45 protein-coding genes and 2 pseudogenes (1 of these 47 only partly in view) are annotated in these 44874 nt (G+C 62.9%); 32 read left to right on the plus strand and 15 right to left on the minus strand.

Translation table 11 applies throughout. The features are described from left to right. Positions 1-792, plus strand: the 3' portion of a protein-coding gene (locus tag HMPREF1257_RS07860; protein ID WP_023025085.1) for a YihY/virulence factor BrkB family protein. The gene continues 414 nt to the left of window position 1, outside the view; 792 of the gene's 1206 nt are visible here — the last part of the coding sequence; its start codon lies beyond the left edge, outside the window; the stop codon is at positions 790-792. Between the two features lie 16 nt (positions 793-808). Here the strand turns inward: HMPREF1257_RS07860 and HMPREF1257_RS07865 are convergent, their stop codons facing one another. From HMPREF1257_RS07865 to HMPREF1257_RS07880, 4 genes are all read right to left on the minus strand, one after another. After that, positions 809-2326 carry an AMP-binding protein gene (locus HMPREF1257_RS07865; protein ID WP_023025086.1) on the minus strand — a complete coding sequence of 506 codons (1518 nt, stop codon included), beginning with the start codon at positions 2324-2326 and terminating at the stop codon, positions 809-811. An 11-nt stretch (positions 2327-2337) separates the two neighbouring features. Beyond that, positions 2338-4047 carry a long-chain-fatty-acid--CoA ligase gene (locus HMPREF1257_RS07870; RefSeq protein ID WP_023025087.1) on the minus strand — a complete coding sequence of 570 codons (1710 nt, stop codon included), beginning with the start codon at positions 4045-4047 and terminating at the stop codon, positions 2338-2340. A gap of 70 nt (positions 4048-4117) precedes the next feature. After that, positions 4118-4624 (minus strand): methylated-DNA--[protein]-cysteine S-methyltransferase, encoded by a 507-nt coding sequence (locus HMPREF1257_RS07875; RefSeq protein WP_023025088.1) that lies wholly within the window; start codon positions 4622-4624, stop codon positions 4118-4120. A gap of 13 nt (positions 4625-4637) precedes the next feature. Then, complete coding sequence (locus tag HMPREF1257_RS07880) at positions 4638-6356, minus strand: long-chain-fatty-acid--CoA ligase (protein ID WP_023025089.1); 1719 nt, start codon at positions 6354-6356, stop codon at positions 4638-4640. Between the two features lie 66 nt (positions 6357-6422). Here HMPREF1257_RS07880 and mshA point away from each other — a divergent pair, with 66 nt between their 5' ends. The 4 genes from mshA (at position 6423) to HMPREF1257_RS07900 (ending at position 10514) form a co-directional block, all read left to right on the plus strand. Beyond that, positions 6423-7688, plus strand: a complete 1266-nt coding sequence (gene mshA, locus HMPREF1257_RS07885; RefSeq protein WP_023025090.1) for a D-inositol-3-phosphate glycosyltransferase — start codon at positions 6423-6425, stop codon at positions 7686-7688. Between the two features lie 41 nt (positions 7689-7729). Next, positions 7730-8476, plus strand: a complete 747-nt coding sequence (locus HMPREF1257_RS07890) for a phosphoglyceromutase (protein WP_023025091.1) — start codon at positions 7730-7732, stop codon at positions 8474-8476. A gap of 68 nt (positions 8477-8544) precedes the next feature. Then, a complete protein-coding gene (locus HMPREF1257_RS07895; protein WP_369707602.1) occupies positions 8545-9807 on the plus strand; it encodes a sensor histidine kinase in 1263 nt (420 codons plus the stop codon). Further along, positions 9804-10514, plus strand: coding sequence for a response regulator transcription factor (locus HMPREF1257_RS07900; protein WP_023025093.1), 711 nt, complete (start codon positions 9804-9806; stop codon positions 10512-10514). The genes HMPREF1257_RS07895 and HMPREF1257_RS07900 overlap by 4 nt, the downstream gene beginning before the upstream one ends. Before the next feature lie 32 nt (positions 10515-10546). Here the strand turns inward: HMPREF1257_RS07900 and HMPREF1257_RS07905 are convergent, their stop codons facing one another. After that, positions 10547-11446, minus strand: coding sequence for a hypothetical protein (locus tag HMPREF1257_RS07905; RefSeq protein ID WP_023025094.1), 900 nt, complete (start codon positions 11444-11446; stop codon positions 10547-10549). Between the two features lie 33 nt (positions 11447-11479). On the opposite strand from HMPREF1257_RS07905, the gene HMPREF1257_RS07910 reads away from it, so the two are divergent. From HMPREF1257_RS07910 to HMPREF1257_RS11940, 5 genes are all read left to right on the plus strand, one after another. Beyond that, positions 11480-12409 carry a Ppx/GppA phosphatase family protein gene (locus tag HMPREF1257_RS07910; protein WP_198010509.1) on the plus strand — a complete coding sequence of 310 codons (930 nt, stop codon included), beginning with the start codon at positions 11480-11482 and terminating at the stop codon, positions 12407-12409. Positions 12410-12418: 9 nt separating this feature from the next. After that, positions 12419-13597, plus strand: coding sequence for a hypothetical protein (locus tag HMPREF1257_RS07915; RefSeq protein ID WP_023025096.1), 1179 nt, complete (start codon positions 12419-12421; stop codon positions 13595-13597). An 81-nt stretch (positions 13598-13678) separates the two neighbouring features. Continuing rightward, positions 13679-14470 (plus strand): pyrroline-5-carboxylate reductase, encoded by a 792-nt coding sequence (gene proC, locus HMPREF1257_RS07920; RefSeq protein WP_023025097.1) that lies wholly within the window; start codon positions 13679-13681, stop codon positions 14468-14470. A gap of 251 nt (positions 14471-14721) precedes the next feature. Then, the gene (locus tag HMPREF1257_RS07925; protein ID WP_005276651.1) at positions 14722-14910 is read left to right on the plus strand and encodes a helix-turn-helix domain-containing protein; all 189 of its coding nucleotides are present in this window, start codon (positions 14722-14724) and stop codon (positions 14908-14910) included. Positions 14911-15185: 275 nt separating this feature from the next. Next, positions 15186-15287, plus strand: a complete 102-nt coding sequence (locus HMPREF1257_RS11940; RefSeq protein WP_003855542.1) for a 30S ribosomal protein bS22 — start codon at positions 15186-15188, stop codon at positions 15285-15287. A gap of 110 nt (positions 15288-15397) precedes the next feature. Here the strand turns inward: HMPREF1257_RS11940 and HMPREF1257_RS07930 are convergent, their stop codons facing one another. Further along, the gene (locus tag HMPREF1257_RS07930) at positions 15398-16435 is read right to left on the minus strand and encodes an HAD family phosphatase (RefSeq protein ID WP_023025098.1); all 1038 of its coding nucleotides are present in this window, start codon (positions 16433-16435) and stop codon (positions 15398-15400) included. A 97-nt stretch (positions 16436-16532) separates the two neighbouring features. On the opposite strand from HMPREF1257_RS07930, the gene HMPREF1257_RS07935 reads away from it, so the two are divergent. From HMPREF1257_RS07935 to HMPREF1257_RS07975, 9 genes are all read left to right on the plus strand, one after another. After that, positions 16533-16772 (plus strand): glutaredoxin family protein, encoded by a 240-nt coding sequence (locus HMPREF1257_RS07935; protein ID WP_023025099.1) that lies wholly within the window; start codon positions 16533-16535, stop codon positions 16770-16772. Between the two features lie 76 nt (positions 16773-16848). After that, positions 16849-18183: a glutamyl-tRNA reductase gene (locus HMPREF1257_RS07940; RefSeq protein ID WP_023025100.1), complete on the plus strand. Its 1335-nt coding sequence runs from the start codon at positions 16849-16851 to the stop codon at positions 18181-18183. Then, entirely contained in the window at positions 18184-19071 is an 888-nt protein-coding gene (hemC, locus tag HMPREF1257_RS07945) for a hydroxymethylbilane synthase (protein ID WP_023025101.1), read from the plus strand. It abuts the gene before it with no gap. Positions 19072-19280: 209 nt separating this feature from the next. Beyond that, the gene (locus tag HMPREF1257_RS07950) at positions 19281-20957 is read left to right on the plus strand and encodes a uroporphyrinogen-III synthase (RefSeq protein WP_232208540.1); all 1677 of its coding nucleotides are present in this window, start codon (positions 19281-19283) and stop codon (positions 20955-20957) included. 29 nt (positions 20958-20986) lie between these two features. Beyond that, on the plus strand, positions 20987-21970 hold the full coding sequence (gene hemB, locus HMPREF1257_RS07955; protein WP_023025103.1) for a porphobilinogen synthase: 984 nt from the start codon (positions 20987-20989) through the stop codon (positions 21968-21970). A gap of 9 nt (positions 21971-21979) precedes the next feature. Next, positions 21980-22969, plus strand: coding sequence for a proline-rich domain-containing protein (locus HMPREF1257_RS07960; RefSeq protein ID WP_023025104.1), 990 nt, complete (start codon positions 21980-21982; stop codon positions 22967-22969). Continuing rightward, the gene (locus HMPREF1257_RS07965) at positions 22966-23520 is read left to right on the plus strand and encodes a hypothetical protein (RefSeq protein ID WP_023025105.1); all 555 of its coding nucleotides are present in this window, start codon (positions 22966-22968) and stop codon (positions 23518-23520) included. The genes HMPREF1257_RS07960 and HMPREF1257_RS07965 overlap by 4 nt, the downstream gene beginning before the upstream one ends. Positions 23521-23603: 83 nt before the next feature. Then, positions 23604-24638 (plus strand): uroporphyrinogen decarboxylase, encoded by a 1035-nt coding sequence (gene hemE / locus HMPREF1257_RS07970; protein WP_023025106.1) that lies wholly within the window; start codon positions 23604-23606, stop codon positions 24636-24638. Next, complete coding sequence (locus tag HMPREF1257_RS07975) at positions 24639-26021, plus strand: protoporphyrinogen oxidase (RefSeq protein ID WP_023025107.1); 1383 nt, start codon at positions 24639-24641, stop codon at positions 26019-26021. Between the two features lie 358 nt (positions 26022-26379). Here the strand turns inward: HMPREF1257_RS07975 and HMPREF1257_RS07980 are convergent, their stop codons facing one another. Both HMPREF1257_RS07980 and HMPREF1257_RS07985 read right to left on the minus strand, forming a co-directional pair. Further along, positions 26380-27408 (minus strand): HNH endonuclease signature motif containing protein, encoded by a 1029-nt coding sequence (locus tag HMPREF1257_RS07980; RefSeq protein ID WP_023025108.1) that lies wholly within the window; start codon positions 27406-27408, stop codon positions 26380-26382. 115 nt (positions 27409-27523) lie between these two features. Next, positions 27524-28363: an NAD(P)-dependent oxidoreductase gene (locus tag HMPREF1257_RS07985; RefSeq protein ID WP_034659472.1), complete on the minus strand. Its 840-nt coding sequence runs from the start codon at positions 28361-28363 to the stop codon at positions 27524-27526. A gap of 135 nt (positions 28364-28498) precedes the next feature. Here HMPREF1257_RS07985 and hemL point away from each other — a divergent pair, with 135 nt between their 5' ends. From hemL to HMPREF1257_RS08020, 7 genes and pseudogenes are all read left to right on the plus strand, one after another. Continuing rightward, the gene (hemL, locus tag HMPREF1257_RS07990; protein WP_023025110.1) at positions 28499-29809 is read left to right on the plus strand and encodes a glutamate-1-semialdehyde 2,1-aminomutase; all 1311 of its coding nucleotides are present in this window, start codon (positions 28499-28501) and stop codon (positions 29807-29809) included. A 50-nt stretch (positions 29810-29859) separates the two neighbouring features. Beyond that, positions 29860-30468 carry a histidine phosphatase family protein gene (locus HMPREF1257_RS07995; protein WP_023025111.1) on the plus strand — a complete coding sequence of 203 codons (609 nt, stop codon included), beginning with the start codon at positions 29860-29862 and terminating at the stop codon, positions 30466-30468. Next, entirely contained in the window at positions 30468-31085 is a 618-nt protein-coding gene (locus tag HMPREF1257_RS08000; RefSeq protein ID WP_023025112.1) for a TlpA disulfide reductase family protein, read from the plus strand. The genes HMPREF1257_RS07995 and HMPREF1257_RS08000 overlap by 1 nt, the downstream gene beginning before the upstream one ends. Next, the gene (locus tag HMPREF1257_RS08005; protein WP_023025113.1) at positions 31086-31889 is read left to right on the plus strand and encodes a cytochrome c biogenesis CcdA family protein; all 804 of its coding nucleotides are present in this window, start codon (positions 31086-31088) and stop codon (positions 31887-31889) included. Positions 31890-31896: 7 nt separating this feature from the next. After that, complete coding sequence (locus HMPREF1257_RS08010) at positions 31897-33528, plus strand: cytochrome c biogenesis protein ResB (protein ID WP_023025114.1); 1632 nt, start codon at positions 31897-31899, stop codon at positions 33526-33528. Positions 33529-33610: 82 nt separating this feature from the next. Next, positions 33611-34699, plus strand: coding sequence for a c-type cytochrome biogenesis protein CcsB (gene ccsB / locus HMPREF1257_RS08015; RefSeq protein ID WP_023025115.1), 1089 nt, complete (start codon positions 33611-33613; stop codon positions 34697-34699). Next, positions 34700-34957 (plus strand): annotated as a pseudogene (locus HMPREF1257_RS08020) (helix-turn-helix domain-containing protein). Here the strand turns inward: HMPREF1257_RS08020 and HMPREF1257_RS08025 are convergent. Continuing rightward, entirely contained in the window at positions 34954-35229 is a 276-nt protein-coding gene (locus HMPREF1257_RS08025; RefSeq protein WP_023025117.1) for a hypothetical protein, read from the minus strand. The pseudogene HMPREF1257_RS08020 and the gene HMPREF1257_RS08025 overlap by 4 nt on opposite strands. Positions 35230-35267: 38 nt before the next feature. Here HMPREF1257_RS08025 and HMPREF1257_RS08030 point away from each other — a divergent pair, with 38 nt between their 5' ends. Next, positions 35268-35591, plus strand: coding sequence for a DUF4229 domain-containing protein (locus HMPREF1257_RS08030; protein WP_023025118.1), 324 nt, complete (start codon positions 35268-35270; stop codon positions 35589-35591). A gap of 18 nt (positions 35592-35609) precedes the next feature. Here the strand turns inward: HMPREF1257_RS08030 and HMPREF1257_RS08035 are convergent, their stop codons facing one another. The 5 genes from HMPREF1257_RS08035 to HMPREF1257_RS08050 form a co-directional block, all read right to left on the minus strand. Then, entirely contained in the window at positions 35610-36515 is a 906-nt protein-coding gene (locus HMPREF1257_RS08035; RefSeq protein WP_023025119.1) for a 1,4-dihydroxy-2-naphthoate polyprenyltransferase, read from the minus strand. Between the two features lie 73 nt (positions 36516-36588). Beyond that, entirely contained in the window at positions 36589-37725 is a 1137-nt protein-coding gene (gene menE / locus HMPREF1257_RS08040; protein ID WP_023025120.1) for an o-succinylbenzoate--CoA ligase, read from the minus strand. Positions 37726-37791: 66 nt separating this feature from the next. Continuing rightward, positions 37792-37932, minus strand: coding sequence for a hypothetical protein (locus HMPREF1257_RS12405; protein WP_023025121.1), 141 nt, complete (start codon positions 37930-37932; stop codon positions 37792-37794). 15 nt (positions 37933-37947) lie between these two features. After that, positions 37948-38916, minus strand: coding sequence for a 1,4-dihydroxy-2-naphthoyl-CoA synthase (locus tag HMPREF1257_RS08045; protein WP_034659505.1), 969 nt, complete (start codon positions 38914-38916; stop codon positions 37948-37950). Positions 38917-39218: 302 nt separating this feature from the next. Continuing rightward, complete coding sequence (locus HMPREF1257_RS08050) at positions 39219-39680, minus strand: DIP1984 family protein (RefSeq protein ID WP_023025123.1); 462 nt, start codon at positions 39678-39680, stop codon at positions 39219-39221. A gap of 105 nt (positions 39681-39785) precedes the next feature. Here HMPREF1257_RS08050 and HMPREF1257_RS08055 point away from each other — a divergent pair, with 105 nt between their 5' ends. After that, positions 39786-40796 (plus strand): o-succinylbenzoate synthase, encoded by a 1011-nt coding sequence (locus tag HMPREF1257_RS08055; RefSeq protein ID WP_023025124.1) that lies wholly within the window; start codon positions 39786-39788, stop codon positions 40794-40796. Between the two features lie 61 nt (positions 40797-40857). Here HMPREF1257_RS08055 and HMPREF1257_RS08060 read toward each other — a convergent pair whose 3' ends face one another. Then, positions 40858-41403, minus strand: coding sequence for an OsmC family protein (locus HMPREF1257_RS08060; RefSeq protein ID WP_023025125.1), 546 nt, complete (start codon positions 41401-41403; stop codon positions 40858-40860). A gap of 227 nt (positions 41404-41630) precedes the next feature. Here HMPREF1257_RS08060 and HMPREF1257_RS08065 point away from each other — a divergent pair, with 227 nt between their 5' ends. From HMPREF1257_RS08065 to HMPREF1257_RS12260, 4 genes and pseudogenes are all read left to right on the plus strand, one after another. Then, positions 41631-42800, plus strand: a complete 1170-nt coding sequence (locus tag HMPREF1257_RS08065; RefSeq protein WP_023025126.1) for an ABC transporter substrate-binding protein — start codon at positions 41631-41633, stop codon at positions 42798-42800. A gap of 14 nt (positions 42801-42814) precedes the next feature. Continuing rightward, a complete protein-coding gene (locus HMPREF1257_RS08070; protein ID WP_023025127.1) occupies positions 42815-43693 on the plus strand; it encodes an ABC transporter permease in 879 nt (292 codons plus the stop codon). Beyond that, positions 43686-44450: an ABC transporter ATP-binding protein gene (locus HMPREF1257_RS08075; protein WP_023025128.1), complete on the plus strand. Its 765-nt coding sequence runs from the start codon at positions 43686-43688 to the stop codon at positions 44448-44450. Before HMPREF1257_RS08070 ends, HMPREF1257_RS08075 begins: the two co-directional genes overlap by 8 nt. 130 nt (positions 44451-44580) lie before the next feature. Further along, a pseudogene (locus HMPREF1257_RS12260) lies at positions 44581-44874 on the plus strand (IS6 family transposase); the annotation flags it as partial.

Here is a 44874-nt window from a genome sequence, read left to right on the forward strand (position 1 = left end):
GGTTCCACGAGGCAGGGCACGTTTGCGTTGGTGGTCTCTGTAGTGATTTCGCTCTTTGCCGCCTCGGCGTATGTGCGGGCCTTCTCGCGTACCGCCAATACGGTCTACGGCCGGGTGGAAGGACGCGGAACCATTCGCACATGGGCATTGATGTGGGCCATTACCGTGGTCCTAGTCATCGGCGCGGTGGTGGTGCTGTGTGCCAATTTATTGCGCGATACCGTCGTGGACAGCGTCATCGAGCCCGTGGCGCTCCGGCTGGGGCTGCACGGCACCGTGGACTTTATCGGCAGCATTTTTATGCCCGTGTGGAATTGGTTGCGCTTCCCTATAACGGTCGTGGTGGCGCTGGCGCTCATTGCCGTGTGGTACCACTTTGCGCCGAACGTTCGGCCCAGCCGCTTCCGGTGGATCACCTTGGGTTCGGTGGTAGCGCTGCTGACGAACCTGGTGGTGTGGGGCGCATTTTCCCTCTACATCAAGTACCTGGCAGGGGTGAGCATTTACGGGGCATTCGGTACGGTCATGGCGGTATTTATGACCGTCTGGCTGTCCAATACGATGCTGATTTTGGGCATCAAGATCGATGCGGAGGTCCTGCGTGCCAAGGAGCTGCAGCTGGGGCTGCATGCCGAGCGCTATATTCAGGCCCCGCCGCGCTCCGAATTCGCGGCACAACAGCAGGTGCGGGCGAAACAGAAGCTAGAGGAGCGCTCGGGGCGCATCTTCGCTGGTGCCGCCCGCAGCGAGCACCGCACCCGCAGCGAGCACCGCACCCGCGCCGGGAAGTAGTTTCTCCCGCCGCGAGTTAGCGGGAAGCAACCTCCGCCATCAAGATTTCCTGTACCTGGCGGCGGCGCAGCTTGCCCAATTGGTCGGTCGGCAATTCTTCTTGCACCACGAAATGGCGCGGGACCTTATAGCGGGCCAAGAGGCCGCGGCAGTGCTCGCGCAGCGCTTCCGCGTCGAAGGTGGCGCCGGGGTGGAGCACCAGGCAGGCGGCGACGTCCTCGGAACCATCGACGCGCGGGACGCCGGCCACCGCGGCTTGGCTTATCGCGGGGTGGCTCAACAACGCATGTTCCACCTCGCTGGGAAAGACATTAAAACCACCGGTGATGATGACCTCTTTAATCCTGCCCACCAGCCGGAAATGGCCATCGGCCTCGCGCACGCCCATATCGCCGGTGCGCAGCCAATCGCCGTGGAATGCCTCCCGCGTGGCGGCTGGATTGCCGAGGTAGCCTGCAAAAACCTGGGGCCCGCGGGCAAGTATCTCGCCGGGGGTGCCATCGGGTTGGCTGCGGTCTAGGTCATCGGGATCCCCGATGCGCAGTTCGGTATCGGCAAGCGGCTTGCCGATGGTCCCCACGCGCCGACCCTCACCAAGCGGATTAATGGTCAGCACGGGGGAAGCCTCCGTGAGCCCGTAGCCCTCGACGAGCATGCCGCCGCTGCGGTCTTGCCAGGGCTCGATGATGCGCGCGGGCAGCGATGCCGCCCCGGAAATGGCGTAGCGCACCCCGCCCAAATCTGCGGCTGCTTCAGCGGCCTGCTCGTCCATGGCGCGCTCATAAATGGTGGGAACACCCGGCATCCACGTCGGCCGACGCTGCGCTAAGGCGCTGACGACGGCCGCCGGACGCGGGGAGGGCAACAGGATGATCTCGGCGGCGCAGCGCACCGCGAGCAATACGCTCATGGTCAGCCCATAGGAGTGGAACATCGGCAACGTGGCGAGGAAACGCTCGTGGCCGGGGCGCAGATCGGCCTGGGCTTCTAATTGGATGCAATTAGCGGCGAGGTTGCCGTGCGTGAGCAGCACGCCCTTGGGCTGGCCGGTGGTGCCGGAGGTGTAGAGGATAAGGGCGGCATCGGCAAGCGCGGACTCGCGGTGGGGTACCGGGGCTCCGGACAGGGGAAGCGGCGCCTCCAGGGACACGGGGATCACCGTGCTGGCCATGCCGTTGACCACGGCGGCAACCTGATCCCAGACCAGGGCGATGCGGGCGCCGTGGTGGGCAAAGAGTGGGGCCAGCTCGTGGGCGGTGTACTGAGGGTTATGTTCGACCACGACCGCGCCCAGGCGCAGCACCGCGAAAAAGGCGATGAGGTGTTGCGGGGAGTTGGGCAAGACCAGCGCTACTCGGTCGCCGGGGCGGATTCCCATCTCCCGCAGGGCGCCGGCGGCAGCGGCGATGCGGGTATCAAGCTCCGCGTAGCTTAAGGTCTCGCCGCCGAAATAGGTGGCGGGACGGTGGGGGAAGTTGGCTACGGCGGTGGCGAGGAAATCCGTCAGCGTGGCGTCGTACTCGAGGTCTGACATGGTGGTTAATACTAAGCCTTCTGCTTGAGGAGATCGAGGAGATCCTGCTGCACCATGCGGCGGCGGACCTTGCCCAGCTGGTCCGAAGCCAGCTCCTCAAAGTGGTAGAAGGTGCGCGGAACCTTGTAGCGGGTCAGGCGCTCGCGGCAGTACTCCTTGAGGCCTTCTGGGTCCAAGACGGCGCCGTCGCGCAGGATGACGCAGGCGACGACGTCCTCGGAGCCATCCTTGCGCGGGCGTCCCACCACGGCGACCTCCTTGACGTCTGGGTGCTTGCGCACCACTTCTTCGACCTCGGCCGGGTAGACATTAAAACCGCCGGTGATGATGATTTCCTTGATGCGGCTGACCAGCTTGACCCAGCCGTCCTCATCCATGGTGGCCATATCGCCGGTGCGGAACCAACCGTTGTGGAAGGACTCCTCGGTGGCCTTTTCGTTATTGAAATAGCCCTGGAAGATCTGCGGCCCGCGAGCCAGCATCTCTCCCGGTTCGCCATCCGGCTGGGTTTCATCGAGATTATCCGGATTGCCAATGCGCACCTCGGTATCGGGGAAGGGCAGGCCCACATAGCCCGGGCGGCGGGTGCCGTTCATGGGGTTGCCAATGAGAACGGGTGAGGTCTCCGTCATGCCGAAGCCCTCTACGAGGCGGCCGCCGGTCATGGATTCCCAGCGCTCCATCACATCAACCGGCAGGGTAGCGGCGCCAGAGAAGGCATTGCTGATGCCGGTGAGATCCACGCCCTTGTCCTCGGCGGCGTCCATTATCTTCTCGTACAGCGTGGGCACGCCCGGCAGCCAGGTGGGGGTGTGCTTCTTAACGATGTCCATGATGAGCGGCATCTGCGGGGACGGAACCAAGATGAGCTCGGCGCCGAAGTAGATGCTGAGCACGCACAACGTGGTCATGCCGTAGGCGTGGAAGAGTGGCAAGGCGGCGAGGAAGCGCTGCTCGGTGGTATCCATATTCGGCAGCCAGGCCTCGCCCTGCACGCAGTTGTTGATGAGGTTGCCGTGCGAAAGCAGCGCGCCCTTGGGTTTTCCGGTGGTGCCGGAGGTGTAGAGGATAAGCGCGATATCGTCCTGCGTGACCTTGGCAATCTCGAGGTCCTTGCCGTCACCGCCGATGGCAGAACCGATAAGCGTGGACCAGGCCACGGTATTCGGGGCCGCGCTGGTCAACTGCTCGCGCTTGGCGGCCAGCGGCGGCAGGGGAATCCGGAGCGCGAGGCGCTTTAGCGGCGGCATCGCGTCGATCATGTTGACGGAGATGATGGTCTCTAGCGGGGTGGTGGCGCGCAGCTTATTCAGCGTCGGAGCCGTCTTATCCCACGCGATGGCCACGCGCGCACCGTGGTCCTGGAAAAGCCCCTCGAGCTCGTGGGCGGTGTAGAGGGGGTTGTGCTCCACCGCGGTGGCCCCCAGCAACTGGACAGCATAAAACGCCACGACGTGTTGGGGGCAGTTGGGCATGACGATGGCGACCCTATCGCCAGGCCGGATGCCAAAGGCCTTAAGGCCCGCTGCGGCGGCGCGCACCTGTGCGTCTAATTCCACGTAGTTCTGCGTATTACCGAAGAAGTAGGTAGCGGACTTATTCGCATTGATGCGGAGGTTGTTGACGTAGTAGTCAACGATGGTTTTATCGCCATAATCAAGCTTGGCGGGGGTCCAGTCGCTGTAGTGCTTAATCCAGGCCCGGGATTCGTATGCAGACACGCGCTACCCTTTCGTTTGCTAAAGAAAAATATTACAAAGGGCGAGTATACCCAGAACATGAGGAAATCCTCTAGTTTTCTTCGAGTGTCAGCAAAAAACGCTTGATATTGAGGCCGCCGGCATAACCGCCAAGCGTTCCATCGCTGCGCAGCACGCGGTGGCAGGGCCGGATAATCGGCAGGGGATTGGCACCGCAGGCGGTGCCGACCGCCCGGGTAGCAGCGGGGCGACCTACGGCGACGGCGAGCTCGCCATAGCTTGCGACCTCGCCGTAGCCAATGGTGTCTAGCTGCGCGTGAATCAGGGCGCGAAATTCGGTCGTCGGCGCTGGATTAAGTGGCAGATCGAACTCGCGGCGGGTGCCCGCGAAATACTCCGCGAGCTGCGCTTCGGCCGCGTCGAGGATCGCGGCGCCGCGCTTGTCGGTGCCCCTATTTTCCTCGCCGCTCTGGCCGCTGTGCACCTTGCTTGCCTCGTTGTGGCCCGACTGGACCGCACCGAAATCCACGCGGGATAGCCCGTCTGCATCCGCGGTGAGCAGCAGCGGGCCAATGGGGGTATCGATGGTGCGCAGCATGGTGGTATGAACTCTAAGAGTTCTTCTCCGCTTCGAGGCGGTTGATGAGGTCTTCTTGCACCTCGCGGCGGCGGATCTTGCCCATCTGGTCCTTGGCCAGCTCCTCAAAATGGTAGAAGGTGCGTGGGACCTTGTAGCGGGTCAGGCGCTCGCGGCAGTAGTCCTTGAGGCCCTCGGGGTCGAGCGCGGCGCCATCGGCAAGATCGAGGCAGGCTACGACGTCCTCGGAGCCATCGTCACGCGGGCGGCCCACCACGGCCGCCTCGTCGATGCTGGGGTGCTCGCGCAGGATTTCTTCGACCTCGCCTGGGTAGACGTTGAAACCACCGGTGATGATGATTTCCTTGATGCGGCTGACCAAGCGGATGAAGCCGTCTTCTTCCATGATGCCCATGTCACCGGTGCGGAACCAGTCGCCGTGGAAGGCGGCGTCGGTGGCTTCCTGGTTATTGAGGTAGCCCTTGAAAATCTGCGGGCCGCGGGCCAGCACCTCGCCCTCAACGCCATCTGGCTGGGTCTCATCCAGGTTATCGGGGTTGGCGATGCGCACCTCGGTATCCGGGAAGGGGATGCCCACATAGCCGGGGCGGCGGTCGGTGCTCATGGGGTTACCCACGATGATGGGCGAGCACTCGGTAAGGCCATAGCCTTCCACGAGCAAGCCGCCGGTGGAGTGTTCCCACTTATTAACGGTCTCAGAAGGCAGGGTGGATGCGCCGGAGAAAGCTGCGCGCACGCCCTTGATGGGAACCTCTTGCTCCTCGGCGGCCTTGACGATGCGCTCGTACAAGGTAGGAACGCCCGGGACCCAGGTCGGGGTGTGCTTCTTCATCAGCTGCATGATGAGCGGGATCTGCGGCACGGGCAAGATGACCAATTCTCCGCCGATGAGCTGGGCCAAGGTGACGTTCATGGTCAGGCCGTACGCGTGGAAGAAGGGCAGGGCGGCGAGCATGCGCTCTGGCTTATCGCCCAAGCCCGGAACCCAGGCCTTGCCCTGGAGTAGGTTGGACACGAGGTTGCCGTGCGAAAGCATCGCACCCTTGGGTGCGCCGGTGGTGCCGGAGGTGTACATCACCAGCGCGATGGTGTCCTTATCAATGTCCTCCGGCGTTTTGATATCGCTGCCGTTGCCACCGATGGCATCACCAATCAGCGCTTCCCACGGCACGGTATTAGGTGCCGGGGCGGAAAGCTGCTCGCGCTTGGCTTTGAGCGGGGGAAGCGGCAGGCGCAGCGCGGCGCGCTGCAGGGTGGGCATGGCGTTGATCATGTTGATGGACACGACCGTTTCCAGGTTGGTGGTAGCCCGCAGCTTCTCCAGGGTGGGGGCGGCCTTGTCCCAGGCGATGGCGATGCGCGCGCCGTGGTCTTGGAACAGGCCTTCCAACTCGTGGGCGGTATAAAGCGGGTTGTGTAGCACTACCTGGGCGCCGAGTTTCAAAATGGCGTAAAAGGCCGCGATGTACTGCGGGCTATTGGGGGCGACGATGGCTACGCGGTCACCGGGGCGCACGCCGAAGGCCTTAAGTCCCGCAGCGGCGGCGCGCACTTGGCGGTCCAGCTCGGAATAGTTTTGGGTACGCCCAAAGAAATACGTGGCTGACTTATCGCCATTGACCTCGAGGTTATTGTCATACAGGTCTAACAGGGTGGTGTTGCCGTATTCGAGGCTGTGCGGCGTCCACTCCGGGTAATACTGGAGCCATGCCTTTGATTCATAAGCGGACAATGCGTGACCTTTCGGTAGCGTAGGTTGTTGGCAGGGGCCAGTATAGCGCCGCTAAGATGGGTCACCATGCGCATCGCCATGATTTCTATGCATACCTCCCCCATTGAGCAGCCTGGCTCCGGGGATGCCGGCGGAATGAACGTCTACGTTTTAAATATTGCCTGCCAATTAGTCCAGCTTGGCGTCGAGGTAGATGTCTATACCCGCGCTACCCGCCCGAGCCACAAAGAAATCGTGGAAGTGGCCCCCAACCTGCGGGTGATCAACATCGTGGCCGGACCCTTTGAGGGGCTAGAAAAAGAAGATCTACCTACCCAGTTGGCAGCTTTTTCCGGCGGCGTGGTGCAATTTGCCAAGTGGCAGGGTAAAAAATATGACCTTATTCATTCCCACTATTGGCTTTCTGGCCAAGTGGGGTGGCTGCTGCGGGATCTGTGGGGCATCCCCCTCGTCCACACCGCCCACACTTTGGCCGCGGTGAAAAACGCCTACCGCACCGCCGAGGACACAGTGGAATCAGAGGCGCGGCGCATCTGCGAACAGCAATTAGTGGACAATGCAGACCTCCTCGTGGTCAATACCGATCAAGAAGCCCGCGACTTGGCCGAGCACTACGATGCCGAGCGCGATATCATTCGCGTGGTCTCCCCGGGTGCCGACGTGGGACTTTTCACCCCTGGTACCGACCGCAACACGGAGCGCTCCCGCCGCGAGCTAGGCATCCCGCTGCATACCAAGGTCGTGGCCTTTGTGGGGCGCCTGCAGAAATTCAAGGGGCCGGAGGTGCTCATCCGCACCGCCGCGGAGCTCTGCCGCCGTGAGCCCACCCGCGATTTTCGGGTGCTCATCTGCGGTGGACCATCTGGAGCCAATGCCTCACCGGAGGCGTATAGGGAACTGGCGCGGGAGTTGGGCGTCGAAAAGCGCGTGCGCTTTTTAGGCCCCCGCCCGCCCGAAGAGCTGGTGGGCGTGTACCGCGCCGCCGATATTGTGGCGGTGCCCAGCTACAACGAGTCCTTTGGCCTGGTGGCGCTCGAGGCCCAGGCTTCTGGCACGCCGGTCGTCGCTGCGGCCGTGGGTGGGTTGCCCATCGCCGTCGTCGATGGTGAGACCGGCCTGCTGGTACCGTCCCACGACCCGCAGGAGTGGGCGGATTCCTTGAGCCAGCTGCTTGATGATGACGCCCGGCGCATCGCCATGGGCGAGGCCGCCGTCGCGCATGCCGCGCGCTTTAGCTGGACCAACACGGCCCGAGAGTTGACGGAGATTTATGCCGAAGCCCAGCAGATTCCCGTGCCTGACTGCCACCAACGCCGGGCGATGGGAGATTAGCTTCACTGACGCGCCGGGCGGTTTCGTGGCATGCTGGAGGCATGACTAACGGAAAACTGATTCTTCTTCGTCACGGCCAATCCACCTGGAATGAATCCAACCAATTTACCGGTTGGGTCGATGTTGATCTGACAGAAAAGGGCGAGGCAGAGGCCAAGCGCGGCGGCGAGCTGCTCGCGCACGAAGGCATCCTGCCCAACGTGCTGTACACCTCGTTGCTGCGCCGCGCCATCCGCACCGCCAATATCGCGCTGGACGCAGCCGACCGCCACTGGATCCCGGTCATCCGCAACTGGCGCCTCAATGAGCGCCACTACGGTGCGCTGCAGGGCCTGAACAAGGCCGAAACCAAGGAAGAATATGGCGAGGACCAGTTCATGGCATGGCGCCGTTCCTATGACACGCGCCCGCCCGAGCTTGCCGATGACGCCGAGTACTCCCAGGCCAACGACCCCCGCTACGCGGACTTGGACAAGGTCCCACAGACGGAGTGCCTGAAGGACGTTGTCGAGCGCTTCGTGCCCTACTTCGAGGAAGAGATCCTGCCGCGGGCCAAGAAGGGCGAGTCCGTCATGATCGCAGCGCACGGCAACTCCCTGCGCGCGTTGGTCAAGCACCTCGATGGCATTTCCGATGATGACATCGCAGGGCTGAATATTCCGACCGGTATCCCGCTGGTCTACGAGATTGCGGAGGATGGCTCCGTGGTCAACGAGGGCGGCACCTACCTAGACCCAGAGGCCGCCGAGGCCGGGGCCGCTGCCGTCGCCGCGCAGGGTGGCAAGTAACCTACCGCTGCATATAAGTCCCTGGGGAGGTGCTCCCTGGGGACTTTCTAATGGTTAGGCTTAAAGACGTGGAATTAATTTTTGTCTTTCTCGCGGGGGTGCTCGCCTGCGCGGTGGCGCTGCCATTAATTTCCCGGGTGCGCGAGCGCATGGCACGCCGCCATCGCGCCAGCGATGCCCAGGCAAACCAGGTCACTACCGTGAGCCAAGGCCTGCATCTTGCGGTTCAAGGCTCTCCCACGGCGCTGACGGTGCTCGATAGAAATCAGGAAATCATCCTGTCCAATCCCGCGGCGCACGAGATGTCCGTGGTCCACGATCGCGCCGTCAATCCGGAGATTTGGAAGACCGCGGAGCAGGTCTTTGAGGATAAGGAAACCCGCACCGTGGACCTGGCCATCCCTAAGCGCCGCACCGGGCACCGCGTCACGCAGATCAAGGCCGTTATCAAGCCGCTGACGCTGAACGATAGCCGCTTTATCATCATCTACGGCACCGATGAGAGCGAAAACGTGCGCATGGAATCCGCGCGCCGCGATTTCGTGGCCAACGTCTCCCACGAGCTGAAAACCCCGGTGGGTGGCATCGCGCTGCTGGCAGAGGCCCTGCTCCAGGATCCAGAGGATCCAGAGCACGTGAAGTACTTCGGTACCAAAGTGCAAAAAGAGGCCAACCGCATGGCGGATATGGTCAGCGAGCTCATCTCCCTGTCCAAGCTGCAGGGTGCCGAAGCGCTACCGGAGATGGAACCGCTCTACGTAGACGATCTCATTGGCGAGGCTATTTCGCGCAACCAGCTCGCAGCAGACGCGCACTCCATTAAATTGACCCAAGGGCCTTCAGAAGGCGTGCAGGTCAACGGCGACCGTTCCCTTTTGGTAACGGCACTATCCAACCTCATTTCCAACGCGATTAATTATTCGCCGGAGGAATTGCCGGTCTCCGTCTCGCAGAAAGTGGTGGGGGATGACGTCGTGCTTATCCGGGTAACGGACCGCGGCATAGGCATCCCGCCGGAGCATCAAAAGCGCGTCTTCGAGCGCTTTTTCCGCGTTGACCAAGCCCGGTCGCGGCAGACGGGAGGCACTGGCCTAGGATTAGCAATTGTCAAACACGTGGTGGCCAACCACGGGGGCAATATCAAGCTGTGGTCGCGCCCGGGCACGGGCTCTACTTTCACCATCGAGTTGCCCCTATATAAGGAAAAGAAGCCAGCGCACGAGGCTGACTTGCAGGATAATGAAGACAAGGAATCCGTCGATGCGGCGGCTCCTGGGCTTCAGCGTGCAGTAGCACGCGTTGCAGCACGTCGAAAGGATAAAGCACAATGACCACCATTCTCATCGTGGAAGATGAAGAGTCGCTGGCCGATCCGCTGGCATTCTTACTCCGCAAGGAAGGTTTCGAGCCGATTATCGCCCTCGATGGCCCATCCGCGCTGGAGAAATTCGCCGAAAATGACATCGACATCGTGCTGCTTGATCTCATGCTGCCCGGCATGTCTGGCACCGACGTGTGCAAGCAGCTGCGCGCCACCTCCTCCGTGCCGGTCATCATGGTCACCGCGCGCGATGCGGAAATCGACAAGGTCGTGGGCCTAGAGCTGGGCGCGGATGATTACGTCACCAAACCGTATTCCTCCCGCGAGCTCATCGCCCGCATCCGCGCCGTGCTACGCCGCGGCAACGATCGGTCCTCCCGCGCGGATGCCGCGGAGAGCAGCGAGGTAGAAGACGAGCAGATCCTGTCCGGCGGCCGCGTGAAAATGGATGTGGAGCGCCACATCGTCACCGTGGCAGACGAGCCGGTGGCCATGCCACTCAAGGAGTTTGACCTGCTGGAATACCTCCTGCGCAATGCCGGGCGCGTGCTGACCCGCGGCCAGCTCATCGATCGCATTTGGGGTGCGGATTACGTGGGTGATACTAAGACGCTAGACGTGCACATCAAGCGCCTGCGCACCAAGATTGAGGAGCACCCCTCCCGCCCGAAGCACCTGGTGACGGTGCGCGGGCTGGGCTATAAATTCGAGCTCTAGCACCGGCCAGCGCTCGCGCGCCGGCCAAAACTCTAATACCAGCCGGCCTTGATGCTGGCTGGGTGCTGGGTGAGCTGTACGCCGTGCTCGGCGGCTTCTGCGCGGGCCTGGCACTGTGCGGCCAAAATATCGTAGCTTTCGCGCCCCATGAGCGCGACGAGCTCGTCTTCGTGCGATTGCCACATTGGCAGCGGATTGGCGTGGCAGGCGCTATCGGTAGAGCAGTACCAATCAAAGTCTTCGCCGCCATTGCCCCAACCGCGGCGGTCATATTCGCCGATGGTGGTGCGTAAAATCTCCTGCCCGTCGGGGCGCTCCTCGTAGTCCTCATAGCGCCGCAGTGGCAGCTGCCAGCATACTTCCGGCTTGACCACCGTCAGCTCCTCGCCGCTATCTACAGCCCACTGGTGCAGCGCGCAGCCAGTCCCCGTTTCCCAGCCGGCGCGATTGGCAAAGATGCAGGCGCCATCCACGATGGGGGTTTTCAGCGCCGGTTCGGGCTTACCGTCCTCGCCATCGAGCTCGTCCCATTCCAGCCAGGGCTCTAACTCATCGGTATTTTCTTGCGCCAGGAACTCATCTACCCCCGCTGGGCGCAGCTGCCAGTAGCGCGCGGGCATGCGGGAGACGGCATCGTAAAGCTGGTCCCGGTCTTGTTCATCGGCCATATATGCACCGTGCACGCAGCAGCCCACATCGGGCTGGCTCTTGTCGATGCCCCTGCACGCCGACGTGCCAAATTGGCAGCTGTAGTGCGATTCCACCCACGTCAGATCGATGGAAAAGACGTGGTAAGGGTCGTTTGGGTTGGTAAATTCGAACCACTCCCGCGGAAAATCTGGGGCCTCTTCGTGCCCGGCTTTAATCGATGCCGCCGCTGGCGAGCTCGCGGGAAAACCTAGGTAAACGGTGTCAGATTTTGGGCGATTCACACCTAACCACGGTAGACCTACTACGCTATGGGTGTGCGATTAGGTGTATTAGACGTCGGAAGTAATACCGTCCACCTCGTTGCGGTCGATGCCGCAATGGGGGGACGGCCTACTCCGATGAGCGATTGGAAGACCCCACTCCGGCTGGTAGAACAGCTGGATAAGAAGGGAAACATCCACGAAAAGGGCCTGAAAAAGCTCGTTTCCGCCGTGGGTGAGGCAAGTGAGCTGGGTGACAAACTCGGGTGCTCCGAATTCATCGCCTTCGCGACCTCCGCGGTCCGCTCTGCCCCTAACTCTGAAGAGGTACTCGATGAGGTGGAAAAGCAGACCGGCGTGCGCCTGCAGATCCTCTCGGGCGTGGAGGAAGCACAGCTTACCTTCCTCGCTGCCCGCCGCTGGTACGGCTGGTCCGCCGGGCGCATCACCAACTTGGACATCGGCGGTGGCTCCCTAGAGCTATCCACCGGTACCGATGAACACCCTGACCTGGCTTTCTCGCTCGATCTGGGCGCAGGGCGGCTGACCCACAACTGGTTCGATACCGATCCGCCGGAGAAAAAGAAGGTCAGTGCGCTGCGCGATTTCATCGATGCGGAGCTCGAGGATGCCGTCACGCAGATGAAGGCGATGGGTCCTGCCGGCCTGGCCGTGGGTACCTCGAAAACCTTCCGTACCCTCTCGCGCCTTACCGGCGCGGCACCCTCGTCTGCAGGGCCATACGTCAAGCGCACATTGACCGCGCCGGGCCTGCGCCAGTTGATTTCATTCATCACGCGCATGACTGCAGCAGACAGAGCGGACCTTGAGGGTGTAAGTTCGAACCGATCGCACCAAATCGTCGCCGGCGCTTTGGTTGCCGAGGCAAGCATGCGAGCTCTGGGAATCGAGAAGTTGGAAATCTGCCCATGGGCGCTGCGCGAAGGTGTTATTTTGCGCCGGACCGACAAGGGATTGGAATAGGAAGAGATCATGGCTGACGAAAAACAGTTGACCGTGGCCGAGCTGCTGGCTCGCAATAAGAAGGACCGCACGGATAAGGACGAGAAGACCTCTCGCCGCCGTCGGCGCAGCCTCGATGAAGGCGGCGTATCCGTTGCCGAGCTCACCGGTAGCCTGAAGAAGGTAAAGTCCACCCCGCCTGAGGCGAAGCACACCAACGTATCCATCGATGATGACGCCCCTGTCATCCGCGCGCCGAAGTCCAAGGACGAACAATCCGGACAGGATAAGGCTCAGCAGGCGAGCGATTCCACGGCGAAGCCGACCGGTTCCAAGCCTGCGCAAAAGCTATCCCAGCCTAAATCCACTTCCCCTAAGCCGGCCGCCGAGAAGCCTTCCGCTGGTACCCCCACCGCGTCCCCGGCCCCGAAGCAGAACGGGAAGCCGAGTGAGCCGACCGCTTCTCCCAAGCCAGCGGCGGGGTCTGCCTCGCGGCCGACGGCCAAGCCTGCCCCAGGACAGAAGGCAAACGCGCAGGCGGCAAAGAAGCCTGCGCAGTCGGAGCCAGAGGACAAGGCGAGCGCTAAGGACGCTGAGAAGAAGTCTCATCAGCCGTCCGCGGATGACACTGCGGTGATGCAGCGCATCGATAAGTCGCAGTCCTCGCAGGACAAGCGCAAGGACGCTGCTGACGCCGCTGAATCCAGCGCCAAGGAAAAGGCGGGAGCAGCTGGCGCTGCCGCCGGTGCAGGTGCTGCTGCAGCGAGCGCAGCGGGAGCGAAGGCCGACGCGAAGAACTCAGCAGGCGCCAAGGATGCTAAGGACACCAAGGACGCTGGAACCAAGGGCAAGTCTGCCGCGCCAACGCAGAAGCCTGCGGCGACCGCGAAGAAATCCGACGATACCGGCGAGCTGTCCCAGGTGCGGGACGAGGAAGTCACCGAAGAGCACGAGAAGCTCAACCCCATGTCCATCGTCATCATGGTGGTTGTGGGGATCGTCTTGGCGGTCGTCATCTTCAAGGGCTTTGAAGTGCTTTGGGATAACTTCCCGCGCGTCGTCGTGGCCATCTTGGCGCTCTGCGTGACCGCAATTATGGCCGGCGTTACGCATGCGCTGCGCACCGCCCGAGATGGCTTCTCCATGTCCCTTGCGGGCATTACCGGCCTCATATTGACCTTTGGGCCACTGCTTTTGGTTATGCTTTAAACCAGCGACTGGCTGAGAACCACCCGGCTGCTTCCTAGATGGAGGTAGCCGGGTGTCGTTATTTTTGGCATGGTGGAGACTATGACAAAGATTGCAATTTTAGGTGGAGGACAAATCGGTGAGGCTTTGACCTCGGGTCTTGTGGAATCGGGTTTTAATGCTTCCGATATCACGGTGACCAACCGCACCGCCTCCCGCGGTGAAGAACTCAAGAGCAACTATGGCGTTAACGTCTCGGCGGATAATGCCGCGGCGGTCGACGGCGCGGATTATATCTTCGCGTCCGTCAAGCCTTATGCCATCCTGGACCTGCTGAGTGAGATTAACCCGGCCAAGGACGCCGTGGTGGTCTCTATGGCCGCTGGGCTGACCCTGGAGGCCTTGCAGGCCGCCGCGGGCGAGGGCGTGCCGGTCGTGCGCGTCATGCCCAATACGCCGATGCTGGTGCGCCGCGGCATGTGCACCTGTGCTGCCGGTGAGCACGTGACCGAGGCACAGATGAACGGTGTCACGGAGCTGCTCGAGGCAGTCGGTGAGGTCGCGGTCATTCCGGAAAAGAACATCGACGCCGCCACCGCGCTGGCTGGTTCTTCCCCGGCCTACTTCTTCCTCGTGGCGGAGGCGCTTGTCGATGCCGGAGTGCAGCTCGGCCTACCCCGCGATATCGCCGAAAAGCTCGCCGCACAGGCGGCTGCCGGCGCCGGCGATATGCTGGCCAACTCAGGCCGCTCGGCGACGCAGCTGCGCGCAGGCGTAACCTCGCCAGGCGGCACCACCGCTGCGGCCGTGCGCGAGCTGGAAGAGTCCGGATTGCGTGGCGCCTTCTACCGCGCCGCCGAGGCATGCTCCGATAAGGCCAAGGAACTGGGCTAGGAGCCCGCCTAATGCGGCCCGTTCCCCGCGGTGGGGGTGTATTACCTCTTGCCACGCGGGGGACCATACGGGAGCCATGAGGCGGTTGTTACGCAGCGCTTTTGGCGGTGAACTGAACAACTGCTGTGAAAAAATTTGGCACTTGGGTCGCATTAGTCACATGTTTCACGATAGGCTGGAACGAGCACGTGCGTGAAGTCCTGTGGGAGGGGAAGCCTACAGCGCGTAACGAGCTGAAGGGTTAGATAATTATGGCAAATGAAGAAAAAGGAACCTTTCTGACGATCGCGGAGGTCGCCGAAATCATGCGCGTCTCCAAGATGACTGTCTACCGTTTGGTTCACGCAGGCGAAATGCCGGCAGTCCGCGTCGGACGCTCTTTCCGCGTTCACGAGTCTGCCGTCAACGAGTACCTCGAGGCATCCGTTTACGGAGCGTAGGGTCTCGCGCCTTCAAGGCAGCGCCCACTTCTGTTGGCCACTTTTGGTCAGCGGTGGTGGGCGCTGTCTCGTTTTACCGCGCGCTCCTTTTCCGCGGGTCCTCGCTGGGGTCACTTTTGGAGACGCGCTGGGGACTAGGTAGGATAGATCGCATTCGTGTCGGCACGCCGTGATGGCCCGCATATGTGCGGCCAAGGTGGCAAAGAGTGCACCTTTGTCGTTTCAGGCGCCGGCAGGTTCACAGTACGTACTAAAAGAAAGTGAGGACGCCTGTTATGGGTTCTGTCATCAAGAAGCGCCGCAAGCGCATGTCCAAGAAGAAGCACCGCAAGATGCTGCGCCGCACCCGCGTGCAGCGTCGTAAGTTGGGTAAGTAAACCCAACCGCCCAGGATTCCTCCGCACCGCGCTTTAGCGCGGCGGCGGAGGTTTTCTGGTTTTAGGAACGGAGCTGCGCCTATGCGGAGAGCGCTCCGCCCCGAAAGCCGTTACTTCCGGAAATAGCGCCAGCCGCCATAGGAAAAGGCGGCCGTGACAAGCGCTGGGAGGCCAAAGGCGCGGATGGCGCGGCGGATGGAGCGGTAGTCGCGGACGATCCAGCCGCGCTCCTCTGCGATGCGGCGCAGCTTGCGGTCCGGGTTGATGGCCACGGGGGTGCCCACCATGGTGAGCATGGGTATGTCATTGGCGGAGTCGGAGTAGGCGGTACACCGATCCAAATCGAGGCCCTCGATGGTAGCGAGGGCGGCCACGGCGTGCTTCTTGCCTGGGCCGTGGAGGATATCGCCCACCAAGCGGCCGGTGAATTTGCCGTCTTCTACCTCCGCGACGGTACCGAGGGCGCCGGTAAAACCGAAGCGACGCGCCAAGACCTGCGCGAGCTGGACTGGGGTAGCGGTAACCAGCCACACCTGTTGGCCGGCGGCCAGGTGCATCTCAGCGAGCTGCGTGGTGCCGGGGTACGCGCGGCGGGCGAGCGAGGCTTCGACGATTTCCTCGCAGAGATTGATGAGCTCGTCCACGCTGCGGCCTTTGACAAACTCCAACGCCTGCGCGCGGCCATCGGCAACGTCTTTTGCATTCTCCGCGCCAGAGAGGCGGAATTTTAGTTGTTTCCAGGCCACTGGGAGTATCTCAGAGATGCGGATATAGCGCCGACGGGCGAGCCCAAAGCCGAATTCCACCAAGGAGGAACCCTGAACGAGGGTATTGTCTACGTCGAAAAAGGCGGCGGCGCCGACATCGACGGGGACGTCCGGATCCTGGTCCGTAATGCGCTGGGAACCTGCGGCGTCATAAGAACCGGAGACGGAGGCGATGCCGGAGGCGAAGTCCTCGAGCTCGAGCCCAAACTCCTCCAAAGCTGCGGCAGCGGCCGCTTCACCTGCGGCGCGCTGTTCTTCCTCGCCCAAGGGGGCCAGCGCCTGATTTTCTAAGAAGTTGCGCAGATTACCGCGCGAGGCCGTCCAATTGGCCAAAAAGTCGCGGGGAGATTCGGGGAATCCGGGGGGAGGTATAGCGGACACGAGTGGGATAAACAGCTTTCGCAAACGCGGGGTGGACTAACATGTCCATAGTAAACGTTTCCCCTGTCTGCGTCCTTATGAGGAGAATCCCGCCCCTATGTCCCAGCATGTAGTCGAGCTCATGGTGCGCCCCACCTGCGGTTCCTGTAAACGGGTAAAAGAGCAGATTACCCCCGTTATCCAGGCGGCCGGTGCCCAGCTTGAAGTGCGCAACGTGGAAGATAGCCGCGAGCTCGAGATGGAATTCGGTGACCGCGTTCCCGTTGTAGTGATAGACGGAGAAGAATTCGCCTGCTGGGAAGTTGATAACGAAGAGTTGGCCGCGGAGCTGCGCTGACGATTCGGGTTCCGCGCCCATGCGGGGTAGTCTTTGGAACCATTGCGGTCAATCAAAAGGTTGAGGAGTGTGGAGCATGAGCGTGCTTGTAGTGGGAATGTCCCACCAATCGGCACCCGTGGCGTTGCTGGAAAAATTGAGCATGGACGATGTGGTGCAGCATTCCGCCTGCGGGCAGTTGGTTGACGCCGAGTCCCTTACTGAGGCGATGATCATTTCCACGTGCAACCGCCTTGAGGTCTATACGGTGACCAATTCCTTCCACACCGGAGTGCAGGACGTCATCCGGGTGCTCAAGGATGTCTCCCACGTCGATGAGGAAGAGCTGCGCAATTACCTCTACGTGCGCTATGCCGATGCTGCCGCGGAACACCTCATGTCCGTTACCTCCGGCCTGGATTCGATGGTGGTGGGCGAGCAGCAGATCATCGGCCAGGTGCGTTCCGCCTACCAGTCCGCCTCCGAGCAGGGCACGGTCGGCCCACGCATCCACGCTTTGGCGCAGTCCGCGCTGCGTGCCGGCAAGCGCGTGCACTCGGAAACGGAAATCGACAAGGCCGGCGTCTCGATGGTGACTTTCGCCTTTGACCAGGCGCTGCAGCGCCTTAATACGGAGGACCTGCAGGGCAAGTCCGCGCTCGTGCTGGGCGCCGGGGCGATGGCCTCGCTCGCGGCCACCCACGCAGGCCGGCTGGGCATCGGCGAGCTGGTGATTGCCAACCGCACCCGCGAGCGCGCCGAGCGCCTTGCCGGCCACGCTGAGGAGGCCGGGGTCCACACCCGCGTGGTGGATTTTGAGGATCGCGCCGCCGCGCTTGCCGATGTCGACCTCGCCATCTCCGCCACCGGCGCCGAGGGCTTTACCATCACCGCGTCCGACATTCCGCCCGCGCACCCGTTGATGCTCATTGATCTTTCCCTCCCACGCGATATCGATGACGCAGCAACGAAAATCGATGACGTGGACCTGGTGAATATCGAGCGCCTCAGCAAGTCCCTGTCTGCGGCAGCCACCGATGTCGCGGCCGGCACGGACCCGCACGAGCAGGCTCGCACCATTGTGGACGAGGAGCTTGCCGCCTATACCTCCGCCCAGCGCGTGCGCGATGTGGCACCGGCTGTTAGCGCCCTGCACCGCCGCGCGGCGGACCTCGTGGAGTGTGAGGCGGCCCGCCTGCAGCAAAAGCACCCGGAGCTAGAGGGCAAGCAGCTTGCCGATGTCCAAGGTGCCCTCAAGCGCGTCGCCGACAAGCTGCTGCATGAACCGACGGTGCGGGCGAAGAAGCTGGCGGCATCGGATAGCAGCTTTAGCAGCGAAAATGCCCTGCAGGAACTCTTTGGCCTGCAGCTGGAAGGCTCCGGCGTTGCCGTGGCCGTCAATGAATTGCCCACGCTGAACAAGGAGGCGTAAATGTTCCAGATTGGTACCCGAGGCTCCAAGCTCGCCACCACCCAGGCAGGACACGTCCGCGACTGGCTTATCGATGCCGGATTCGATTCCGAGCTCCACATCGTCACCACCGCGGGCGATACCAATATGGCCCCGGTCGAGCGCATCGGCGTGGGCGTATTCACCCAGGCGCTGCGTGAGGCGCTGTACCGCGGCGAATGCGATATCGCCGTGCACTCTTTCAAGGACCTTCCCACGGCCGAGGATGACCGCTTCCGCTTGGTCATTCCGCAGCGCCAGGACAGCCGCGAGGTGCTGGTCGCCCGTGACGGGATGACCTTGATGCAGCTGCCGGAAGGCGCGCGGGTGGGAACCTCAGCGCCGCGCCGCATCTCCCAGCTGGCCGCCCTGCGCCCGGACCTGGATATCCGCCCGCTGCGCGGCAATATCGATACGCGCATGTCCAAGGTGACCGACGGCGAGCTCGATGCCGTGGTGCTGGCCTATGCTGGCTTGCTGCGCGGCGGCTACGAGGACCGGGCGAGCGATATCTTCGATCCAGAATTATTCATGCCCGCCCCAGCCCAGGGTGCACTGGCCATCGAGGCCGTCGCTGGCACTGAGGCGGCCGCGGCATTAGACGCCGTTGTTGATGATCAAGCCACCTCCGCTGCCCTCGCCGAGCGCGCCGTTCTCGCCCGGCTCGAGGCCGGCTGCACCGCGCCCGTGGCCGCTACGTCCCGCTGGAACGGCGATCAATTGACGGTGCGCGGTGGCGTCTTTGCGCTGGACGGTTCCCGCCAATTGACCGCCACCGCCTCTGGCACCGCGGCGGAAGCTGCGGAGTTGGGCGCGCGGGTCTCTGATGAGCTTTTCGCCCAAGGCGCGGCCGATCTGCTAGGTCAGTAATTTCTACTTTAAGCGCTAATAATTTATGGTGTAGATACCATAGATCATTTTTTGCAATGATACCCGGCCCCCTTTAAGGGCATCCCAGGACGTAGCGCCTGGGATTTTGGCCGTTATGACCTTGATACCCACCGACGGCGCGGGGAGAAACACTGCAGGCGATCATGTCCGTGTGCGGTGCCGCGGGCCCAGATCTAGAAAAGAACTTTATGAGCAATGCTGTGTCAGACACCCAGTTGGGCAAGATCGTCTTCGTGGGCGCTGGTCCGGGAAACCCAGACCTGCTGACCGTCCGCGCCCGCGAAGTTCTGGCCAATAACGCTATCGCCGTGGCCGATCCGCAGGTCATGCAGGGCGTGCGCGATGCAGTCGCCACCGCGCTGCCCGTCCCGCAAGAGCTGCTGGATGCCGCGGAAGAGGAATACGCGCAGATGTGCGCAGATGCCAAGGCCAAGGGCGCGCGCCGCAAGCCGCCCCGCCCGCCGGCACCGACCGCCGCGGTGCTCTATACACCGGGCGAGGACATCGTAAGCCAGCTGCGCGAGTGCCTTGCGGAGGCCGATGGCGAGGACGTCATCCGCCTCGTGACCGGCAACCCGCTCAACCGCGAATCCATCAAGACCGAGATCAACGCCGTGGCCTCCGCCGGCCTGGAATTCCAGGTCGTGCCGGGCATGTCCCTGCCCTCAACTGTGCCGTCCTTTGCCGGGCTGGCGCTCGGATCGACGTACACCGAAGCCGATGTCACCGATGGCGCCGACTGGGACGCGCTCGCCAATGCCACCCAGCCCATCGTCTTGCAGGCCACCAAGGAAGATTTGGCGGAGATTTCCACCGAGCTGCAGCAGCGCGGCATGCCGGCGGAAACCGAGGCTTTCGTGACCGTCCACGGCACCACGCGCCTGCAGCGCACGTACGAGACGACGCTGGGGACCATCGCCAAGCTGGACGCGGATTTGTCCGGCCCGTTGGTGGTCACGCTTGGCCGCAGCATCGATGACCGCACCAAGTACTCGTGGTGGGAAAACCGCCCGCTCTACGGCTGGCGCGTGCTGGTGCCGCGCACCAAGGAACAGGCCGGGCCCATGTCCGCGCGCCTGGCCGGCTACGGCGCCATCCCGCAGAACGTGCCGACGATTTCCATCGAGCCGCCGCGCAACCCGGCGCAGATGGACCGCGCCATCAAGGGCATCGTCGAGGGCCGCTACAAGTGGATCGTCTTTACCTCCGTCAACGCCGTGACCGCCGTGTGGGATAAGATTTCCCAGCTCGGCCTGGACGCGCGCGATTTTGCCGGCGTGCATCTTGCCGCCGTGGGCACCAAGACCGCCGATGCCATCCGCGCCAAGGGCATGGTGCCGGAGCTTTTGCCGCACAAGAAGAAGCAAAACGCCGAGGGGCTGCTCGAGGTCTTTCCCAATTACGTCGAAGACATCGACGCCGTCAGCCGCGTGCTCCTGCCGCGCACAGATATCGCCGCCGATACGCTTGTCGATGGCCTCCAGGCCCTCCAGTGGGACGTCGATGACGTCGTGGCCTACCGCACCGTGCGCGCGGCCCCGCCCTCGGCCGAAATCCGCGACATGATCAAGACCGGTGGCTTCGATGCTGTGGCCTTTACCTCCGGATCCACCGTGCGCAACCTAGTGGGCATTGCCGGCAAGCCGCACCAGCGGACGATCATTGCGTGCATCGGGCCATCGGCAAGCGCAGCAGCAGAAGAGCTGGGCCTGCGCGTCGATGTCGTGCCGGATGTTGCGGACGTGCCCGCGCTTGTCGATGCCCTCGCCAGCCACGTCGCCGCCCTTCGCGCCGCCGGTAACCTTCCCGCGCCCCGCAAGAAACGTCGCGCGCGCAAGAAGACTACTAAGGTCGAGAAGGCATAAGTTTTTAGTCTCGCTCTAAGGAGTACCCAATGAGCTCATTTCCTGCCCGCCGCCCCCGCCGCCTGCGCTCCACGCCGCAGATGCGCAACCTCGTGGCCGAAACCACGCTGCGCCCATCGGACTTAATTCTGCCGATGTTCATCGCAGACGGCCTCGATGAGCCGAATGAGATTTCCTCCATGCCCGGCGTGTACCAGCACTCCTTTGATTCGCTGCGCCGCGCGACTGAGGAGGCCCTCGAGGCCGGCGTTACCTGCGTGGACCTATTCGGCGTTCCGCTAGATAAGGACAAGGACGCCACCGGCTCCGTGGCCTGGAACCCAGACGGCATTTTGAACCGCGGCATCGCCGCCCTGCGCGAGGAATTTGGCGATGACCTCATCATCATGGCCGATACCTGCCTCGACGAGTTCACCTCGCACGGGCACTGCGGCGTCCTGGATGACCAGGGCCGCGTGCTTAACGATGAATCCGTCCAGCTCTACCAAAAAATGGCCCGCTCCCAGGCCGAAGCCGGCGCGCAGATCATTTCGCCGTCTGGCATGATGGACGGCCAGGTTGCCGCCATCCGCGCCGATCTCGATGAAGCCGGGCGCGATGACGTATCCATCATGGCCTACTCCGCGAAATACGCCTCCGCCTTCTTCGGCCCCTTCCGTGACGCCGTCGGCTCCTCCCTAGAGGGCGACCGCCGCACCTACCAGCAGGATCCGCGCAACTTCCGCGAATCCCTGCTGGAGGCCGAGCTCGATATCGAGGAAGGCGCCGACTTCGTGATGGTCAAGCCGGGCCTGCCGTACTTGGATGTCTTGTCCGCAATCGCGGAGACCTCCTCGGTGCCCGTCGCCGTGTACCAAGTCTCCGGCGAGTACGCGATGATCAAGGCCGGCGCCGCCAACGGCTGGGTCGATGGCGAGGCCATCATGCTCGAGTCTCTCACCGCCTTCAAGCGCGCCGGCGCCGACCAGATCCTGACGTACTTCGCCACCGAAGCCGCACGCCTGCTCAAGTAAAGGATTCTTGTGACACAGCCTTCTTCTCGTCCGACGCCGCCGCCCGCGTCGCCGCGCCCCGAGCCGCCGCAGCCCGGGTCGCCTCAGGCTGGCGACCCGCACGGTCAGCAGGAGCCGCAGCCCAGCGACCCGCAGGCAGGTGACCCGCGCGGCCAGCAGGGGCCCCAGCGCGATAAGCAGCGAGAGCCACAACGAGAATCGCGTCCTGAACCGGGGCCCGGGTCGCCGCAGGGCGGCGCCCCGCATGGCCCGCGCGGTCAGCGCGGCAAGGGCTCGCAGGGCGGTTCCAAGCGCCCCGAGACCGTGGTCTACATGCTGTGGCTCTGGCTGGGCGTCGTCGCCGGCGAGACCGTCCACCAAATCCTCAATGTGGTGCTGACCCTGCTCAACCACGATGTGCTCATGGCACAGGCCAAGCAGATGGTCGACAGCACCTCGGGTGGCGAAGACGGCGAAGAAGTTTCGGACTCCTTTATTGAAATGGCCGCCTATGGGTCGGTGGCGCTGTCGGCTGCCATTGCCATCGGCGTGCTGGTGCTGCTGCTGTTTTTGCTGAAGTCGCTGGCAGGGCCATCAAAACGCGCGGGCACCTCGCGCCGCATCTGGTTCGCCTTTTCCATCTACTTCGGTTTCCGCATCCTGCTCACCTTCATGGTCACGCCCGCGGGTGCCGATGTCCCCGACTGGCTCTTTGCCGCCGACGGCATGGTGCAAATCCTGGTTGGCGTCGCCGCCGTATTGGGGCTCATCTTCTCCGTTAAGCCCGACACCCTCGACTACACCGGCGAGCTCGAGCAAATGCGCGAGCTGGAAAAAGAACTCGAGCAGGCGCGCCGCGATAAAGAGCGCGAGAAGCGCGAAAAGCAGGAAGCCAAAGAAAAAGACGCCAAAGAGAAGGACACCAAGCAAAAGGACCCCAAAGATAAAGGCGGTCGCAATCAACCTTCGCGGAATTACGGTGCCCAAAACAGGGGCGATGACCACAAGGACAACCGATGACCAGCATGTTCCCCGGCCACGGCCGGCGCGATGACGGTCGAAGCGACGGTCCTGCGGATAAAAATCAACGACCAGGGCCCCGCGACTATAACCGTCCCGTGCAAAACACCACGCAGGATCAAGACTTGTCCGTGTGGCCGCGCCCGCTCCAGTGGGCGTATTGGGTGCTCGTTGTCGCCGCCGTCATCATGCTGGTCAGCGGCATGGTCGGCATCTTCGGCGGAGGCGGCGAGCAGATGGAGCCCTCGGACTCGCGAATCGCGGAGTATGTGCGGTCGAACCGCCTATTCGTCTCTGTATTTAATATCATCGGTGCGATCATTTTGGCGCTCTTTTCCGCACAACTCGCCAACGGATCGAAGTGGGCGCGCCGCATTATCTCAGTTGTCATCGCGATTGCCCTCTTTTTCAATATCGCAGCCCTGGCGCTTGGCATTGGCGGGCTCGGCCTGCTGCTTATCGCCGTGACGCTGCTTATCGCGATGGTTCTGCTTTTCCGGCCGCAGTCCAACCGGTTCATTGCCCACCGCAGCCTCCACGGGCGCGACTGACGCCTGGCTTGCGGGGCGGGAGCGCGCGGCCAGCGGCGCGGCAAATTAGCCCCTGCTCCAACTTTTGATTCATAATGAGGAGTATGTCTCGACTTAACCGCGCCCCCATTATTGATGCCGCGCTCGGCCGCACCCCCTCCCGTCCGCCAGTGTGGTTGATGCGTCAAGCTGGTCGCTCCCTGCCGGAATACCGCGCCGCCCGCGAGGGCATCAGCATGCTGGATTCTTGCTTCATGCCGGAACTCCTGGCAGAAATCACCCTGCAGCCGGTGCGCCGCCACGACGTGGACGCTGCCATTCTCTTTTCCGATATCGTGGTCCCGCTCAAGGCCGCCGGCGTCAACGTTGACATCGTGCCTGGGCGCGGGCCGGTGATGGAGAAGGCGGTGAGGGAGAAGGGGGACATCGGCAAGCTGCCTATTCTGGAAGCTGACGTGCCCGAAGTTGCCAAAGGCATTGCGGGCATCCTCGGCGAGCTGACCGAAACCCAAGCGCTCATCGGCTTCGTCGGCGCGCCATTTACCCTGGCCAGCTACCTTATCGAGGGCGGTCCTTCCAAGAACCACGAGCGCACCAAGGCGCTCATGCACGCCGAGCCCGAGACGTGGCACATGCTCATGCGCCGGCTCGTGCCCACCATCATTAATTTCCTGCGGGTGCAGGTTGATGCCGGCATCGACGCCATGCAGCTTTTCGATTCCTGGGCCGGCTACCTCAACGAGCGCGACTACCGCGAGTTCGTGCTGCCGTATTCGCAGGAAATCCTCGCCAGCGTCGATATTCCGCGTATCCACTTCGGCGTGGGAACCGGCGAGCTGCTGGCGGCGATGTCGGAGGCTGGCTCCGAGGTCATGGGCGTGGATTACCGCGTGGCCATGGACGCCGCCGCCCAGCGCGTGAGCTCCCGCGTGCTGCAGGGCAACCTTGACCCGGCGCTGCTTTTTGCCGGCGACGATGCCGTGCGCCAGGCCGTGCGCACCATCCGCGGCGAGGTTGAGCGCGCTCAGCAGCGCGGCGATATCGACACCCACATCTGGAACCTTGGGCACGGGGTGCTGCCCACCACCGACGCGGAGGCCATCACCCGCGCCGTATCCATCATTCACGAGGAGGGCTAAATGCGTATTGCCATCATCGGTGCCGGCCTCGCCGGCCTTACCGCCGCCTACGAACTGCGCGATCACGATGTCGAGGTTTTCGAGGCCTCCGGGCGCATTGGCGGCAAGCTGTATTCCGTGCCGTTTAATGACGGCCCCACCGACATGGGTGCCGAGGCCTTCCTCGCCCGTCGGCGCGATGCCGTGGACTTCTTCCACACCCTCGGCCTCGCCGGCAGTTTAGTTGACCCGTCAGGTTTGCGCTCACTGGTCTACAGCGGGGAGCTGAAGTCCCTGCCGCAGGGCGGCGTGATGGGCATTCCGTCGCGTTCCGAGCCCGTTGCGCACCTGGTTTCGGAGGACACGGTGCGGCGCATCGATAATGAGCAGCCCTTCGAGTGGACCGTGGGCGGCGACGTCTCGGTCGGTGAGTTGGTGCGTCAACAATACGGCGGGGACCTGGTGGACCACGTGGTTTCTGCGCTGCTGGGCGGGGTGTACTCGTGCACCGCCGATGACCTGGGCCTGCGCGCCACCATCCCCACGCTTGCCGATGCCCTCGATACCCTTGCCGCCTCCGGTCCCGTCACCCTCTCTGCGGCCGTGCGCTCCCTCGAGGAAGCCCGTGCAGAGAACCCCAGCGCCGGCGGGCCCGTTTTCCAGACCTTCCGCGGCGGCTACGCCGAACTTTATGAGACCCTGGCCGAAAAATCCCGCGCCAAGATTTTCGTTGACACGTTCATTTCTGACATCACGCGCGAGGGCGATAAGTTCCGCCTGGCCGGCGCGCCGGGCGATACTGCGCCCTTCGACCGCGTGTTGGTAGCTACCCCGGCGCCGACCGCCGCGCGCTTGCTGCCCAACGTGGCTCCGGATGCGGCGACGCGGTTGAAGGGAGTGAAGCTGGCGGCATCGGCAGTCGTGGGCCTCAAATTCGACTCCGACACCGATTCCTCCGGCACCTCGTTGCCGCAAAACTCCGGCATCCTCGTCGCCACCGACCAAGATGACGTGCACGCAAAGGCATTCACGTTGTCATCGCGCAAGTGGCCGCACCTAGCAGAGCGCGGCGGGGCGCTGGTGCGTGCCTCGTTCGGCCGGTTCGGCGACGACGCCATCGTCCGCGCCGAAGAAGATGACCTCGTGGACTACGCCCTCGATGACCTGCAGCACCTGACCGGCTTCGATGGCCGCGCGGCTGGCGTCGCCGAAATCTTCACCCAGCGTTGGTTCGGCGGCCTGCCGCGCTTCGATGCCACCCACCTCGACACCGTGGTAGCCGTGCGCGATTCCTTGACCCAGTCCCCCGGCGTCGACGTCACGGGCGCCTGGGCCGGCGGCGTGGGTGTGCCTGCGGTCATCGCGGATGCGCGCGCTGCCGCAGCCCGCATCGCTAGCAGCTAAGTCACACACCTGCGCCCCGCAGCTAGGCCTAGAACCTAGCGTCACCTGTGGCTAGCACCACCGGAAGCCAGCGTCGGCCGCAGCTAGTGCCGCCAGCAGTTGCCGCCAGCCGCGGTTAACGCTGCCGGTTGTTAAGAATCACCGGCGGTGGCTCGGCTGAACCGCGACGCGATTCGAATAAGCAGCGAGGCGGATTTGGGCATGCCTAAACAGGCAGCAGAATTACTGCTGCCTGAATAAGCGCGGTGTGGGCGATTCCGCGCGTGCGGAAACCTAGCACGCACGCGGATACCTGGGATGCGCGCAGGCTTAATCCTCGGCCGGGAATAGCGGCCGGGGCCGGGGCTGGGTGCGAGTGCTAGGGTTCGGCGCCGGGGCCGGGCACGGCGTCGGCCCATGGTGGTTGCCACACCACCCGCCCGCGTCTGCGGGCGAGGCGACCGCGGCGCGGCGGCGCATTCGGGTCGTCGTCGTTGACGCCGTTGTGGTACGGGCAGCAGGCTGCAAGGTTGGACATATTGGTATCGCCGCCGTGTTGCCAGGCTTCCAGGTGGTGGATTTGGCACTTATCCGCGGGATAATTGCATCGCGGCCACGGGCAGACGGGATTTTCGGCGGCGGCCATGAGCCGCTGCTTCTCGTTGGCCATGCGCTCGGTGCGGTAGAGGTTCACCGCGCCCTCGAAGGGATGCACGAGGGTGATAAGGCCACGCTCGGAAAGCGTGCGCGCGACCAATTCGGCGCCGGTAAGCCGCGCGCCGTTGGTGAGTTGGATGGTGATTTCTTCGCCGTGGCCATCGATGATGCGGTCGAGCTCGTCGAGCGTGATGATCGCATTGGTCGTCACTGTGGGTCGCGGGGCGGCGGAGCCGGAGAAAAGCCCTGCGACGGAATCTAAAGGCGCATCCTCGTCCAGGTTGGACTCTAAGTCAGCGATGAGGGCGGACGGCCCGGTAATCGCGAGCGTCCACGGCGCGTCCTTGCGGCGGCGAATACGCACCCCAGGGCGCGGTGGGGTAGGCGGATTGATCTCGCGCAGCTTCTTGCGCGCGAGCTTTTCCATCTCATCGGTATCCGCGGCGGTGCGGCAGAGCTCCACCCGCAGCTGCCACGCCTGGCGCTTGGTCTTGGCGCGCGTGGCGTAGCGCTCGATGACTTCGAGCGTTGGCAGCGCGTGGGCGCGTTCGCGGGCGGCGGCCACGGCGCGGCGTTGTTGCCGGGAAAAGGAGGTGGGGGAGAAGAAGGCATCGGCAAGCGTGAGCAGCGTGCGCGCAGTCCGGTTCGGCGCACCTGCCGCGCGCAGCTCGCGGGCGGACATGCCAGTGCACCCGGCGACGATGTCGATGCCGGGCGCTAAAGCCGCGAGGTATGCCTGAAGTGCTGTCATGCCCCGCAGCTTAAGGTGATAGCGCAACTAAAGCGCGGCGCGCGGGCGGGGCCTGTGGATAACTCTCCCCAAAAGCGCTAAAAAGCCGTAGTTCGTTGACGCGACATGTGAATAACTAGCCCTTATTGCGGAAAACGAAGATGGACGAGAAGTCCTGGTTCCCGTGGCCCATGTCCTGCATCTCGGCGAAACGCTCGATGGCGGCGGATACGGCGGGCAGGGGCTTATCGGAGGTCTTCTCCATGAGCTTGGCGTCCTTGGCCAGGGCGTCGACGGTGAAATCGCCCGGGTCGGTATTGCGCTCGCCGGTGATGAACGGGCCTTTCATATTCGACATGAATGACAAGCCGGTGATGTCGAGCATCTGCAGGATGACCTCGGAATCGAGCCCCTCGGATTCACCGAGCTGCAGGGCCTCCAGCAGGCCTTCGGCGGTCACGGCTAGGGCAAGGTTAGCCAGCAGCTTGCCGATGGCCGCCGTCGCCGCCGTTTCCACCCCAATCAGCTTTTCTTCGCCGGCCCAAGCCTCGGCAAGGCCGAGGGCGACCTCGCGGCGGTCATCGTCGGGCGTGCCGACATAAACGCCTAGGTTGCCCTCCCGCGCCGGGCCCAGCGAACCCACGACGGGGGAGTGGACGTATGAGTCGACGGCGGCGGCGAACTCGCGGGCATCGTCAGGCGAGACCGTGGTGGTGTCGATCCAGGTAATGCCCTCGGGGATGAGCTGTGGCTCGATGACCACCTCGCGGATCTGGTCGGGGCCGAAGAGCGAGGTGATGATGACCTCGGCGCCCTCGATGGCGGCGGCGGGGGTATCGGCGCGCGCCGCGCCCTCGTCCACGAGCGGTTGCGCGCGCTCGGCGGTGCGGTTCCACACCGTCAGCTCGTGTTCAGCTAGTAGGTGGCGGGCCAACTCGGTGCCCATGCGTCCGGTTCCTAAAAATGCAATCTTCATACCTTCCTAGTGTGCCATCTCAGCGGGAATGCCGTTTCTATGACGTATCACGGAACTTCAGGGAACGTTGGAGGGTTGCTGTGAATTACGCCGACATGCACAGTCAAACTTTTGTATGGCGCGCGAGTCGCTAGAATGACAGACATGCCTAATACTTCCCAGTCGCAACAGTGGTTCGAGCGTTCCTCCAAAGTGATCCCGGGCGGGGTGAACTCGCCGGTGCGCGCTTTCGGTTCCGTGGGTGGCCAAGCCCGCGTGATTGAGCGGGGCGCGGGATCGCGCCTGTGGGATGTCGACGGTAATGAGTACGTCGACCTCGTGAGCTCTTATGGCCCGATGATCCACGGCAATGCGCACCCGGAAATCGTCGAAGCCGTGCAGCAGGCTGCCACCGGCGGGCTGAGTTTTGGCACGCCAACGGAGGGTGAGGCGCTGCTGGCGGAGGAAATCGTCAAGCGCACCGCGGCCGATAAGGTGCGCATGGTCAACTCCGGCACGGAGGCGACCATGTCGGCGGTGCGTTTGGCCCGCGGCTATACGGGCCGCGCGAAGGTGCTGAAGTTTGAGGGGTGCTACCACGGGCACGTGGATGCGCTGTTGGCATCGGCGGGCTCGGGCGTGGCGACGTTTGGTCTGCCGGATTCGCCGGGCGTTACGGGGGCGACGGCGAAGGACACCATCGTCGTTCCTTATAACGATCTGGATGCGGTGCGCGAGGCCTTTGCGGAGAACGAGGGCCAGATTGCCTGCATCATTGCGGAGGCTTCTGCCGGCAATATGGGCACCGTGGCCCCGAATGAGGGCTTCAACGCGGCACTGAAGGAAATCGCGCATGCCGATGGCGCCCTGCTCATCCTCGATGAGGTTATGACCGGCTTCCGTACCTCGTATAAGGGCTGGTACGGCGTCGATGGCGTGGCGGCGGACCTGGTGACCTTTGGCAAGGTGGTTTCCGGTGGTTTGCCGGCTGCGGCCTTTGGAGGTCGCGCCGAGGTCATGGACTACCTGGCGCCGGACGGTCCGGTCTACCAGGCGGGCACCTTGTCCGGTAACCCGGTGGCGATGGCCTCGGGCCTGAAGTCACTGCAGCTTGCCGATGAATCCCTCTACCCCCGCCTGCAGGAAAAGGCCGACCAGCTCGGCGCGATGATTTCCTCCGCGCTGGAGGCCGAGGGCGTGGCGCACCACATTCAGCGCGCGGCATCCATGTTCTCCATTCGATTTGCAGAGGGCGAGGGCCGCAACTTTGCGGACATGCAGGCCGCGGAGAACTTCCGCTTTGCCCCGTTCTTCCACGCGCTGCTTGAAAATGGCATCTACGTGGCACCGAGCGCGTTCGAGACCTGGTTCGTCTCTGATGCTCTTGGCGATGCCGACTTCGAGCGCATCGACGCCGCCCTCAAGCCCGCCGCCAAGGCCGCGGCCGCAGCGCGTCCCGCACAATAAGTCCTGCGCAACTAGGCCTGCACAATAAGGCCTGCTCAACAAGGAGAGACATGACACGCACCATCGTTCACCTCGTGCGCCATGGCGAGGTACACAACCCGGGCAAGATTCTGTACGGGCGCATTCCGGGCTATCACCTATCCTCGCGCGGGCATTCCATGGCCGCGCGGACGGCGGAAAGCTTCCGCGATCATGATGTGACCTATTTGGCGGCCTCGCCGCTGCAGCGCGCGCAGGAAACGGCGCGGCCGATTGCGCAGGTGACGGGGTTAAATGTGGACGTCGATAAGACGCTCATTGAGTCCGGCAACCAATTCGAGGGCTTGCGCACCAAGGGCCTGCGATCGGCGCTGTGGAACCCGCGGCACTGGCCCAAGCTGACTAACCCGCTGGAGCCGTCGTGGGGTGAGGCGTATGAGGGCATCGCCGAGCGCATGCTCGGTGCGGTCGACCGCGCGCATACCGCGGCGGAGGGTCACGAGGCCGTGCTGGTGAGCCACCAGCTACCCATCGTGATGGTGCAGCGCACGGTGCTGGGCCAGCGCCTGCCGCATGCGCCGTGGAACCGCGAGTGCGCGTTGGCCTCGGTAACCTCGCTGCTTTTTGAGGATAACCAGGTCACCGATATCTTCTATTCCTCGCCGGCGCAGGAGATTTAATGGCACGCACACATACCCGTGCGGCAACGCGCGTTGTGGCAGCCGCGCTTTCTATAACCGCCCTGACCTTGACCGCCTGCACGCAGGACGCCGACAACGCACAAAACGCGGTGGCTACCGGCGGCGAGTTCGAATTCATCTCCCCGGGCGGGGAGCGGGAAATTCACTACGAGGAAGCCGATAGGAAACCGCTCCGCAGCTTTAGCGGCGCGGACGTCCGCGATACGGATAAGACCATTTCCTTGGACGATTACGAGGGCGAAGTCGTGGTCTTAAATTCCTGGGGCCAGTGGTGCGCGCCGTGCCGCGCCGAGGCCGATGACCTGCAGGCGGTGTACGCCGAGCTGCAAAAACGCGACCTGGGCACGGTCTTAGGCATTAATGTGCGCGACTATAACCCGCAGGTATCCAATGACTTCTTGGACGATAATGGCCTGGAGTACCCCTCCATCTATGACCCGCCGTTTAAGACGGCCGCGGCGCTCGGCGGCGTGCCTACGTCCGTGGTGCCGACCACGATCGTCTTGGATAAGCAACATCGTCCGGCTACCGTTTTCTTGCGGTCCATCACTACCGATGACGTGATGGATGTTGTGGATAAGTTAGAAAAGGAATAAATGGATTACGCAGCAAATATCGGCGGTTCGTTTGCCGAAGCTGCCACCTCCGGCCCGTTGATCCTCGGCATCCTCGCCGCGGCTCTGGCGGGTCTCGTCAGCTTTGCCAGCCCCTGCGTCATCCCGCTGGTGCCCGGCTATATCTCCTACCTCGCCAGCGTGGTTGGCGGTGAGGTGAGCTATGACGAGAAGCTGGGGGTGGGCGTCGGCAAGCGCAGGCAATGGGCCGTCGTACTGGCGGCAGCGCTATTCATCTTGGGCTTTACCGTGGTCTTTGTGCTGGCGACGGTCTCGGTCTTTGGCGCGATTTCCGCGCTCACGCTCAACGCCGATACGCTGATGCGCGTTGGCGGCGGCATCACCATCTTGATGGGCGTGGTCTTCTTGGGCGCGATTCCGGCGCTGCAGAAAGATACCCGCCTGGCGCCAAAGCGCTGGACCACGTGGCTGGGCGCGCCGCTTTTGGGCGGAGTCTTCGCGCTTGGCTGGACGCCGTGCCTGGGACCCACGCTGGCGGCGATTGTGTCCATTTCCGCCGGCACCGAAGGCATGACCGCCGCCCGCGGCGCCTTGCTCATCGTGGGCTATTGCCTGGGCCTTGGCCTACCGTTCCTGCTGGTGGCGCTGGGGTCTGCGCGGGCGATGCGCACCATTTCGTGGGCCCGCAAGCACTCGCGCACCATCCAAATCATTGGTGGCGTGGCGATGATCCTCGTGGGCCTTGCCCTGATTACCGGCCTGTGGGGCGAGTTTATTTCCTATATCCAGAAATGGACCGTGGACTACGGCGCAACCCTCATTTAGGAGAAACGTGAAATATATCCGCAAAGCCTGGCGCTGGCTTACCAGCATGCGCACCGCGCTAGCCCTGCTATTCCTGCTGGCGCTCGCCGCCGTCCCCGGCTCCCTCTTGCCGCAGCGCGACCTGAACGAGCAGAACGTGCAGGAGTTCATCGAATCCAATGGCACCGTAGCGGAAATCTACGATAAGCTGCAGCTTTTTGATGTCTTTTCCTCTATCTGGTTCCAAGCCATCTTCCTGCTGTTGGCGGTCTCGCTCATTGGCTGCATCATTCCGCGCTCCATCGATCACTACAAGGCGTGGCGCACGCAGCCCACGCGCGCGCCGAAGTACCTGCACCGCCTGCCGCTGAGCGCCGAGGGGCATTCGGATAAGAGCGAGGAAGAACTCAGCGCGGAGATCCACAAGCGCCTGAAAAAGTGGCGCGTGGCCGAGTACACCCCGGATAAGGACCGCGCTGGGGTGCACGCCTTTTCCGCCGAGCGCGGTTACGGCCGCGAGCTGGCCAACCTCATCTTCCACGTCGCGTTGGTGGCCATTCTGGTCACTGTGGCCGCCGGCCGCCTGGTCAACTACGAGGGTCAGGTCATCGTGGTTACTGAGTTCGGCTCGCAGGGCGGCAACACCTCGCTGGAGCAGTCCACGGAGTTTTGTAATACCTCCACCTCGAACTTTGACTCCTTTCGGGCAGGGCCGCTTTTCGATGGCACTGGGCTCCACCCCTTCTGCATGACCGCGCACGACTTCACCGCGAAGTACCTGCCCAATGGCCAGGCGGAGATGTTCACCTCCAATGTCTCCTACGCGGAGGGTGACGATATTTATAAGGACTCTTCCGAATGGAAGGACTATGAGCTCAAGGTCAACCACCCGCTGCGCTTGGCGCAAAACCGCGTCTACCTGCAGGGTCACGGCTATGCACCGACGGTGACGGTGGAGTGGCCGGATGGTGAAAAGCGCACGCAGACCATCCAATTCCAGCCCACGGACACGACTTACTTCCTGTCTTCGGGCGTGCTGCGCTTTGACCCGCCGGCGGGCATGTACCCAGACCTTTTCGAGCGCCGCCAAAACCAGCTGGCCATCCAGGGTCTCTTCGCCCCAACGGCCGAGTGGAGCGGTGAGAACGGCAAGCTATTGCAGTCCTCCCACCCGGGCCTGAACGATCCGGCGCTGGCGGTCGATATCTACCGCGGCGATGCCGGCCTCGATACCGGCACGCCGCAGTCGCTCTTCTCGTTGGATTCAAGCCTCGTACACTCCGGGCAGCTGCAGAAGATCGACCGCGTGAACCTGAGCCAAGGCGATGACGTCACGCTTGACGATGGCACCAAGATCACCTTCAACGGCGCCAACGAGTTTGCCAATTATCAGGTCTCCTATGACCCATTCCAGAAGTGGGTGCTGGCATCCGCGCTAATCATGTTGGTATCCCTGGTGGCCTCGTTGATGATTAAGCGCCGCCGCGTCTATATTCGCCTGCGGCCGGATTCCGCTGGCGGCACCACCCTCGAGATGGGTGGTCTCGCCCGCACCGACCGCGCCGGCTGGTCCGAGGAATTCCACGAGCTGCACCGCGCGCTCTTGGAGCTTCCGGATCCAGATGAGGTGGAAGAAGACAAACTCTATACTGATGATTAATCCAACTATAGTTGGATCCCGCTGTGTGCATGAGTAAGGTATTCAGCATTATCCCGCACGTGTGAAGGCTAGGTGGACTCCCTTGCAGATCGATCAGAATCTGTCGAACTTCTCGGATCTCGCGGTGCAGACCGCATTCGTGGTGTACTGCGTCGCGCTATTTATGTCGCTGTTGTACTACGGCCGCATTCGCAGCCTCATTGAGGCGCGCCGCGCGGGCCGCTCGGAGGCGTCCAAGGTATTGGTCGGCGCAGGGGCTGAGGCCGGCGCCGCTGCCGGGACCGCCACCGGAGCTGCCACCGGCTCTGACGCCGCCACTGGCACGGGCGCGGCAGCTGCAAACACCGATTACGAAGCTGAGGCAGCCTCCGCGGCAGCAACCATGAGCGAGGAAAAAGTCGCGGAAAAGGAACGCAAGCTGGATAAGCTTGGCGGGATGACCACCTCGCTGATGTGGGTTGGCATTGCTTTGCACGCCGCGGCCATCGTGCTGCGCGGGCTGGCCACGGGCCGTTTCCCGTTTGGCAACCTCTACGAATACGTATTGATGGTGTGCTTCGGCGTGCTGCTGGTGGGCAATATGGCCATGCAGCGCAAGGAATGGCGCACGGTCTGGCCGTGGATCCTTACCCCGGTGTTGGCGCTGATGTTTTACGGTTCCACCAAGCTCTATGCGGATTCCGCACCGGTGGTGCCGGCGCTGCAGTCGCACTGGCTGCCCATCCACGTCACGGTGGTGTCCTTGGGCGCGTCCATCGGCATCGTGTCCGGCATCGCCTCGCTTTTGAGCCTGTTGCGCCAGTGGCAGCCAAAGAACGCGGAGCGCGGCCTCTTTGGCGCGCTGGCTTACCCGCTGCCGTCCGCGGCGAAGATTGACCGCCTGGCGTATCGCTTGGGCGTTATCACCCTGCCCACCTTGGGCCTAGGCATCATCTTGGGCGCCATTTGGGCAGAATCCGCGTGGGGCCGGCCTTGGGGCTGGGACCCGAAGGAAACCGTGTCTTTTGCCACTTGGATCCTCTATGCGGCCTACCTGCACGCGCGTGCGACCCCGGCCTTCCGCAAGGCCGCGCCGTGGATCAATATCTTGGCTACGGCCGTGATGATCTTCAACCTCTTCTTCATCAATATGGTGGTCTCCGGCCTACACTCCTATGCGGGGCTGAACTAAATGGCCACCAACCATAGCCCGCGCAATAAACAGGGAAAGCCCGCCGGCGATAACGAGCTCATCTTGGGCTTGGGCGCGCAGATTGCGCAGCGGCGGCGGGAGTTGGGCATCGTCCAGTAGCAGCTTGCCGATGCCGCCCAAGTCTCCCGCTCCACCCTCCACACCATCGAACACGGCGGGGCCGGTGTGCGGTGGGAAAAGGTTACCGCCGTGGCAGAAGCGCTGGGACTTGAGATGCGGTTCGTGCCAAAGGATTAATCCTGGTTGTCGTCCTGGCCCTTTGAACCATTGTTGCCGTCGGCGTCGCGAGTGCGGCGCTGGCGGCGTTTTTCTTCTTCGGCCTCCTGCTTGCGGCGCTGCTTGAAGCGCTCCTTTTCCAGGTTCCACAGGAATTCCTCGTCATCATCGGGGCCCTTGATGGAACGCGGTTGTTCTTCAACCTGGCGGGACTTCCAGGATGATGGCCCAAAGGCCTTCCACACCAGGCAGGCGGCGAGGACAAAAAGCAGTAGGAGGATTAGTCGACCCATGCAGATTATTCTACCTGTACGGCGTACAATCGACCCCCATGACGCACAACCCTGAGCCACCAAAACCGGACCCCGAACTGCGCCGTCGCTCCCGCAAGGCGCTATGGAAATACGGGCTCGCGCGCGTGGTGCTTTTTATCGCGCTCACCGCGGTCATCGAGCTGCTGGCGGTAGCGATTGATTTCCCCATCCCCGTCCTCGTGGCAGCGCTCTTAGCGCTCTTTGTCGCCCTGCCGCTATCGATGCTGATTTTTAAAAATTGGCGCATCGAGGCCACGCAGACGTTGGCGGAATACTCCGCGCAACGCAAGGCGCACAAGCGTTGGGTGCAGGCCGAATTGGAAGGCCGCGCGGAGGCCTAGGCGCGCAAGCCTAGAGGCCTAGACCAGGGCGACGGCGATGGCCTCGATGACTGCCCAGATGAGCATGGCGCGCCCGGTCAGCCCCAGCACGGGGATGAGCTCGGCTCCGGTGGCGCCGCGATTGACGGTGCGCACCGCGCGGAGTGCAAACGGGAAGTAGACCAGACCAGCGAGCGCGAGCCAGCTGCCGAAGGCAACCGCGATGGTGAGCACGAAGGGCAAGAGTAGCAGGCCGGTAAAGAGCAGGCGGGCGTTCTTATTGCCTAGCCGCACCGCGAGGGTGATCTTGCCGGCCTCGGCATCGGAGGGAATATCGCGGATATTATTGACCAGGTTTACCCCGGAGCTCATGGCGCCGATGCCGATGGCCAGGGCCAGGCCCGTCCAAGAAATGCGGCCGGCTTGGGTAAATTCGGTGCCGAGCACGGCGACGAGGCCGAAGAAGACAAAGACGGCGACCTCGCCCAGGCCGCGGTAGCCGTAGGGGTTCTTGCCGCCGGTATAAAACCACGCGCCGGCGATGCACAGCGCGCCGATGAGGATGAGCCACCAGGCACCGGCCGCCAGCGACAGGATGATTCCGGCTAAGCCTGCGACGGCAAAGCACCCGAAAGCGGCGTATTTCACGTGGCTAGGCTGCGCGAGGCCGCTGCCGGTCAGGCGCTGCGGACCGGTGCGGTCATCATCGGTGCCGCGGATGCCATCGGAGTAGTCATTGGCATAGTTCACGCCGATGATAAGCGCCCACGCCACGATGAGCGCGAGCAATGCGCGGCCGATATGCCCGCTATTAATGCCGAAGGCCGCGCCCGTACCTGCGACAACGGGTGCGAAGGCATTGGCCCACGTATGCGGGCGAGCGCCATTGATCCAATCCTGTGCGGTAGCGGAATAATTACCGGCTGATGAAGTCATAGCCACCATTGTGCCACTGCGTAGTGGGCGTACAGCAATCAGGAAGTCAGGGCCGGAGTCGAGGCTGGGGCCTGCGGTAGGGTTAGGCGTTAAAGAGGGCGGCGACGGCCTGGCGGTCAACCTTGCCAGGACCGGTGGTGGGAAATTCCGCGAGGCGCTTTAGATCTTTTGGCAGCTGCCAGCGGGGGAGTTCGGCGTCTTCGAGGGCTTCGAAGATATCGCCAAGCTCGGCATTACCGGTATAGGCGGCCACGATGGCCTGGCCCAGCCGCGGGTGCGGGATGCCGACGACGCACGCCTCGGCAACACCGGGCACCCGAAGGATCTCGCGTTCCAAGACCTCTGGGTGCAGCTTCAGCCCGCCGGAGTCGATGACATTATCGAGGCGCCCGGTGACGGTGAGGATGCCGTCTTTGATGACGCCGGCATCGGAAGTGGCAAACCACCCGTTTCCGGGAAAAGCCTCGTGACTTGGGGCATTGCGGTAGCCCCGCGCGATGGTGGGCCCGCCCAGTAAAATGCGGCCGTCTTGGACGCGGGCGGTCGTCCCGGGCAGCGGGCGGCCGTCGTAGACGCAGCCGCCGGCGGTTTCGGAGGAACCGTAGGTGGTGGTGATGTGGATGCCCCGGTCCGTGGCCGCGGCGTGCAGGCGCGGGTGGATGGCGGCACCGCCCACCAAAATGGCATCGAAACTTTGGAGCGCATCGATGCCCTCCGGCACATCCATGGCTTTGGCCAGCTGCAGCGGGGTGAGCGCGGTGTAGGTGCGGTCGCCGGTGCGGGAGAGCTCCGCGGCGGCGCGGGCGAAGGCGGAGATATTAAAGCCTGCGCTGAGATCGAGGCAGAGCGGATCCACCCCGGCCACCAGGGAACGGACGAGGACTTGGATGCCGGCGATGTGGTGGGCGGGCATCGCCAAGAGCCATTGCCCAGGGCCACCGAGGACCTGGTGGGTGGCATCGGCGCTGGCGACCAGGTTGGCCGGCGTTAGTTGAGCGCCCTTTGGGGTGCCGGTGGACCCTGAGGTGGAGACCACGAGCGCGATGTCCGCGGCGATGGGCTCGCCGGCGCGTTGGGAATTGCGCAGGAGGGTGGCGCGGGTGGCATCGGCAAGCGGCAGCGGCAAAAAGCAGGACCTACCGGCAATGGCTGATTCGAGGTCCGGCAGGATGGCCGCGGGGTCATGCGGATCAACGGGCAAGGGGGCGAGGATAGTCACGGCAGTAGATCTTAAGGCTACGGCGGGACAAAGCCCGGTTGCGGCCGGGGTGAGTCGATGCGGGAATCAGCGGTACGTGTCCTCTTGATCAAAGGGCCGCTCGTTATTGGCCTCGGCTTCTTTAATGCGGCGCAGCATCCACACGCGCGAGCCGAGAACGCCCCCGACGGCGAGGATCGCAAGCAGGATACAAAATGCGATGAGCACGGTGCGGGGCACTCCTTAGTAGTAATAGGGGAATTCGTCCCAGTTAGGCTCGCGCTTGTCCAGGAAGGACTGCTTGCCCTCGACGGCCTCATCGGTCATATAAGCCAGGCGGGTGGCCTCGCCGGCGAAGACCTGCTGGCCCATCAGGCCATCATCGGTAAGGTTGAATGCGAATTTCAGCATGCGCTGGGCGGTGGGGGATTTCATATTGATTTCCTGGCCCATGCGGATGGCGGTGTCCTCGAGCTCGCCGTGGTCTGCGACCTCATTGACCGCGCCCATCTCATACATGCGCTGGGCATCGTAGGTGCGGCCCAAAAAGAAGATCTCGCGGGCGAATTTCTGGCCCACCATCTTGGCCAGGTAGGCCGAGCCATAGCCCGCATCGAAGGATCCGACGTCCGCGTCCGTCTGCTTAAAGCGCGCCTCCTGGCGGGAAGCCACGGTCATATCGCAGACCACGTGCAGCGAGTGCCCGCCACCGGCGGCCCACCCATTGACCACGGCGATAACTACCTTCGGCATGGTGCGGATAAGGCGCTGGACCTCCAGGATGTGCAGGCGGCCGCCTTCGACCTTGGCGCGGGCCTCGTCGACGCTGGATTCATCCGCCGTCGCATCATCGTGGGCGTGCTCGGTGGCGTAGCGATACCCCGACCGGCCGCGAATGCGCTGGTCACCGCCGGAACAAAACGCCCAGCCGCCGTCCTTTTCGGACGGTCCATTGCCGGTAAGAAAGATAGTGCCCACATCCGGCGTGCGGCGGGCGTGATCCAAGGTGCGATACAGCTCATCCACGGTGTGCGGCCGGAAGGCATTGCGCACCTCCGGCCTGTCGATGGCGATGCGCACGATGCCATTCTTCCGGCCGTCCGCCGCCAGCCGGTGGTAGGTGACGTCCGTGAGATCCCCAAAGCCCTCAACCGGGCGCCACAATTCCTCGCGGAACGGATTTTCGGTGCTGTATTTCTTCTGCTCGCTCATAGCGCCCAGCATAGTGGGCGCGAAAAAGTTTAGTCCCCATTCCCAACCCTCACCTCTACGCACTGCCCAGCATGCTGGTAATAATCGATACTCAATAACTGCGAGGGGTTACCCCGCAATGTACCCGTGTACCCTATGCCGGCGCGGTCATCAATACGGTGGGAAGACTCGAACTTCCTCAACCCTTTAACGCCAAAGGGTGCCTAGATGTCCTCGAATTTCCCCTCGAAGGCGGGGGCATACTCGCTGCAAGTGCGTAAAGGCTACCGCCACGCGCGCGGCGTGGCATGACTAAAATTCCGCTATGGAGTTATCAGTTCCGTATTCCAGTTCAACTGCTGGATGCGGGTATCAAGCTCCCGGTACTGCTTGGACAGGTCATCGACCCGTTTGCGCAGTTCTGCTACCGGAAGCGTGGCCACGAACTTAATCTCCGCGCGGGAGTAGCGGTCCTGGCGCGCGCCCGCGGCTTGGGCGAGGTCGTGGTAGATGCGGCGGGTGCGCACGAGGCCATCGCGAAGCGCAAGGGCCTGCATCAGGTTCTTCTCGCCATCAAAATCGGTGGCCGCGTTCGTGGCATTGATGGCCTGCACGAGCTTATCGATGCGCCCAGTAATGCCCTCCAACTCGCGCAGAAGCTCGGCCGGATCCTCGTCCGGGGTATCGCCCTCCTGCACGCGCACGACGGAGAGCAGGCGCTCGCGCAGCTCATTGAGCCGTTCCTGCGCCTGCGCGCGCTCTGCTAATGCCTCTGCCAGTAACATGGTTCCTCCTTCAGGGGTAGGTAGGAACCAACGTAGCCGGGGTGGGGGCTGGGGTCAATGGGTTGTGGTCCGCATCGCGGGCGGCGTGCCAGCTACCATGACCTTATGAACATCGATGACGTTCTCGACCGCGCCCATGTAGTCTCCCTCCCGCTGGCCGTGAAGTTTCGCGGCATCACCACGCGGGAGGCGTTGCTTATTGATGGGCCTGCCGGTTGGGGTGAATTTGCGCCGTTCCTGGAATACGGGCCCGCGGAATCGGCCGCGTGGCTGCGCGCCGGGTTGGAGGCCGCTTACGAGGGCTTTCCTAAACCCGTCCGCGAATGGGTAGAGGTCAATGCCACCATTCCTGCCGTTCCTGCCAACGAGGTACCCGCGATTGTGGATCGCTATCCAGGCTGCCGGACGTTCAAGATCAAGGTGGCGGAGAAGGGCCAGACGCTTGCCGATGACATCGCGCGCGTCCACGCCGTCCGCGAACACGTGAGTGCCCGGGGTGTTATCCCGGTGCTGCGCGTGGATGCCAATGGCGGCTGGAGTGTGGCCGAAGCGGTAGAGGCCGCCCAGGCATTCATGCCGCTGGATTATATGGAACAACCCTGCGCGAGCGCGGAAGAACTGGTGGAGGTGCGCAGGCAGCTTATGCGCAACGGGCTTTTTGTGCGCGTGGCTGCGGATGAATCCATTCGCAAAGTTGAGGATCCGTACCGCGTGGCGGATCTGCAGGCGGCCGATGTAGCGGTGGTGAAACCCGCGCCGCTGGGCGGGGTGCGCCGCGTCCTCGAGGTGGCGCAGCACCTGCGCGAACGGCACATGGATATTACGGTGGCCTCGGCGCTGGATACTTCCATTGGCATCAATATGGGCTTGGCGGCAGTGGCGGCGCTGCCGCAAATCTATGACGACGAGGACATCGACGTCACCCCGGCCGCAGCAGGCCTGGCCACGGGCAGCCTTTTCGAAGAAGATGTCACCGCGCCGCGCCATCTACACGACGGGCACCTGCGCGCCGAGATCCTCGCCCCAGAACCGGACCGCCTGTCCTCCTTGGCTGCACCGGGCAACCGCCGCGACTGGTGGTTTGAGCGCCTGCGGGAATCGTGGCAATTCCTGTAGTTGCTCCTAAAGCATAAGAAAAGCGCCTGGCACTTGCCAGGCGCTTTTATCTATCTAAACCTTAGACCAACTCGTGGGTGAGGTTGGCCGGGCGGGTGTAGGTATTAACGACCGGGGACCACTTGATGGCGTCGTCCACGATCTTCTGCAGAGTCTCCTGGTCGGTGTCGCCGTCGATGTCGACCTTAACGTTGACGTCGGAAACGCCTGGGCGCTTGTCCTCGCCCAAGTCACCAACGCCCCAGGTTGGGGAGAGGTCGATGTCGCCGACGATGTCGAGCTCCAGCTTGGTCAGGGTGACGCCGCGGTGCTGAGCGATGGCCTGAATGCCAACGTTGATGCAGGCGCCAAGACCGGCCTGGGCGACCTCGGTGGGGTTGGGTGCGGAGTCATCGCCAAGCAGCGGCAAAGGCTCGCCCACCTTGATGGTGTGGTCGCGCACGGTGGTGTTATTGCGGAAGAAACCGTCAGCCTCGGTGTGGGTGCGGACGTGCTTCTTGGCACCCTCAGGGTTGTCGATGTTCTTCTGTGCTAGGTCGTTGAGCTTCTCGCCATCGATGGGCTCAAGAGCGTCGCCTTCTTTGTGGTTCGGGGTGAGATCAGACATTAAATTGCTCCTTGTATCAGATGTTTATTAACTGATGGCGCCATGGTAACGCGAAGGTAAATATAAATCTAGAACGAGAGGTCTATTTTGTAGAGAATGCCAGGTCTAGAGTGAATATAAATGTGTGCACCGCATTTTCTGACCTGTGAATTTAGAAATTGACACCGTAGTGCGCCTGCCCTAGGTTCGTTCTGAACAAACCACTTGGTCTAGTTAAGAAAGAGCGCATGGTTCACAATCGGAAGCTGTCGCGACGGCAGATACTGCGCAGCGCAGTGGCAATGGGCGGGGTAGCCGTGGGCTCGCAGGTGCTATCCGCATGTTCCACGCCGCGGCAGGGGGACAATGCCCAGTCCGGAAAATCCGAGCAGGGCGGGGAAACCCTCACCATCGGATTCGTGCCCATCGCATGCGCGTCACCGCTGGTAGCGGCCGATGGCTTGGGCGCCTTTGAAAAGCAGGGCCTCAACGTTGAGCTGCGCAAATTCGCGGGATGGGCGGATCTTTGGACCGCCTATGCCACCGGCGCCTTAGACGTGGCGCACATGCTCTCGCCCATGCCGCTGGCCATCGATGCCGGTGCCACCAATGCCTCCCGGCCTACCGAGTTGGCCTTTACGCAAAACACCAACGGGCAGGCACTGACCTTGTCCACCTCCCACCTGGATACCGTGTCGCGGCCGGCGGACCTGAAGGGCATGGTGCTGGGTATCCCCTTTGAATATTCGGTGCATGCGCTCTTGCTGCGCGATTACCTCGTGGCCGGCGGGGTCGATCCGGTCTCAGATGTGGAGCTGCGCCTCTTGCGCCCGGCCGATATGGTGGCGCAACTTTCGGTAGGTACCATCGACGGCTTTATTGGCCCAGAGCCCTTCAACCAGCGCGCCCTGACTACCGGCTCGGGCCGGGCCTTTGTTCCCACCCGCCAGATGTGGGAAAACCACCCGTGCTGCTCGGTGGCCGTGGCCAAGGAAGTAGACCGGGGCGTGCGCGACCGCGTGGTCGCGGCGCTACACGAAGGCGCGCAGTACGTCGATAGCCCGCACCACGTCCACGAATCGGCCTCCATGCTGGCCAAGGAGAAGTACCTGAACCAGAAGGAAGAGCTGATTTCGCGTGCCTTGGCCGGAAACTACACCACCTGGGACGGCAAAGACCTGGTGGATCCACAGATGATCAAGTTCGGCGGCAGCACCTCCGCCACCGCAATTACGTGGATGGCCGCCCAAATGGCCCGCTGGGATCTGGGCGGAAAAGCAATGCCGATGGAGGACCAAGCGCTGTTAGACGTCACAAAATCTGTTTTGCCACGCGAAGCCGATCTCACTACGGACCCAGTGGAAATCAACGGCCATACCTTCGATCCCCTGCACCCCACCGCCGGATACCAGCGTTAAGGACTCCCACGCTTATGACCACACTGAAAAATCACAGCGCTAGCACCAGCACCGCGCACTCCACTGACACCCACACCGCAGCGCCCCACCGAGGCAACACCGACGGCCGGAAGAAGCGGCGGGACAGCCCGTGGCAGGCAATGGGCCTGGGTATTGCGCTTTTTATTGCCTTCATCGCCATATGGCAGTCGGTGGCGGCTGCAGGCTGGCTTTCCGGTATCGCCCCCACCCCCGCGCGCACCTGGGACAGGGCCGTAGAGATCCTCTCTGATCCCTTCTACCGGGATGGGCCGGCCTCGGTAGGCATCTTTTGGCACATGGTGGCCTCCCTGCGCCGCGTGCTCATTGGCTTTGCTATCGCCATGGTGATAGCCATTCCGCTGGGCTTTTGGCTGGGATCTTCTGCCACCTTCCGCCGCGCGACGGATCCCTTTGTGCAGATCCTGCGCCCCGTATCTCCGCTGGCATGGCTGCCACTAGGCCTGGCACTGCTTCGCGATGCCGAAAATACCGCCGTCTTCGTCATCATCCTCTCCGCCTTGTGGCCGACGCTGCTCAATACCATCGAGGCGGTCCGCGGGATTCACCCCACGTATAAGAACCTGGCGGCCACGCTCGGCACGAACCGGATGCAGCAGCTCCTCTATATCGTCGGGCCGGCTGCGCTGCCGGGGATTATCACCGGCATGCGGCAATCGCTATCGACCGCCTGGTTGGTCATCGTGGCCGCGGAAATGCTCGTCGGTGGCCAAGGCGTCGGCTTCTTTGTCTGGAATATGTGGAACCGCCTCGATATTGACGCCATCGTCGTGGTCATCGTGCTGATCGGTGTCATCGGATTGGCCCTGGATTACCTCGTTGCTTCCCTGCAGAAAGTGGTGCGCTATGACTAATGCCCATATCGAATTTGCTGGTATAACCAAAAGCTACGGCCCAACCAAGATCATTGGGGATACCTCAGTGTCCATTGGGGAGGGCGAGTTCGTATCCCTGCTGGGACCATCGGGCTCCGGCAAATCCACCATGCTGAATATGATCGCGGGCCTCGCATTTCCCTCTACCGGCGAGGTGCGCGCGCGAGGCGAGGCCGTGACCGGCCCAGGGCCAGACCGCGGCGTGGTATTTCAAAATCACGCCCTATTGCCGTGGATGACGGCGCGTGGGAATATCGAATTCGGACTGCGTTCGGCTCGCCCGGAACTATCCAAGGCGGAGCGCGCCCAGATTGCACAGGATTTCCTCGATGAGGTCAGCTTGGGCCATGCGGCAGATAGGCGCCCATCGCGGTTATCCGGTGGCATGCAACAGCGCGTCGGTTTGGCGCGCGCCTTTGCCATTGGCTCGGATATCTTATTGCTCGATGAGCCCTTCGGCGCATTGGATGCGCTTACCCGCCGCCAGCTGCAGTCGCTGCTGTTGAATGTGTGGGAAGAAAACCGCCGCACGGTGGTCATGGTCACCCACGACGTGGATGAGGCAGTATTGCTCTCGGATCGCATTGTGGTCATGTCGCCGGGGCCAGAGGCCACCATCATCGAGGACATTGAAGTGGGCTTGCCCCGCCCGCGCAGCGGCAGCGATGACTCCGCGGTGGTGGAGCGCAAAAATTTGCTGCGCGAACGGCTCCTTGGGCTGCTCGAAAACGGCTAGAGCGAGAGGATGTTCCTATATAGGTTGTCAACTTCGTGGGTGGGTTTGTTGGGGGTGTGTTGACTTTAGGTTGCTGGGTGCTGTTGCAAAGTTGGGGCAGTAGGAAGAGCGACGTGAACTAATCACAGCCATGGGTATTTTCTCGGGTCGTCATTTCCCCCGTGACATTACTCTGTGGGCAGTGCGGTGGTACTGCCGCTACGGGGTGAGCTACCGCGATCTGGAGGAAATGATGACTTCAGCGGGGTGTGCCGGTTGATCACACCAGGATCTACCGCTGGGTCTAGAAATACGCGCCTGAGCTGGACAAGCAAACACGGTGGTACCGACAGGTACCTGACTGGCAAGCTAGTTCCTGGCGGGTGGATGAGACCTATATCCGGGTCGGCGGCAGGTGGTGCTACCTCTATCGGGCGATCACCGC

This window comes from Corynebacterium sp. KPL1814 (assembly GCF_000478175.1).
GTDB lineage: Bacteria > Actinomycetota > Actinomycetes > Mycobacteriales > Mycobacteriaceae > Corynebacterium.

What these genes read in the sequence shown, in the direction of transcription:
- HMPREF1257_RS07865 (WP_023025086.1), bottom strand. Translation starts at nt 2,326, where the DNA reads ATGTCAGACCTCGAGTACGACGCCACGCTGACGGATTTCCTCGCCACC.
- HMPREF1257_RS07875 (WP_023025088.1), bottom strand. Translation starts at nt 4,624, where the DNA reads ATGCTGCGCACCATCGATACCCCCATTGGCCCGCTGCTGCTCACCGCG.
- mshA (WP_023025090.1), top strand. Translation starts at nt 6,423, where the DNA reads ATGCGCATCGCCATGATTTCTATGCATACCTCCCCCATTGAGCAGCCT.
- HMPREF1257_RS07890 (WP_023025091.1), top strand. Translation starts at nt 7,730, where the DNA reads ATGACTAACGGAAAACTGATTCTTCTTCGTCACGGCCAATCCACCTGG.
- HMPREF1257_RS07900 (WP_023025093.1), top strand. Translation starts at nt 9,804, where the DNA reads ATGACCACCATTCTCATCGTGGAAGATGAAGAGTCGCTGGCCGATCCG.
- HMPREF1257_RS07915 (WP_023025096.1), top strand. Translation starts at nt 12,419, where the DNA reads ATGGCTGACGAAAAACAGTTGACCGTGGCCGAGCTGCTGGCTCGCAAT.
- proC (WP_023025097.1), top strand. Translation starts at nt 13,679, where the DNA reads ATGACAAAGATTGCAATTTTAGGTGGAGGACAAATCGGTGAGGCTTTG.
- HMPREF1257_RS07925 (WP_005276651.1), top strand. Translation starts at nt 14,722, where the DNA reads ATGGCAAATGAAGAAAAAGGAACCTTTCTGACGATCGCGGAGGTCGCC.
- HMPREF1257_RS11940 (WP_003855542.1), top strand. Translation starts at nt 15,186, where the DNA reads ATGGGTTCTGTCATCAAGAAGCGCCGCAAGCGCATGTCCAAGAAGAAG.
- HMPREF1257_RS07935 (WP_023025099.1), top strand. Translation starts at nt 16,533, where the DNA reads ATGTCCCAGCATGTAGTCGAGCTCATGGTGCGCCCCACCTGCGGTTCC.
- HMPREF1257_RS07940 (WP_023025100.1), top strand. Translation starts at nt 16,849, where the DNA reads ATGAGCGTGCTTGTAGTGGGAATGTCCCACCAATCGGCACCCGTGGCG.
- hemC (WP_023025101.1), top strand. Translation starts at nt 18,184, where the DNA reads ATGTTCCAGATTGGTACCCGAGGCTCCAAGCTCGCCACCACCCAGGCA.
- HMPREF1257_RS07950 (WP_232208540.1), top strand. Translation starts at nt 19,281, where the DNA reads ATGAGCAATGCTGTGTCAGACACCCAGTTGGGCAAGATCGTCTTCGTG.
- hemB (WP_023025103.1), top strand. Translation starts at nt 20,987, where the DNA reads ATGAGCTCATTTCCTGCCCGCCGCCCCCGCCGCCTGCGCTCCACGCCG.
- HMPREF1257_RS07965 (WP_023025105.1), top strand. Translation starts at nt 22,966, where the DNA reads ATGACCAGCATGTTCCCCGGCCACGGCCGGCGCGATGACGGTCGAAGC.
- hemE (WP_023025106.1), top strand. Translation starts at nt 23,604, where the DNA reads ATGTCTCGACTTAACCGCGCCCCCATTATTGATGCCGCGCTCGGCCGC.
- HMPREF1257_RS07975 (WP_023025107.1), top strand. Translation starts at nt 24,639, where the DNA reads ATGCGTATTGCCATCATCGGTGCCGGCCTCGCCGGCCTTACCGCCGCC.
- HMPREF1257_RS07980 (WP_023025108.1), bottom strand. Translation starts at nt 27,408, where the DNA reads ATGACAGCACTTCAGGCATACCTCGCGGCTTTAGCGCCCGGCATCGAC.
- HMPREF1257_RS07985 (WP_034659472.1), bottom strand. Translation starts at nt 28,363, where the DNA reads ATGAAGATTGCATTTTTAGGAACCGGACGCATGGGCACCGAGTTGGCC.
- hemL (WP_023025110.1), top strand. Translation starts at nt 28,499, where the DNA reads ATGACAGACATGCCTAATACTTCCCAGTCGCAACAGTGGTTCGAGCGT.
- HMPREF1257_RS07995 (WP_023025111.1), top strand. Translation starts at nt 29,860, where the DNA reads ATGACACGCACCATCGTTCACCTCGTGCGCCATGGCGAGGTACACAAC.
- HMPREF1257_RS08000 (WP_023025112.1), top strand. Translation starts at nt 30,468, where the DNA reads ATGGCACGCACACATACCCGTGCGGCAACGCGCGTTGTGGCAGCCGCG.
- HMPREF1257_RS08005 (WP_023025113.1), top strand. Translation starts at nt 31,086, where the DNA reads ATGGATTACGCAGCAAATATCGGCGGTTCGTTTGCCGAAGCTGCCACC.
- HMPREF1257_RS08025 (WP_023025117.1), bottom strand. Translation starts at nt 35,229, where the DNA reads ATGGGTCGACTAATCCTCCTACTGCTTTTTGTCCTCGCCGCCTGCCTG.
- HMPREF1257_RS08030 (WP_023025118.1), top strand. Translation starts at nt 35,268, where the DNA reads ATGACGCACAACCCTGAGCCACCAAAACCGGACCCCGAACTGCGCCGT.
- HMPREF1257_RS08035 (WP_023025119.1), bottom strand. Translation starts at nt 36,515, where the DNA reads ATGGTGGCTATGACTTCATCAGCCGGTAATTATTCCGCTACCGCACAG.
- HMPREF1257_RS08045 (WP_034659505.1), bottom strand. Translation starts at nt 38,916, where the DNA reads ATGAGCGAGCAGAAGAAATACAGCACCGAAAATCCGTTCCGCGAGGAA.
- HMPREF1257_RS08050 (WP_023025123.1), bottom strand. Translation starts at nt 39,680, where the DNA reads ATGTTACTGGCAGAGGCATTAGCAGAGCGCGCGCAGGCGCAGGAACGG.
- HMPREF1257_RS08055 (WP_023025124.1), top strand. Translation starts at nt 39,786, where the DNA reads ATGAACATCGATGACGTTCTCGACCGCGCCCATGTAGTCTCCCTCCCG.
- HMPREF1257_RS08060 (WP_023025125.1), bottom strand. Translation starts at nt 41,403, where the DNA reads ATGTCTGATCTCACCCCGAACCACAAAGAAGGCGACGCTCTTGAGCCC.
- HMPREF1257_RS08065 (WP_023025126.1), top strand. Translation starts at nt 41,631, where the DNA reads ATGGTTCACAATCGGAAGCTGTCGCGACGGCAGATACTGCGCAGCGCA.
- HMPREF1257_RS08070 (WP_023025127.1), top strand. Translation starts at nt 42,815, where the DNA reads ATGACCACACTGAAAAATCACAGCGCTAGCACCAGCACCGCGCACTCC.
- HMPREF1257_RS08075 (WP_023025128.1), top strand. Translation starts at nt 43,686, where the DNA reads ATGACTAATGCCCATATCGAATTTGCTGGTATAACCAAAAGCTACGGC.